Origin of the sequence: Pseudomonas fluorescens HK44 (genome assembly GCF_000217955.3) — a bacterium.
Lineage (GTDB): Bacteria > Pseudomonadota > Gammaproteobacteria > Pseudomonadales > Pseudomonadaceae > Aquipseudomonas > Aquipseudomonas fluorescens_AQ.
Window position 1 is genome coordinate 115,343 of record NZ_AFOY02000009.1, and the last position, 57,671, is coordinate 173,013.

General features: G+C 59.9%; 51 protein-coding genes and 2 pseudogenes (2 of these 53 running past the window's edge). 19 read left to right on the plus strand and 34 right to left on the minus strand.

What is annotated here, in order from left to right:
- The 8 genes from rseP to rpsB all read right to left on the minus strand — a co-directional run.
- Positions 1-48: the 5' end (the start) of a sigma E protease regulator RseP gene (gene rseP, locus HK44_RS09150; protein WP_019692091.1), read on the minus strand. Its footprint begins 1,305 nt before the window's first position; the window shows 48 of its 1,353 coding nt (coding positions 1-48); the start codon lies at positions 46-48; its stop codon lies beyond the left edge, outside the window.
- A 54-nt stretch (positions 49-102) separates the two neighbouring features.
- The gene (gene ispC, locus HK44_RS09155; RefSeq protein ID WP_019692090.1) at positions 103-1,293 is read right to left on the minus strand and encodes a 1-deoxy-D-xylulose-5-phosphate reductoisomerase; all 1,191 of its coding nucleotides are present in this window, start codon (positions 1,291-1,293) and stop codon (positions 103-105) included.
- A complete protein-coding gene (locus HK44_RS09160; protein WP_019692089.1) occupies positions 1,290-2,096 on the minus strand; it encodes a phosphatidate cytidylyltransferase in 807 nt (268 codons plus the stop codon). Before HK44_RS09160 ends, ispC begins: the two co-directional genes overlap by 4 nt.
- On the minus strand, positions 2,096-2,851 hold the full coding sequence (gene uppS, locus HK44_RS09165; RefSeq protein WP_019692088.1) for a polyprenyl diphosphate synthase: 756 nt from the start codon (positions 2,849-2,851) through the stop codon (positions 2,096-2,098). Before uppS ends, HK44_RS09160 begins: the two co-directional genes overlap by 1 nt.
- A 17-nt stretch (positions 2,852-2,868) precedes the next feature.
- On the minus strand, positions 2,869-3,426 hold the full coding sequence (gene frr, locus HK44_RS09170) for a ribosome recycling factor (protein ID WP_019692087.1): 558 nt from the start codon (positions 3,424-3,426) through the stop codon (positions 2,869-2,871).
- Complete coding sequence (gene pyrH / locus HK44_RS09175) at positions 3,423-4,166, minus strand: UMP kinase (protein WP_019692086.1); 744 nt, start codon at positions 4,164-4,166, stop codon at positions 3,423-3,425. The genes frr and pyrH overlap by 4 nt, the downstream gene beginning before the upstream one ends.
- Positions 4,167-4,376: 210 nt before the next feature.
- Positions 4,377-5,240 (minus strand): translation elongation factor Ts, encoded by an 864-nt coding sequence (gene tsf / locus HK44_RS09180; RefSeq protein ID WP_019692085.1) that lies wholly within the window; start codon positions 5,238-5,240, stop codon positions 4,377-4,379.
- Positions 5,241-5,444: 204 nt separating this feature from the next.
- The gene (gene rpsB, locus HK44_RS09185; RefSeq protein WP_003219330.1) at positions 5,445-6,182 is read right to left on the minus strand and encodes a 30S ribosomal protein S2; all 738 of its coding nucleotides are present in this window, start codon (positions 6,180-6,182) and stop codon (positions 5,445-5,447) included.
- 371 nt (positions 6,183-6,553) lie between these two features.
- Here rpsB and map point away from each other — a divergent pair, with 371 nt between their 5' ends.
- The 8 genes from map to HK44_RS09225 all read left to right on the plus strand — a co-directional run bounded on the left by map (position 6,554) and on the right by HK44_RS09225 (position 15,859).
- Positions 6,554-7,336: a type I methionyl aminopeptidase gene (gene map, locus HK44_RS09190; protein ID WP_019692084.1), complete on the plus strand. Its 783-nt coding sequence runs from the start codon at positions 6,554-6,556 to the stop codon at positions 7,334-7,336.
- A 43-nt stretch (positions 7,337-7,379) separates the two neighbouring features.
- A complete protein-coding gene (locus HK44_RS09195; protein ID WP_019692083.1) occupies positions 7,380-10,082 on the plus strand; it encodes a [protein-PII] uridylyltransferase in 2,703 nt (900 codons plus the stop codon).
- Positions 10,083-10,209: 127 nt separating this feature from the next.
- Positions 10,210-11,415: a succinyldiaminopimelate transaminase gene (gene dapC, locus HK44_RS09200; RefSeq protein ID WP_019692082.1), complete on the plus strand. Its 1,206-nt coding sequence runs from the start codon at positions 10,210-10,212 to the stop codon at positions 11,413-11,415.
- A gap of 179 nt (positions 11,416-11,594) precedes the next feature.
- Entirely contained in the window at positions 11,595-12,350 is a 756-nt protein-coding gene (locus HK44_RS09205; RefSeq protein WP_024264820.1) for a M12 family metallopeptidase, read from the plus strand.
- Between the two features lie 328 nt (positions 12,351-12,678).
- The gene (locus tag HK44_RS09210) at positions 12,679-13,023 is read left to right on the plus strand and encodes an ArsC family reductase (protein ID WP_162174765.1); all 345 of its coding nucleotides are present in this window, start codon (positions 12,679-12,681) and stop codon (positions 13,021-13,023) included.
- Between the two features lie 33 nt (positions 13,024-13,056).
- Entirely contained in the window at positions 13,057-14,091 is a 1,035-nt protein-coding gene (gene dapD / locus HK44_RS09215; protein ID WP_019692079.1) for a 2,3,4,5-tetrahydropyridine-2,6-dicarboxylate N-succinyltransferase, read from the plus strand.
- A gap of 161 nt (positions 14,092-14,252) precedes the next feature.
- Complete coding sequence (locus tag HK44_RS09220; RefSeq protein WP_019692078.1) at positions 14,253-15,458, plus strand: aminotransferase class V-fold PLP-dependent enzyme; 1,206 nt, start codon at positions 14,253-14,255, stop codon at positions 15,456-15,458.
- A complete protein-coding gene (locus HK44_RS09225; protein ID WP_019692077.1) occupies positions 15,455-15,859 on the plus strand; it encodes a SufE family protein in 405 nt (134 codons plus the stop codon). Before HK44_RS09220 ends, HK44_RS09225 begins: the two co-directional genes overlap by 4 nt.
- A gap of 157 nt (positions 15,860-16,016) precedes the next feature.
- On the opposite strand, the gene tcdA is transcribed toward HK44_RS09225, so the two are convergent.
- Positions 16,017-16,829: a tRNA cyclic N6-threonylcarbamoyladenosine(37) synthase TcdA gene (tcdA, locus tag HK44_RS09230; RefSeq protein ID WP_019692076.1), complete on the minus strand. Its 813-nt coding sequence runs from the start codon at positions 16,827-16,829 to the stop codon at positions 16,017-16,019.
- Between the two features lie 268 nt (positions 16,830-17,097).
- Between tcdA and HK44_RS09235 the strand changes: the two genes are divergently transcribed.
- The 4 genes from HK44_RS09235 (at position 17,098) to HK44_RS09250 (ending at position 22,351) form a co-directional block, all read left to right on the plus strand.
- A complete protein-coding gene (locus HK44_RS09235) occupies positions 17,098-19,689 on the plus strand; it encodes a glycosyltransferase (RefSeq protein WP_019692075.1) in 2,592 nt (863 codons plus the stop codon).
- Positions 19,690-19,913: 224 nt separating this feature from the next.
- Positions 19,914-21,065 (plus strand): succinyl-diaminopimelate desuccinylase, encoded by a 1,152-nt coding sequence (gene dapE, locus HK44_RS09240; RefSeq protein ID WP_019692074.1) that lies wholly within the window; start codon positions 19,914-19,916, stop codon positions 21,063-21,065.
- Positions 21,065-21,874, plus strand: coding sequence for a putative RNA methyltransferase (locus HK44_RS09245; RefSeq protein ID WP_019692073.1), 810 nt, complete (start codon positions 21,065-21,067; stop codon positions 21,872-21,874). The genes dapE and HK44_RS09245 overlap by 1 nt, the downstream gene beginning before the upstream one ends.
- Positions 21,875-21,973: 99 nt before the next feature.
- Positions 21,974-22,351: a hypothetical protein gene (locus tag HK44_RS09250; RefSeq protein ID WP_019692072.1), complete on the plus strand. Its 378-nt coding sequence runs from the start codon at positions 21,974-21,976 to the stop codon at positions 22,349-22,351.
- A 177-nt stretch (positions 22,352-22,528) separates the two neighbouring features.
- Here HK44_RS09250 and HK44_RS09255 read toward each other — a convergent pair whose 3' ends face one another.
- Positions 22,529-22,738, minus strand: a complete 210-nt coding sequence (locus HK44_RS09255) for a cold-shock protein (protein ID WP_019692071.1) — start codon at positions 22,736-22,738, stop codon at positions 22,529-22,531.
- A 246-nt stretch (positions 22,739-22,984) separates the two neighbouring features.
- Here HK44_RS09255 and plsB point away from each other — a divergent pair, with 246 nt between their 5' ends.
- From plsB to HK44_RS09270, 3 genes are all read left to right on the plus strand, one after another.
- On the plus strand, positions 22,985-25,489 hold the full coding sequence (plsB, locus tag HK44_RS09260; RefSeq protein WP_019692070.1) for a glycerol-3-phosphate 1-O-acyltransferase PlsB: 2,505 nt from the start codon (positions 22,985-22,987) through the stop codon (positions 25,487-25,489).
- 30 nt (positions 25,490-25,519) lie between these two features.
- On the plus strand, positions 25,520-26,209 hold the full coding sequence (locus HK44_RS09265) for a DUF4197 domain-containing protein (protein WP_019692069.1): 690 nt from the start codon (positions 25,520-25,522) through the stop codon (positions 26,207-26,209).
- A 488-nt stretch (positions 26,210-26,697) separates the two neighbouring features.
- Positions 26,698-27,072: a DUF6124 family protein gene (locus tag HK44_RS09270; RefSeq protein WP_019692068.1), complete on the plus strand. Its 375-nt coding sequence runs from the start codon at positions 26,698-26,700 to the stop codon at positions 27,070-27,072.
- Between the two features lie 55 nt (positions 27,073-27,127).
- Here HK44_RS09270 and HK44_RS09275 read toward each other — a convergent pair.
- Positions 27,128-27,646 (minus strand): annotated as a pseudogene (locus tag HK44_RS09275) (Fic family protein); the annotation flags it as partial.
- Positions 27,647-27,733: 87 nt separating this feature from the next.
- On the opposite strand from HK44_RS09275, the gene HK44_RS09280 reads away from it, so the two are divergent.
- Entirely contained in the window at positions 27,734-28,765 is a 1,032-nt protein-coding gene (locus HK44_RS09280) for an IS110 family transposase (RefSeq protein WP_024264711.1), read from the plus strand.
- A gap of 255 nt (positions 28,766-29,020) precedes the next feature.
- On the opposite strand, the pseudogene HK44_RS09285 reads toward HK44_RS09280, so the two are convergent.
- The 3 genes and pseudogenes from HK44_RS09285 to HK44_RS09295 all read right to left on the minus strand — a co-directional run.
- Positions 29,021-29,872: pseudogene (locus HK44_RS09285) on the minus strand (Fic family protein); the annotation flags it as partial.
- 109 nt (positions 29,873-29,981) lie between these two features.
- A complete protein-coding gene (locus HK44_RS09290; protein WP_019692065.1) occupies positions 29,982-33,047 on the minus strand; it encodes an efflux RND transporter permease subunit in 3,066 nt (1,021 codons plus the stop codon).
- A 6-nt stretch (positions 33,048-33,053) separates the two neighbouring features.
- A complete protein-coding gene (locus HK44_RS09295) occupies positions 33,054-34,142 on the minus strand; it encodes an efflux RND transporter periplasmic adaptor subunit (RefSeq protein WP_019692064.1) in 1,089 nt (362 codons plus the stop codon).
- A gap of 93 nt (positions 34,143-34,235) precedes the next feature.
- Here HK44_RS09295 and HK44_RS09300 point away from each other — a divergent pair, with 93 nt between their 5' ends.
- Positions 34,236-34,880 (plus strand): TetR/AcrR family transcriptional regulator, encoded by a 645-nt coding sequence (locus HK44_RS09300; protein ID WP_019692063.1) that lies wholly within the window; start codon positions 34,236-34,238, stop codon positions 34,878-34,880.
- 134 nt (positions 34,881-35,014) lie between these two features.
- Here the strand turns inward: HK44_RS09300 and HK44_RS09305 are convergent, their stop codons facing one another.
- On the minus strand, positions 35,015-35,797 hold the full coding sequence (locus HK44_RS09305; protein ID WP_019692062.1) for a class I SAM-dependent methyltransferase: 783 nt from the start codon (positions 35,795-35,797) through the stop codon (positions 35,015-35,017).
- Between the two features lie 93 nt (positions 35,798-35,890).
- On the opposite strand from HK44_RS09305, the gene HK44_RS09310 reads away from it, so the two are divergent.
- On the plus strand, positions 35,891-36,511 hold the full coding sequence (locus HK44_RS09310) for a hypothetical protein (protein WP_019692061.1): 621 nt from the start codon (positions 35,891-35,893) through the stop codon (positions 36,509-36,511).
- A gap of 79 nt (positions 36,512-36,590) precedes the next feature.
- Here the strand turns inward: HK44_RS09310 and HK44_RS09315 are convergent, their stop codons facing one another.
- From HK44_RS09315 to ppc, 6 genes are all read right to left on the minus strand, one after another.
- Positions 36,591-37,412 (minus strand): isocitrate lyase/PEP mutase family protein, encoded by an 822-nt coding sequence (locus tag HK44_RS09315; protein WP_019692060.1) that lies wholly within the window; start codon positions 37,410-37,412, stop codon positions 36,591-36,593.
- A 33-nt stretch (positions 37,413-37,445) separates the two neighbouring features.
- Entirely contained in the window at positions 37,446-38,306 is an 861-nt protein-coding gene (locus HK44_RS09320) for a DUF72 domain-containing protein (RefSeq protein ID WP_019692059.1), read from the minus strand.
- Positions 38,306-38,614, minus strand: coding sequence for a hypothetical protein (locus HK44_RS09325; RefSeq protein ID WP_019692058.1), 309 nt, complete (start codon positions 38,612-38,614; stop codon positions 38,306-38,308). Before HK44_RS09325 ends, HK44_RS09320 begins: the two co-directional genes overlap by 1 nt.
- A 281-nt stretch (positions 38,615-38,895) precedes the next feature.
- Positions 38,896-39,570: a tRNA (adenosine(37)-N6)-threonylcarbamoyltransferase complex dimerization subunit type 1 TsaB gene (tsaB, locus tag HK44_RS09330; RefSeq protein WP_019692057.1), complete on the minus strand. Its 675-nt coding sequence runs from the start codon at positions 39,568-39,570 to the stop codon at positions 38,896-38,898.
- Positions 39,571-39,663: 93 nt separating this feature from the next.
- Entirely contained in the window at positions 39,664-40,311 is a 648-nt protein-coding gene (gene adk / locus HK44_RS09335; RefSeq protein ID WP_019692056.1) for an adenylate kinase, read from the minus strand.
- Between the two features lie 290 nt (positions 40,312-40,601).
- On the minus strand, positions 40,602-43,232 hold the full coding sequence (gene ppc, locus HK44_RS09340; protein ID WP_019692055.1) for a phosphoenolpyruvate carboxylase: 2,631 nt from the start codon (positions 43,230-43,232) through the stop codon (positions 40,602-40,604).
- 194 nt (positions 43,233-43,426) lie between these two features.
- Between ppc and HK44_RS09345 the strand changes: the two genes are divergently transcribed.
- A complete protein-coding gene (locus tag HK44_RS09345) occupies positions 43,427-43,771 on the plus strand; it encodes a hypothetical protein (protein ID WP_019692054.1) in 345 nt (114 codons plus the stop codon).
- Positions 43,772-43,882: 111 nt separating this feature from the next.
- Here HK44_RS09345 and HK44_RS09350 read toward each other — a convergent pair whose 3' ends face one another.
- The 13 genes from HK44_RS09350 to HK44_RS09410 all read right to left on the minus strand — a co-directional run.
- On the minus strand, positions 43,883-44,209 hold the full coding sequence (locus HK44_RS09350) for a hypothetical protein (RefSeq protein WP_019692053.1): 327 nt from the start codon (positions 44,207-44,209) through the stop codon (positions 43,883-43,885).
- Positions 44,206-45,120, minus strand: coding sequence for an alpha/beta hydrolase (locus HK44_RS09355; protein WP_019692052.1), 915 nt, complete (start codon positions 45,118-45,120; stop codon positions 44,206-44,208). Before HK44_RS09355 ends, HK44_RS09350 begins: the two co-directional genes overlap by 4 nt.
- A 142-nt stretch (positions 45,121-45,262) precedes the next feature.
- Positions 45,263-46,540, minus strand: coding sequence for a flavohemoglobin expression-modulating QEGLA motif protein (locus tag HK44_RS09360; RefSeq protein ID WP_019692051.1), 1,278 nt, complete (start codon positions 46,538-46,540; stop codon positions 45,263-45,265).
- Positions 46,541-46,712: 172 nt separating this feature from the next.
- Complete coding sequence (locus HK44_RS09365) at positions 46,713-47,417, minus strand: TetR/AcrR family transcriptional regulator (protein ID WP_019692050.1); 705 nt, start codon at positions 47,415-47,417, stop codon at positions 46,713-46,715.
- A gap of 114 nt (positions 47,418-47,531) precedes the next feature.
- Complete coding sequence (gene lysS, locus HK44_RS09370; RefSeq protein ID WP_019692049.1) at positions 47,532-49,034, minus strand: lysine--tRNA ligase; 1,503 nt, start codon at positions 49,032-49,034, stop codon at positions 47,532-47,534.
- A 71-nt stretch (positions 49,035-49,105) separates the two neighbouring features.
- Positions 49,106-50,201 (minus strand): peptide chain release factor 2 gene (prfB, locus tag HK44_RS09375; RefSeq protein ID WP_102667242.1). Its coding sequence is split into 2 segments (ribosomal slippage): positions 49,106-50,128 and positions 50,130-50,201, totalling 1,095 coding nucleotides; the frame shifts between segments, so codons are not numbered across the junction.
- Positions 50,202-50,364: 163 nt separating this feature from the next.
- Complete coding sequence (locus HK44_RS09380) at positions 50,365-51,366, minus strand: response regulator (protein WP_019692046.1); 1,002 nt, start codon at positions 51,364-51,366, stop codon at positions 50,365-50,367.
- Positions 51,367-51,408: 42 nt separating this feature from the next.
- Positions 51,409-52,419 carry a chemotaxis response regulator protein-glutamate methylesterase gene (locus tag HK44_RS09385; protein ID WP_019692045.1) on the minus strand — a complete coding sequence of 337 codons (1,011 nt, stop codon included), beginning with the start codon at positions 52,417-52,419 and terminating at the stop codon, positions 51,409-51,411.
- Entirely contained in the window at positions 52,416-54,707 is a 2,292-nt protein-coding gene (locus HK44_RS09390; protein WP_019692044.1) for a hybrid sensor histidine kinase/response regulator, read from the minus strand. The genes HK44_RS09385 and HK44_RS09390 overlap by 4 nt, the downstream gene beginning before the upstream one ends.
- A complete protein-coding gene (locus HK44_RS09395; protein ID WP_019692043.1) occupies positions 54,704-55,387 on the minus strand; it encodes a chemotaxis protein CheW in 684 nt (227 codons plus the stop codon). The genes HK44_RS09390 and HK44_RS09395 overlap by 4 nt, the downstream gene beginning before the upstream one ends.
- A complete protein-coding gene (locus HK44_RS09400; protein WP_019692042.1) occupies positions 55,384-56,661 on the minus strand; it encodes a CheR family methyltransferase in 1,278 nt (425 codons plus the stop codon). Before HK44_RS09400 ends, HK44_RS09395 begins: the two co-directional genes overlap by 4 nt.
- On the minus strand, positions 56,658-57,194 hold the full coding sequence (locus HK44_RS09405) for a chemotaxis protein CheW (protein ID WP_019692041.1): 537 nt from the start codon (positions 57,192-57,194) through the stop codon (positions 56,658-56,660). Before HK44_RS09405 ends, HK44_RS09400 begins: the two co-directional genes overlap by 4 nt.
- On the minus strand, positions 57,194-57,671 hold the 3' portion of the coding sequence (locus HK44_RS09410; RefSeq protein ID WP_019692040.1) for a methyl-accepting chemotaxis protein. The gene runs 1,145 nt beyond the window's last position; only the last 478 of its 1,623 coding nucleotides appear in the window; its start codon lies off the right edge, out of view — the gene reads right to left on this strand; it ends in the stop codon at positions 57,194-57,196. Before HK44_RS09410 ends, HK44_RS09405 begins: the two co-directional genes overlap by 1 nt.

Here is a 57,671-nt window from a genome sequence, read left to right on the forward strand (position 1 = left end):
CACGCCCAAAGCCACCAGGGTGCCGACAATCATATAGAGCGCGCTCATCTACTTTCTCCGCAATCCTATTCAGTGTTGCCGCGAGCAAACCCGCCGCAACACCTATCGCCCGTGACGACTCAACCAACGCTCGGCCAGGACACGCGCTTTCGCGTCCGCAGTGAAAACCGCATCGAGATCATCGACCGAAACCACAGGCTCGAGGTTTAACACCTCTTCGATGATACTCGCGATCTCCAGGTAACGGACACGTCCTTCAAGAAAGGCCGCAACAGCCACCTCATTCGCGGCGTTCAGCATCGCCGGAGCACTGTTCCCTGCCTCTGCTGCCTGACGCGCCAGACGCAAGCACGGGAAACGCTCTTCGTCGGGCGCCTGGAAGTCCAGACGCGCGATTGCAAACAGATCCAGCGGCGCAACCCCGGAGTCGATGCGCTCAGGCCATGCCAGCGCATTGGCGATCGGCGTGCGCATATCCGGATTGCCCAACTGCGCCAATACCGAACCATCAACGTAGTCGACCAGCGAATGAATCACGCTTTGCGGATGAATCACCACTTCGACCTGTGACGGTTTTGCATCAAACAGCCAGCAGGCCTCGATCAGCTCCAGGCCTTTGTTCATCATGCTGGCCGAATCGACCGAAATCTTGCGGCCCATCGACCAGTTGGGATGGGCACACGCCTGCTCTGGCGTAACATGCGCCAACTCAGCCATGGATGTCTGCCGGAACGGACCGCCAGAGGCTGTCAGTAAAATCCGTCGAACACCCACAGCGCCGAGCCCGCGGGAAAAATCTGCGGGCATGCACTGAAAGATCGCATTGTGCTCGCTGTCGATCGGCAGCAGCACTGACCCGCTCTTGTGCACGGCCTGCATGAACAGAGCGCCGGACATCACCAGCGCTTCCTTGTTGGCCAGCAGAATCTTCTTGCCCGCCTCGACCGCCGCCAGCGTCGGACGCAAACCCGCCGCACCGACAATCGCCGCCATCACCGCATCGACTTCAGCGTCGGAGGCGACCTGACACAGGCCCTCCTCTCCCACCAGCACCCGCGTTGAAAGGCCCGCAGCGCGCAGATCGTCCTGCAGACGCCGGGCAGCCAAGGGCTCCGGCACAACAGCAAAACGCGGCACATGGCGGATACACAAGGCCAGCAGCTCACTCAGGCGAGAGAAGCCGCTCAAGGCAAAGACTTGATAGCGCTCGGGATGACGCGCAATGACATCAAGGGTGCTCAGACCAATAGAACCGGTCGCCCCAAGGACAGTAATCTGTTGTGGGCGGCTCACGATGCAGCCATCCACAGCAATACCGCAAACACCGGAATCGCCGCGGTGAGACTGTCGATACGATCCAGAATGCCGCCATGGCCCGGCAGCAGATTACTGCTGTCCTTGATGCCCGACTGGCGCTTGAACATACTTTCGGTCAAATCGCCGACCACTGAGATAAACACGATAATCGCCGCACCGATCAACCCTTTCAGCATCTCGCCAGTCGTCCAGTCACGCACCAGACCAACGATGGCGGTGATCACCAGGCTCAGCAACAAGCCGCCGTACACGCCTTCCCAGCTCTTGCCGGGACTGACCTGCGGAGCAAGCTTGCGCTTGCCGAATGCCCGGCCGGAAAAGTAAGCGCCAATGTCTGCGCCCCAGACCAGCACCATCACTGCCATGATCAACCAGTTACCCAGCGGCTCTTGCTTGATCAGGATCAAACCTTGCCAGGCCGGCAACAGGATCAGCAGGCCGATGACCAGCTTGCAGGCTGCACTGGCCCAATGCTCACTGGTCTTGGGATAGGTCAGCACCAGGTACGTCGCCACCGCCCACCAGAGCACGGCAGCCCCCAGCACCCAAGGCGAAAGCCCCGGCAGCACATGCATGACAAACAGCATCGCCGCGACCACCGCCGCATAAGCGACACGGATCGGTTGTGCGGTGAAACCTGCCAGGCGCGCCCATTCCCAGGCACCAAGAGTCACGACCAGGCCGATAAACAGCGCAAAACCGGAGCCCTCGAGTAGAAAAAATCCGCACAGGGCGATCGGCAGCAGGATCAGCGCAGTGATGATTCGTTGTTTAAGCATTAAACCCGGGCTCCAGCCTCGACCTGCTCACTCGTTTTACCGAAGCGACGCTGGCGAGAAGCGAAATCGGCCAATGCTTTACGCATGGCTTCGTGTTTGAAGTCCGGCCAGAACAGGTCGGAGAAATACAGCTCGGAGTACGCCAACTGCCACAGCAGGAAGTTGCTGATGCGATGCTCGCCACCGGTACGAATGCACAAGTCCGGCAACGGCAGATCACCGGTAGCCAGACAGGTCTGCAGCAACTCCGGACTGATGTCTTCCGGACGCAAATGCCCGGCCTGAACTTCTCGCGCCAGACGTTGGGCTGCCTGGGCGATATCCCACTGACCGCCATAGTTGGCCGCGATCTGCAGAACAAACCGATTGGCGCCGACTGTCATTGCCTCCGCCTCACGCATGGCAGCCTGAAGCTCGGGATGAAAACGCGAACGATCACCGATGATACGCAACGTGATGTTGTTGTCGTTGAGGCGCTTGGCCTCGCGACGCAACGCCTTGAAAAACAAATCCATCAAGGCGCTGACTTCATCGGCCGGGCGCTGCCAGTTTTCACTGGAGAAGGCGAACAGGGTCAGTACTTCGACCCCGGCCTCAGCACACACCTCAATGACCGCGCGCACAGCATCGACGCCAGCCTTGTGCCCGGCAATACCGGGCAAGAAACGTTTTTTTGCCCAGCGATTATTGCCGTCCATGATGATCGCGACATGGCGCGGCACCACCGTGGGCGCAGTCTGCTTGGTCTTTTCCATGAAGGCGTCCTGACCCCTTATACGGCCATCAGGTCCTTTTCTTTGTCTTCAGTGAGCTTATTGATCTGAGCCTCGAAGTCTTTGATCAGCTTGTCGATATCGGCACTCGCGCGACGCTCTTCGTCTTCGCTGATTTCCTTATCCTTGACCAGCTTCTTCAGGTCGCCCAGTGCATCACGGCGAATATTACGCACCGCGACACGAGCATCTTCGGCTGCGCTGCGCGCTTGCTTGGTGAAGCCCTTGCGGGTCTCCTCGGTCAAGGCCGGCATGGAAATCAGCAGCAACTCACCCAGGTTCGTCGGGTTGAGGTTCAGACCAGCACTCTGGATCGCCTTGTCGACCGCTGCGAGCATGTTGCGCTCGAAAGCCACGACCTGCAGGGTCCGGGAGTCCTTCACGGTGACGTTGGCCACGCTGCTCAAAGGAGTATCCGAACCGTAGTAAGGGACCATCACGCTGCCCAGGATACTTGGGTGCGCCTTGCCTGTACGAATCTGGCCAAAAGCGTGGGCCAGGGACTCCAGCGACTTGGTCATGCGCTCTTGAGCGTCTTTCTTGATTTCGTTGATCATTGCTCGCCTTCCTCGATCAGGGTTCCTTCAGCGCCGCCATGTACGATGTTCAGCAGGGCGCCGGGCTTGTTCATGTTAAATACGCGCAGCGGCATCTTGTGGTCGCGGCACAGGCAAATAGCCGTCAGATCCATCACACCCAGCTTGCGATCCAGTACTTCATCGTAGGTCAGATGATCGAACTTCTCGGCATGCGGGTCTTTGAATGGATCAGCGGTGTACACACCATCAACCTTGGTCGCTTTCAACACGACGTCAGCATCGATCTCGATCGCACGCAGGCAGGCTGCCGAGTCCGTGGTGAAGAACGGGTTGCCGGTACCGGCAGCGAAGATGACCACTTCCTTGGCGTTCAGGTGACGCATGGCTTTGCGGCGATCGTAGTGATCGGTCACGCCGACCATGGAAATAGCCGACATCACGATGGCCGAGATATTCGCACGTTCCAGCGCGTCACGCATGGCCAGAGCGTTCATCACAGTGGCCAGCATGCCCATGTGGTCGCCAGTGACCCGATCCATACCGGCCGCACTCAGTGCTGCGCCTCGGAACAGATTACCACCACCAATCACCAGGCCGACCTGAACACCGATACCGACCAACTGGCCGACTTCCAGCGCCATGCGATCCAGAACCTTGGGGTCGATCCCGAACTCTTCGGACCCCATCAGGGCCTCGCCGCTAAGCTTGAGTAGAATGCGTTTATAGCGAGCCTGATAACCACTGCCCTGCTGAGCCATTGCGAATCTCTCCTGCGGCGTATTTTAAAAAATTCTTTGCGGGCTGTTTGCAGCCTGCGTTCACTCTAACGTGACACTGTCACAGCGCCATCAGAACACGGCCTTGTAAGCCAGTTCCGACGGAAAACCAAATAAATTGGCTTCCCCATCTGAAAAGAGGCTGCGCGCGTGAGCGGGCAGCCTCTTCAGGGCGACAGTTAAAAAACTGTCTTATTGCTTGCTGGCAGCCAGCTGTGCGGCAACTTCTTCAGCGAAGTTGTCGACTGGTTTCTCGATGCCTTCGCCTACTTTGAAGTAAGTGAAGGAAACGATTTCAGCGCCGCCTTTCTTGGCCAGCTCACCGACCTTGATTTCAGGGTTCTTGACGAACGCCTGCTCAACCAGGCTGGCTTCAGCCAGGAACTTGGTGATACGACCGGCAACCATTTTTTCAACGATTTCGGCTGGCTTGCCTTTGATCTTGTCTTCGTTGAGGCTCATGAACACGGCTTTTTCGCGTTCGATGGCGTCAGCGGAAACTTCCGACGGCAGCAGGAACTCAGGGTTGCTGGCAGCTACGTGCATAGCGATGTCTTTGGCCAGCTCGACGTTGCCGCCCTTCAGGGCCACGACTACACCGATCTTGTTGCCGTGCAGGTAAGAACCGACAACATCGCCTTCGATACGAACCAGACGACGGATGTTGACGTTTTCGCCGACTTTGGCAACCAGCGCTTCACGAGCCGATTCCTGAGCGGCGATCAGCGGAGCTGCGTCGGTCAGTTTGTCGGCGAATGCTTTTTCTACGCTGGCAGCAACGAAAGCTTTGAAGTCGTCTTGCAGAGCGAGGAAGTCGGTTTGCGAGTTGACTTCAATGATAACGGCAGCTTTACCGTCTTCCTTGATGCCGATCGCGCCTTCAGCGGCAATGTTGCCTGCTTTCTTGGCTGCCTTGATGGCGCCCGAAGCACGCATGTCATCAATGGCTTTCTCGATGTCGCCGCCAGCCTTGGTCAAGGCTTTCTTGCAGTCCATCATGCCTTCGCCAGTACGCTCGCGCAGTTCTTTGACCAACGCTGCAGTAATCTCTGCCATTTCAAAATTCCTCTTGGATAGGTTATCAACCATTCCACCCGATCGAACGGGCGTTCAATTCTTCCCGAACCAACCTTGTTAGCTGCTGCACATTACAGATGCAGTAGCGGCATCCTGAAAACAGGCGCCAACAAATGGTTTTCGAGGTGGCAAAAAGGGGGCCAAGCCCCCTTTTTGCTTACTGAGTCAACGCCAAGGCGTCAATTACTCAGCTGCTGCTACCGGAGCTTCTTCAACGAACTGCTCGGTGCCGCCAGCAACGTGGTTGCGACCGCGGATAACAGCGTCAGCCATCGAACCCATGTACAGCTGGATAGCGCGGATTGCGTCATCGTTGCCTGGGATGATGTAGTCAACGCCTTCCGGGCTGCTGTTGGTATCGACTACGCCGATAACCGGGATGCCCAGTTTGTTGGCTTCGGTGATCGCGATACGCTCGTGATCAACGTCGATAACGAACAGTGCGTCAGGCAGACCGCCCATGTCCTTGATACCACCCAGGGAACGATCCAGCTTTTCCAGATCGCGAGTGCGCATCAGCGCCTCTTTCTTGGTCAGCTTGGCGAAAGTACCGTCTTCAGCTTGCACTTCAAGGTCACGCAGACGCTTGATGGAAGCACGGATGGTTTTGAAGTTGGTCAGCATGCCGCCCAACCAGCGATGATCGACGTACGGCGAACCGCAACGTGCTGCTTCTTCAGCAACGATCTTGCCAGCGGAACGCTTGGTGCCGACGAACAGAATCTTGTTTTTGCCCTGGGCCAGACGCTCTACGAAAGTCAGAGCTTCGTTGAACATTGGCAGGGTTTTTTCAAGGTTGATGATGTGGATCTTGTTACGCGCGCCGAAAATGTACTTACCCATTTTCGGGTTCCAGTAACGGGTCTGGTGACCGAAGTGCACACCGGCCTTCAGCATATCGCGCATGTTGACTTGGGACATGATAGTTCCTTAATAAGTCGGGTTTGGCCTCCACGTATCCCAATGACCAACCAGCAGCATCAGCTGAAGGCACCCAGGTCATCGTGTCGACACGTGTGTGGATTTAAGCTTTTCGGGGTATACCCGGAAAGCGGCGCATTTTATATCACAAGGAAGGCGAAAACGAAACCCGGATTCTTAAAACCGGCCAAGTGCTTTTGTTCCGGCCCTTGGAATCCCCCTAGAATGCGCCATTCTATAGAGAGAGGCGATGCACGGAGGCGCAGATTTGCCGTGATCGTCTGTTAGAATCGTGTTTTTCAGGGCTGCGAGCAGCATCACGCAGAGCCCATTCCGTATAGAAAGCGCCACTGAGCGTAGAGAGAGCCTGTATGACCGTCACCCTCAAAACCCCAGAGGACATCGCAAAAATGCGGATCGCCGGCAAGCTTGCCGCCGATGTGCTGGAAATGATTGCCGAATACGTCAAGCCGGGCGTCACGACCGAAGAGCTGGACCGCATCTGCCACGACTACATCGTCAACGAGCAGAAAGCCATCCCTGCCCCGCTCAACTACAAAGGCTTTCCGAAGTCGATCTGCACCTCGATCAACCACGTGGTCTGCCACGGCATCCCGAACGAGAAGCCGCTTAAAGATGGCGACACGCTGAATATCGACGTCACCGTGATCAAAGATGGCTATCACGGCGACACCAGCCGCATGTTCCACGTCGGCAACGTGCCGGTCTGGGCCGAGCGCCTGTCGCAAGTCACCCAGGAATGCATGTACAAGGCCATCGAACTGGTCAAGCCTGGCTGCCGCCTCGGCGATATCGGCGAAGTCATCCAGAAGCACGCTGAAAAAAATGGTTTCTCAGTGGTTCGCGAGTTCTGCGGTCACGGCATCGGCAAGGTATTCCACGAAGAGCCGCAAATCCTGCATTACGGCCGCGCCGGCACCGGCATGGAACTGAAAGCCGGCATGACCTTCACCATCGAGCCGATGATCAATCAGGGCCGTGCCGACACCAAGGTACTCGGCGATGGCTGGACCGCGATCACCAAGGATCGCAAGCTGTCGGCCCAGTGGGAGCACACCCTGCTGGTGACCGAAACCGGCTACGAGATCTTCACATTGCGCAGCGATGACACCATCCCTCGCGTTTCGGCCTGATCCAGCAAGCTCCCCACCCAGCCTATAGAAGGAATGCCAATCGATGCCGCAGGTGGATCCCGAACTCTTCGACCGCGGCCAGTTCCAGGCCGAACTGGCCCTGAAGGCAAGCCCGATCGCGGCCTTCAAGAAGGCCATCCGCCAGGCACGAGAGGTACTCGACGTGCGATTTCGCAGCGGACGGGATATTCGCCGGCTGATCGAGGATCGCGCCTGGTTCGTCGACAACATCCTGCAACAGGCCTGGGAGCAGTTTAATTGGAGTGAAGACGCCGACATCGCGCTGGTCGCGGTCGGCGGCTACGGTCGCGGCGAACTGCACCCCTACTCCGACATCGATTTGCTGATTTTGCTGGACAACGCCGATCACGAAGTTTTCCGCGATTCCATCGAGCGATTTCTGACGCTGCTATGGGACATTGGCCTGGAAGTTGGCCAAAGCGTGCGCTCGGTGGACGAATGCGCCGAACAAGCCCGCGCCGACCTGACCATCATCACCAACCTGATGGAGAGCCGCACCATTGCCGGCCCCGAGCATTTGCGCCAGCGCATGCTCGATGTCACCAGCACGGAGCACATGTGGCCGGCCAAGGAATTTTTCCTGGCCAAACACGCCGAACAAAAAGCGCGTCACCACAAATACAACGACACCGAATACAACCTGGAACCCAACGTCAAAGGTTCGCCTGGCGGCCTACGGGACATTCAGACGATTCTCTGGGTGGCACGCCGTCAATACGGCACGCTGAACCTGCGCGCACTGGCGGGCGAAGGCTTCCTGGTCGAAAGCGAAAACGCCCTGCTGGCCTCGTCCCAGGAGTTTTTGTGGAAGGTTCGCTACGCCCTGCACATGCTCGCTGGCCGCGCCGAAGACCGCTTGTTGTTCGACCATCAGCGCTCAATCGCCGGGCTGCTGGGCTTTGAAGGCGATGACGCCAAGCACGCCATCGAAAACTTCATGCAACAGTACTACCGGGTGGTGATGAGCATTGCCCAGCTCAGCGACCTGATCATCCAGCATTTCGAGGAAGTCATCCTCGCGCCGGAAGATGAAGCGCCGCCGCAACCGATCAACTCGCGCTTCCAATTGCATGACGGCTACATCGAGGCGATCAACACCAACGTGTTCAGACGCACACCGTTTGCCATGCTGGAAATTTTCGTGCTGATGGCCCAACAGCCGGAAATCAAGGGCGTGCGGGCTGATACCATTCGTCTGCTGCGCGAACACCGGCACCTGATCGATGACGATTTTCGCAATGACATTCGCAATACCAGCCTGTTCATCGAACTGTTCAAGTGCAAGATCGGCATCCACCGCAACCTGCGACGGATGAACCGTTACGGTATCCTCGGGCGCTACCTGCCAGAGTTCGGCTTTATCGTCGGGCAGATGCAGCACGACCTGTTCCATATTTATACGGTCGACGCCCACACCCTGAACCTGATCAAACACCTGCGCAAATTGCAGTACACCCAGGTGTCCGAGAAATTCCCGCTGGCCAGCAAGCTCATGGGCAAGCTGCCCAAGCCGGAGCTGATCTACCTTGCCGGGCTGTACCACGACATTGGCAAGGGCCGGCATGGCGATCACTCGGATATCGGGGCAGTCGACGCCGAAGCGTTCTGCCAACGCCATCAACTGCCCGTGTGGGACAGCCGACTGATTGTCTGGCTGGTGCAAAACCACCTGGTGATGTCGACCACCGCCCAGCGCAAAGACCTGTCCGATCCGCAAGTGATCCACGACTTCGCGCAGATTGTTGGCGACGAGACCCGCCTCGATTACCTGTACGTGCTGACCGTTTCGGACATCAACGCCACCAACCCGACGCTGTGGAACTCCTGGCGCGCCAGTTTATTGCGCCAGCTCTACACCGAAACCAAGCGTGCCTTGCGCCGCGGTCTGGAAAACCCGGTCGATCGCGAAGAGCAGATCCGCCAGACCCAACGCGCCGCCCTGGATATTCTGGTACGTGGCGGCACCGACCCGGACGATGTCGAACAACTCTGGTCGCAACTGGGCGACGATTATTTCCTGCGTCACACCGCCGGCGACGTGGCCTGGCACACTGATGCAATTCTCCAGCAACCCGCCGACGGCGGACCGCTGGTACTGATCAAGGAAACCACCCAGCGCGAGTTCGAGGGCGGCACGCAGATCTTTATCTATGCGCCGGACCAGCACGACTTCTTCGCCGTGACCGTGGCGGCGATGGACCAGCTCAACCTGAACATTCACGACGCCCGGGTGATCACCTCTACCAGCCAGTTCACCCTCGACACCTATATCGTGCTCGACACCGACGGCGACTCGATTGGCGATAACCCGGCGCGGGTCAAGCAGATCCGCGACGGTCTGACCGAGGCCCTGCGCAACCCGGACAACTACCCGACCATCATCCAGCGTCGGGTGCCGCGCCAGCTCAAACACTTTGCGTTCGCACCGCAAGTGACGATCCACAACGACGCCCAGCGTCAGGTGACGGTGCTGGAACTCAGCGCCCCCGACCGTCCGGGTCTGTTGGCACGGATCGGAACAATCTTTCTCGAATTCGACCTGTCGCTGCAAAATGCCAAGATTGCCACCCTCGGCGAGCGGGTCGAAGACGTGTTCTTCATCACCGACGCGAGCAATCACCCGTTGTCCGACCCGCAACTGTGCAGCCGTTTGCAGGATGCGATCGTCGAACAACTGAGCGTCAGCCCCGAACCGGATATCAAACTTTCACGCATCAGCATCTGAATTAACAAATTTTCCCCTGTGGGAGCGAGCCTGCTCGCGATGGCGTCAGTCCATTCAGCATCGCCAGTGACTGATCTATTGCTATCGCGAGCAGGCTCGCTCCCACATTGAACGAGACCCCGCCCCCATGAACAACGCTCTGAACCAGCTCCAGCCCTACCCGTTCGAGAAACTGCGTGCCCTGCTCGGGGCGGTGACGCCAAATCCCGACAAGCGCCCGATTGCATTGTCCATCGGCGAGCCGAAGCACCGTTCGCCAAGCTTTGTGGCCGAAGCGCTGGCGAGCAATCTGGATCAGATGGCGGTGTACCCGACCACGCTTGGCATCCCGGCCCTGCGTGAAGCCATTGCAGGCTGGTGCGAGCGCCGCTTTGGCGTACCGAGTGGCTGGATCGACCCGGCGCGCAACGTGCTGCCGGTCAACGGCACTCGTGAAGCCCTGTTCGCTTTCACCCAGACCGTGGTCAATCGCGGCGACGACGCACTGATTGTCAGCCCGAACCCGTTCTACCAGATCTATGAAGGCGCAGCGTTCCTCGCAGGCGCCAAGCCGCATTACCTGCCGTGCCTGGATGAAAACGACTTCAACCCGGACTTCGATGCGGTATCGGACGATATCTGGAAGCGCTGCCAGATCCTGTTCCTGTGCTCGCCGGGCAATCCAACGGGTGCGCTGATCCCGGTCGAAACCCTGAAGAAACTGATCGCCCTGGCCGACGAACACGACTTCGTCATCGCTGCCGACGAGTGCTACAGCGAGCTCTACTTCAACGAACAGACCCCACCGCCAGGCCTGCTCAGCGCCTGCGTGGAACTGGGTCGCAAGGATTTCAAACGCTGCGTGGTTTTCCACAGCCTGTCCAAGCGTTCCAACCTGCCGGGCCTGCGCTCGGGTTTCGTCGCCGGCGATGCCGACATTCTCAAAGGCTTCCTGCTGTATCGCACCTACCACGGCTGCGCCATGCCGGTTCAGACCCAACTCGCCAGCGTTGCCGCGTGGAATGACGAAGTGCATGTACGGGCCAACCGTGCGCTGTACCGCGAAAAATACGACGCGGTACTGGAAATCCTCAGCCCGGTGATGGACGTACAGCGTCCGGACGGCGGCTTCTACCTGTGGCCGAATGTTGAGGGTGATGATGCCGCGTTCTGCCGTGATCTGTTTGTCGAAGAACACGTGACGGTGGTGCCAGGCTCTTACCTGTCCCGTGAGGTAGATGGTTTCAATCCGGGTGCTGGCCGGGTACGCCTGGCATTGGTCGCGCCGCTGGCAGAGTGCGTTGAGGCCGCCGAGCGGATTCGCAACTTCATAACGACTCGCAGCAATCAATAGGTATTAAGCCTGCACCGCGCAATGCGAATGCGGTGCAGGCGAATTTATATAAAATATCACCACTTACCCATATTAAGCCCAATCAGCCAACGCAATAAACTGCACAACTTAATATCTAGACACCCCATTGACACTTAAATACCTTGAGGACTCACCCACAACCGAACAGATACAACAGCATGAATCAACATAATTATTGCCAAACCATTCCAACTTCCGATCCGCTTGCCTCTTATAATTCTGCAATAAACGAGCGCCCCAGTAACAAAGCGAGCAGCAGCGGTCGAAAAAAACGTAGCGTCGGGGAGCACACCAAGTACTGGCGCCCCGGAAGAACTTTGAGAATCCTTGTTTTCGAATATAACGAACACTCATTTGAAGCCATAAAAAATGGCGCAAACAAATGGCAACCCTACGTCAATCTAAATTTCGAATTCATTGAAATGGACGAACAGGATATTTTCAAATCCGATGAACTCCTAGGGGATATCCGAGTCGCCTTCTACCCACGTCTCGGCGGAGGTGGAAGTTCTGCAATAGGCACCGACTCACTCACAGGAGATCCCCAAGCACCATCAATGTCTTTTTTTCAAACCGACTTTTCTTCTCCCGATTTCGAGAGCATGGTAATTCATGAATTTGGACACGCGCTAGGCCTGCACCATGAACATCAACATCCGGATGCCAAAATACCTTGGGACCGAAAAAAAGCATATTTCCATTTTGCAGCAGCCGCCAACCTTTCCAGAGAACAAGTTGACGCCAACGTCTTTCCACTTGAGCGCACGCCCAATCGAACTTACACTCCCTACGACCGGTATTCAGTAATGCATTATCAAGTTCATAACGAACTCACTGTTGGCGACTGGCATCAACCTTTAAACAGACACATCAGCGAAGGGGACATCGCCGCCATCCGCGCGATTTATCCATAATACTGATAGCAACTGCTTAATACAGTTACCTTACTGCCCCCGGCTTAGCCCCGCTTAAATCCAGTTCACTCAATACCTCGCACAGCATGTCATCACCCGATGGGTGACATGCTGTGGCTATACAGTTACAGGCGCTGCGCCCGCAGCGCTTTTCAGGCAACCGCTTGGACTGACCATTGCGCCAACGTCTCGCACGAAACGGCGGATGACCACAATAAAAAGACAAACCCGACCACAGCCGACGCGAACCCGTCCGGTCATGGCATAATCCATCACCTTTCGTTTCCAGCACTCCAAAGGGGGCAATTCCTTGACCGCTTCAAGCAAAATGTTGCACCTTTTCGGCATCAAAGCCTGCGACACCATGAAAAAGGCGCGTACCTGGCTCGATGAAAACGCTGTCCCTTTTGACTTTCATGATTACAAAACGGCCGGAATCGACCGTGAACACCTGACCCAGTGGTGCAACGAGCACGGCTGGCAAGTGGTGCTCAACCGTGCAGGCACGACCTTTCGCAAACTCGACGACGAACGTAAAGCCGATCTCGACCAGGCGAAAGCTATCGAATTGATGCTCGCACAACCTTCGATGATCAAGCGCCCGGTGCTCGATCTCGGTGACCGAACCCTGATTGGCTTCAAGCCAGACATTTACGCGGCAGCGCTCAAGTAAGCCAGCCCGTTCAATTTTGTTAGAGGTATAAACATGTCCACTACCCTGTTCAGCCTGGCCTTTGGTGTCGGCACTCAAAACCGTCAAGGTGCATGGCTGGAAGTGTTTTACGCAGCTCCGGTTCTCAAGCCATCGGCTGAGCTGGTCGCCGCTATCGCGCCGATTCTGGGCTACACCGAAGGCAATCAGGCTATTGCGTTCAGCACCACTCAAGCCGCGCAACTGGCTGAAGCCCTGAAAGGTGTCGACGCTGCACAAGCGGCGCTGCTGACCCGCCTGGCCGAAAGCCACAAGCCGTTGGTCGCCACCCTGCTGGCCGAAGACGCACAACTGAGTTCAACGCCTGAGGCCTACCTCAAACTGCACCTGCTGTCCCATCGTCTGGTAAAGCCACACGGCCTGAACCTGGCCGGGATCTTCCCGTTGCTGCCGAACGTGGCCTGGACCAGCCAGGGCGCAATCGACCTGAGCGAACTGGCCGAACATCAACTCGAAGCCCGTCTGCGTGGCGAGTTGCTGGAAGTGTTCTCGGTCGACAAGTTCCCGAAAATGACCGATTACGTCGTGCCGGCTGGCGTGCGAATCGCTGACGCGGCACGTATTCGTCTGGGCGCCTACGTCGGCGAAGGCACCACCGTGATGCACGAAGGCTTCGTCAACTTCAACGCCGGCACCGAAGGCCCGGGCATGATCGAAGGTCGCGTCTCTGCGGGCGTGTTCGTCGGCAAGGGTTCGGACCTGGGCGGCGGCTGCTCGACCATGGGCACCCTGTCGGGCGGCGGCAACATCGTGATCAAGGTCGGCGAAGGCTGCCTGATCGGCGCCAACGCCGGTATCGGCATTCCATTGGGCGACCGCAACACTGTCGAGTCGGGCCTGTACGTGACCGCTGGCACCAAAGTGGCACTGCTGGACGAGAACAACAAACTGGTCAAAGTACTCAAGGCCCGCGAACTGGCTGGCCAGCCTGACCTGTTGTTCCGCCGCAATTCGGAGACCGGTGCCGTGGAATGCAAAACCCACAAATCGGCCATCGAACTGAACGAAGCGCTGCACGCTCACAACTAAGCAAAGCGTCAAACGATCTCTGTAGGAGCAGGGGGGCGCCTAGCCCTTGCTCGCGATGGGGCCCTTGAAGCCGCCAAAAGCATCGCGAGCAAGAGCTAGGCGCCCCGCTGCTCCTACAGGGCCAGGCGTACACCCGCCCATGTTTATCAGGGCCCGATGGCATGATGATTCCTTCTCCCTGGCGCGCCGATTTTCCGGCCATCGCCGCTCTGCAACGGCAAGACCAGACCTATCTGGACAACGCCGCCACCACCCAGAAACCCCAAGCCCTGATCGATGCGCTGGCGCACTACTACGCCAACGGCGCGGCCAACGTCCATCGTGCGCAACACCTGCCCGGCGCCCACGCCACGCAGGCGTTCGAAGGCAGCCGCAGCAAAGTCGCGCACTGGCTCAATGCTGGCAACCGCGGGCAAATCATCTTTACCCACGGCGCAACCTCTGCGCTGAACCTCCTGGCCTACGGCCTGGAACACCTTTTCAATCCGGGCGATGAAGTTGTCATCAGCGCCCTGGAACACCACGCCAACCTGTTGCCGTGGCAGCAATTGGCGCACCGTCGCGAGCTAAAACTGGTGGTGTTGCCGCTGGACGCAGACGGTCAGATCGATCTAGACACCGCCGCCCAGTTGATCGGCCCGCGCACGCGGTTGCTGGCGGTCAGTCAGTTGTCCAACGTGCTTGGCGCATGGCAACCGTTAGCGCCGTTGCTGGCGCTGGCCAAGGCGCAGAACGCCTTGACCGTGATCGATGGCGCCCAAGGCGTGGTCCATGGCCGCCATGACGTGCAGACACTGGGTTGCGACTTTTATGTTTTTTCCAGCCACAAACTCTATGGCCCGGACGGTCTCGGCGTGTTGTATGGCCGCAACGAAGCCCTGCAACGGTTGCGTCCGTGGCAATTCGGCGGCGAGATGGTGCTCGATGCCAACTACCACGATGCACGTTTCCGCCCGGCCCCGCTGGGTTTTGAAGCCGGCACACCGCCGATTGCCAGCGTGATAGGCCTGGGGGCGACCCTCGACTATCTGGCCGGTCTGGACCAGGACGCCGTGTGCGCCCACGAAGCTGCACTGCATGATTACCTGTTGAAGGGTTTACAGGCGCGCAATGGCATTCGCCTGCTGGGCAAACCGCAACTGGCGCTGGCCAGCTTTGTCGTCGAAGGCGTGCATAACGCCGATCTGGCGCATCTGCTCACCGAACAGGGCATCGCCGTACGCGCCGGACACCACTGCGCGATGCCGCTGCTGAAAAGCTTCGAACTGGCGGGCGCGATTCGGGTTTCGTTGGCGCTGTACAACGACTCGGAAGACCTTGAGCGCTTTTTCGAAGCCCTTGATCAAGCGCTGGAGTTGTTGCGATGAGCCTGCCGGCTGATGCCATTACGGCACTGGAAACCTTTCAGGCCGCTGCCGGCTGGGAACAACGCGCTCGTTTGCTGATGCAATGGGGCGAACGGCTTCCGGCGTTGAGCGATGCAGACAAGACCGACGCCAACCGCGTACACGGCTGCGAAAGTCAGGTGTGGCTGGTGGGCGCGCTGCAGGACGGCCATTGGCAGTTTGCCGCCAGCAGCGATGCACGGTTGATTCGCGGGTTGGTGGCGCTGCTGCTGGCGCGGGTCAACGGCTTGACCGCCGCCGAGTTGCGACAAGTGGATTTGCCGGACTGGTTTAATCAATTGGGGTTATCGCGACAACTGTCGTCGTCGCGCAGCAATGGCCTCAATGCCGTGTTACAGCGAATGAATGAGTTGGCCGCCTGACACCAGTGGCGAGGGAGCTTGCTCCCGTCGGCCGGTCCGCGTTCGGGCGCAGCAGTCGTAAATCGATGAATACGGTGTGTCTGACAACCTGCGGCGCTCGATTTTTGGGTCGCTTCGCGACCCAGCGGGAGCAAGCTCCCTCGCCACAACGGCAGGATTATTGCGCTGGTTTGATCTTGTCTGCCGGGCGCCGCACACCCGCCACAATCTTATCCACAGCCTTGGTCGCAGCGACCATGCCGAAGGTTGCGGTCACCATCATCACCGCACCGAAACCACCGGCGCAGTCGAGTTTCACCCCATCGCCGACAAAGCTCTTCTGCAAGCAAATGCTGCCATCGGGTTTCGGATAGCGCAGTTGCTCGGTGGAGAATACGCACGGCACGCTGTAGTGACGGGTCACGGTGCGTGAGAAACCATAATCGCGACGCAACGTGGAGCGCACTTTCGAGGCCAGCGGGTCATTGAAGGTCCGGTTCAGGTCACACACCTGGATCAGCGTCGGATCGATCTGCCCGCCCGCACCGCCCGTGGTGATGATCTGGATCTTGCGACGTTTGCACCAGGCGATCAGCGCAGCCTTGGCGTTGACGCTGTCGATGCAGTCGATCACGCAGTCGATGTCTGGCGTGATGTACTCGGCCATGGTCTCGCGGGTGACGAAATCCGCCACCGCGTGCACCGTGCATTCCGGGTTGATCCCGCGCAGGCGCTCGGCCATCACCTCGACCTTGGGTTTGCCGACGGTGCTGTCCAGCGCATGCAACTGGCGATTGACGTTGCTGACGCACACGTCATCGAGGTCGAACAGCGAAATTTCGCCGACACCGCAACGGGCCATGGCTTCCGCCGCCCAGGAACCGACGCCACCGACGCCAACAATCGCCACATGGGCTGCGCGCAAACGCGCAAGGCCTTCGATGCCATACAAGCGGGCAATGCCAGCAAACCGCGGATCTTCTGTACTCATGACCACTACCCTAAAAACCGGCGCGCATTATAGGGCCGATGCGTGCCAAGAACATCTTTGCGCTATAAACGGCAGCAGGTCCTGCTTTAATTGAGTCCACATATGTACATTTTTTGTCACACAAAAGAACTTAAGCGAAGATAGCTTGCCCAATGTCCGGCTTTTTTCTGTCTGCTGTACGCTCAGTTGAAGGCCAGTGTAGGATGCGCGCCGATTGGCGCGTGCCAACCGTCCCCTCGTTCCACACCTTTTGGAACCCGATATAGCTATGTCATCGCGTAAATTTGGACTCAATCTGGTGGTAGTGCTGGCGATTGCCGCGCTGTTCACCGGTTTCTGGGCGCTGATCAACCGCCCCGTCACGACCCCCAACTGGCCTGAGCAGATCTCCGGTTTTTCTTACTCGCCGTTCCAGCAAGGCCAGTTCCCACAGAAAAACCAGTTCCCGTCCGACGATGAAATGCGTCGCGACCTGGAGATCATGAGCAAGCTGACCGACAACATCCGGACCTACTCCGTCGACGGTACGCTTGCGGACATCCCGAAACTGGCGGAAGAATTCGGCCTGCGCGTGACGCTGGGGATCTGGATCAGCCCCGATCTTGAGCGTAACGAGCGCGAGATTCAGCGCGCTATCGAGCTGGCCAACAGCTCGCGCAGCGTCGTGCGCGTGGTGGTCGGTAACGAAGCGATCTTCCGTAAGGAAATCACCGCCGAGCAATTGAGCGTGATCCTCGATCGCGTGCGCGCAGCGGTAAAAGTCCCGGTGACCACGTCCGAACAGTGGCACGTCTGGGAAGAAAACCCGATGCTGGCCAAGCACGTCGACCTGATCGCGGCTCACATCCTGCCGTATTGGGAATTCATTCCGGTGGACCAGGCCGGCCAGTTCGTTCTGGACCGTGCCCGCGACCTGAAAAAACTGTTCCCGAAAAAACCGCTGCTGCTGTCCGAAGTGGGCTGGCCGAGCAATGGCCGCATGCGCGGTGGTGCTGATGCAACCCCGGCTGACCAGGCAATTTACCTGCGTACGCTGGTGAACAAGCTCAACCGCCAGGGCTTCAACTACTTCGTGATCGAAGCGTTTGACCAGCCCTGGAAAGCCAGCGACGAAGGTTCGGTAGGCGCCTATTGGGGCGTGTTCAACGCCGCGCGCCAGCAGAAATTCAACTTCGAAGGCCCGGTCGTGGCGATCCCGCAATGGCGGGTACTGGCGGTCGGCTCCGTGGTCCTGGCGTTGTTGTCCCTGACCCTGTTGATGATCGACGGCTCGGCCCTGCGCCAGCGCGGTCGGACCTTCCTGACCTTCACTGCTTTCCTCGGCGGTTCGGCACTGGTGTGGATCGGTTACGACTACAGCCAGCAATACAGCACCTGGTTCAGCCTGACGGTGGGCTTCCTGCTCGCCCTCGGTGCACTCGGGGTATTTATTGTATTGCTGACCGAAGCCCACGAACTGGCCGAGACCGTCTGGACCCACAAACGTCGGCGTGAATTCCTGCCGGTGGTGGGCGACTCGGACTACCGCCCGAAAGTCTCGATCCACGTGCCGTGCTACAACGAGCCGCCGGAGATGGTCAAACAGACCCTCAACGCCTTGGCCAACCTCGACTATCCGGACTTCGAAGTCCTGATCATCGACAACAACACCAAGGACCCGGCCGTCTGGGAACCGGTGCAGGCCTATTGCGAAACCCTCGGCCCGCGCTTCAAGTTCTTCCACGTCGCGCCATTGGCCGGTTTCAAGGGCGGTGCACTGAACTACCTGATCCCGCACACCGCCAAGGATGCCGAAGTCATCGCGGTGATCGACTCGGACTACTGCGTCGACCCGAACTGGCTCAAGCACATGGTGCCGCACTTCGCCGATCCGAAAATCGCCGTGGTGCAGTCGCCACAGGATTATCGCGACCAGAACGAAAGCACCTTCAAGAAGCTCTGCTACGCGGAATACAAAGGCTTCTTCCACATTGGCATGGTCACCCGTAACGACCGTGACGCGATCATCCAGCACGGCACCATGACCATGACCCGTCGCTCGGTGCTCGAAGAGCTCGGCTGGGCTGACTGGTGCATCTGCGAAGACGCCGAGTTGGGTCTGCGGGTGTTCGAAAAAGGCCTGTCGGCGGCGTACTACCACAACAGTTACGGCAAGGGCCTGATGCCCGATACTTTTATCGACTTCAAGAAACAGCGTTTCCGCTGGGCCTACGGAGCGATTCAGATCATCAAGCGGCACACTGCCAGCCTGTTGCGCGGCAAGGACACCCAACTGACCCGTGGCCAGCGTTACCACTTCCTCGCGGGCTGGTTGCCGTGGGTGGCGGATGGCATGAACATCTTCTTCACCGTCGGCGCCCTGCTCTGGTCGGCGGCGATGATTATCGTGCCGCAACGGGTCGATCCACCGCTGCTGATCTTCGCAATCCCGCCCCTGGCGCTGTTCGTGTTCAAGGTGGGCAAGATCATTTTCCTCTACCGCCGTGCGGTCGGGGTCAACCTGAAGGATGCATTCTGCGCGGCATTGGCCGGCCTGGCGTTGTCGCACACCATCGCCAAAGCGGTGCTATACGGTTTCTTCACCAGCAGCATTCCGTTTTTCCGCACCCCGAAAAATGCCGATAACCACGGCTTCTGGGTAGCGATTTCGGAAGCGCGCGAAGAGCTGTTCATCATGCTGCTGTTGTGGGGCGCGGCACTGGGGATTTACCTGGTGCAGGGCATCCCGAGCAACGACATGCGCTTCTGGGTGACCATGTTGCTGGTGCAGTCGCTGCCGTATCTGGCCGCGCTGATCATGGCCTTCCTGTCTTCGCTGCCAAAACCAACGCCTGCAACCGAGCCGGCACCTGCCGCTTAAATCTGCGCAAACCACTAAACGGCGGCCTCTGGCCGCCGTTTTGCTTTAAGATATCTGCCATTTCGCGCGCCCTGCCCCAGATGGCCTGCCCTATACCTGTGGGAGCGAGCCGGCTCCGGGCGGCGCTCCGACGATGAGTCCGTCACATTCAACCTCTATGTTGATTGTGATGACGCCATCGCGAGCATGCTCGCTCCCACATTGACAGCTTTCGGAGTTATTACATGACGGCCCACGCCGACCTTTCGCCGACCCTCCAACTCGCTATCGACCTGATCCGTCGTCCGTCCGTGACGCCGGTCGACGCCGATTGCCAGAAGCAGATGATGCAGCGCCTGGGCGATGCCGGTTTTGCGCTTGAACCCATGCGCATCGAGGATGTGGATAACTTCTGGGCTACCCATGGCAAACACGAAGGTCCGGTGCTGTGCTTCGCCGGCCACACCGACGTGGTGCCGACCGGCCCGGTGCAGGCCTGGCAGATCGATCCGTTCGACGCGGTGATCGACGAACACGGCATGCTCTGCGGCCGTGGCGCGGCGGACATGAAAGGCAGCCTGGCCTCCATGACCGTGGCGGCCGAACGTTTTGTCGCCGACTACCCGGACCACAAGGGCAAGGTCGCCTTTCTGATCACCAGTGACGAAGAAGGCCCGGCGCATCACGGCACCAAGGCGGTGGTCGAACGCCTTGCGGCGCGCAAAGAGCGTCTGGACTGGTGCATCGTCGGCGAACCGTCGAGCACCACCCTGGTCGGTGACGTGGTCAAGAACGGCCGTCGCGGCTCCCTTGGCGCCAAGCTCACCGTGCGCGGTGTGCAAGGTCACGTGGCCTACCCGCACCTGGCGAAGAACCCGATCCATCTCACCGCCCCGGCCCTGGCCGAACTGGCCGCCGAGCACTGGGATCACGGCAACGATTTCTTCCCGCCGACCAGTTTCCAGATTTCCAACGTCAACTCCGGCACCGGCGCGACCAACGTCATTCCCGGTGATCTGGTGGCGGTGTTCAACTTCCGCTTCTCCACCGAATCGACCGTCGAAGGCCTGCAACAGCGGGTGGCCGACATCCTCGACAAACATGGCCTGGACTGGCACATCGACTGGGCGCTGTCCGGCCTGCCGTTCCTCACCGAGCCGGGCGCCCTGCTCGATGCGGTGTCGGCAAGCATCAAGACCATCACCGGTCGCGAAACCAAGGCGTCCACCAGCGGCGGTACTTCGGACGGGCGCTTCATCGCCACCTTGGGCACTCAGGTGGTCGAGCTTGGCCCGGTCAACGCGACGATCCATCAGGTCAACGAGCGCGTGCTGGCCAGCGACCTCGATCTGCTGACCGAAATCTACTACCAGACCCTGATCAAGTTGCTCGCCTGATGCTCGCCTGTCCTATCTGCAGCGCGCCGCTGAACGCGGTCGACAACGGCGTCGCGTGCCCGGCCGGGCATCGCTTCGACCGCGCCCGCCAGGGTTACCTGAACCTGCTGCCGGTGCAGCACAAGAACAGCCGTGACCCAGGCGACAACCTGGCCATGGTCGAAGCCCGTCGCGACTTCCTGAATGCCGGGCATTACGCCCCGGTGGCCAAGCGTCTCGCCGAGTTGGCCGCCGAACGCGCACCGCAGCGCTGGCTGGACATCGGTTGTGGCGAGGGTTACTACACCGCGCAAATCGCCGACGCCCTGCCGAATGCCGACGGCTACGCGCTGGATATCTCCCGCGAAGCGGTCAAACGCGCCTGCAAACGTAACCCGCAGCTGACCTGGTTGATCGCCAGCATGGCCCGGGTGCCATTGGCCGATGCCAGCTGCCAGTTCCTCGCCAGTGTGTTCAGCCCGCTCGACTGGCAGGAAGCCAAACGCCTGCTCAGCCCGGGTGGCGGCTTGATGAAAGTCGGGCCGACCAGCGGCCATCTGATGGAACTGCGTGAGCGTCTGTATGACGAAGTGCGCGAATACACCGATGACAAGCACCTGGCGCTGGTGCCGGAAGGCATGACGCTGCAACACAGCGAAATCCTCGAATTCAAGCTGAACCTGGTCAGCGGCCAGGACCGCGCCAACCTGCTGGCCATGACGCCTCACGGCTGGCGCGCAAGTGCCGAACGCCGGGCGGCCGTCATCGAACAGGCCGAGCCGTTCGAGGTCAGCGTATCGATGCGCTACGATTACTTCGTTCTGCAGTAATTATTTCAGAGCAACCCTTAAACTTTTGGTCTTGAGCAGTGGCTTGAGGCCGGCTAAATCCGCGAATGGATTTTTCGAAACCCGCAGTGAGGAACATCCATGCGCCAACCCGATATCGAGATTTACCTGAAAGACGCCGACGTCGACTACAAGGCCATCGCCACCTGGCTCGGCGCGGCGCTGGGCCCTTGCACCGACTGGGTTCAGAAAGGTCAGACCTACAAGTGCAAGGCCGGCAACGTGCCCGTGACCTGGCTGCCAAAAGCCGTGGGCAAGTGGAACAGCCTGTACCTGGAAAGCGACCAGACGCCGTGGGACGACGACATCGCCTGCGCCCGCGCAGCCTTTGCTGCACTGAACGTCGAAGTGCGCTGCGCGCCGGGAACCTGGGTCGAGGAAGAAGGTGAAGAGTCGGCGGATCGCTGGATTCGCATCAGCGTCGACGGTGAAGAAGAGATCACCTGGAAAACCGCTTAACCCTGCTAGACAGCCGTGTGGCGAGGGGGCTTGCCCCCGTTCGACTGCGCAGCAGTCGTAAACCAGCGAACGCGTACTTCCTGAAACACTGCGTTTGCTGAATTTGGGGCCGCTTCGCGACCCAACGCGGGCAAGCCGCTCGCCACAGGGAATGATGGTGATTTCGCAGTCCGTGGGTTACAGGCCGACTACGTCTTCGGCCTGCAAACCTTTCTGCCCATCGACCACTGCGTATTCAACCTGCTGGCCTTCGGCCAACGAGCGGTGGCCTTCGCCACGGATCGCGCGGTAGTGCACGAACACGTCTGCCCCGCCCTCACGCTGAATGAAGCCGTAGCCCTTGGCGTCGTTGAACCACTTCACGTTGCCGGTCTCGCGCGTTGCCATCAATCAATTCCCCCATTTTTTATTATTGGTCGGCCTGTTCATGAACACGCCTTGAAAACGTTTGCCAGCGCTCGGTTGACTGTAAGAAACAGCGTCGATAGTGGCAAACGACTGGCCGAGTATATGACAGCCGCAAAAACTCTCAACTCAAGATTACTTCGGCGCTTTTTTGCCGATTTTCGACGAATACGGCACACTACCGGCCCCGAGCGCTTGCTCGGTTTTTTAAACTAAAGCAGAAGCCGTATGACCCGCTCCCCGTTCCGCCGTCTGGTGTTTGGCGCCTTGCACCGACTGTTGTACCTCTGGGTTCGCTCGGAGACGATCAATCAGTCGTCCTTCACCCTCAACCTCGACCGCAGTCGTCCGGTGTTCTACGTCCTGCAAAATCCTTCGCTGACCGACCTCGCCGTGGTCGATACCGAATGCCGCAAGGCCGGGCTGCCACGCCCGGTGTTGCCGACATCGGTGGGCAACCTGCTGGAGCCTGCCGCATTTTTCTACCTGACGCCTGAGCCCGACTGGCTCGGTCGCCAGGACAAGCGCGGCGCACCGCCCACCCTGACCCGGTTGGTCAGCGCCCTGAGCCAGAATGGCGCCGAAGACGCGCAGATCATCCCGGTCAGCGTGTTCTGGGGTCAGTCGCCGGACAGCGAATCGAGCCCGTGGAAGTTGCTCTTCGCTGACAGTTGGGCGGTGACCGGGCGTCTGCGCCGGCTGCTGAGCATCATGATCCTGGGGCGCAAGACCCGCGTGCAATTCTCCGCGCCGATCCACCTGCGCGAGCTGATCGAGCACAACAAGGGCCATGAACGCACCGTACGCATGGCCCAACGCATTTTGCGGGTGCATTTTCGCAACCTCAAAGCCGCGGTCATCGGCCCGGACATTTCCCACCGTCGCAACCTGGTCAAAGGCCTGCTGAATCAGCCACTGGTCAAACAGGCGATCCTCGACGAAGCCGAGCGCGAAAACATTTCGCCCGAGAAAGCCAAGGCGCAGGCCCTGCGTTACGGTAACGAAATTGCCTCGGACTACACCTACACCGCGATCCGTTTTCTGGAAGTGGTGCTGAGCTGGTTCTGGAACAAGATCTACGACGGGATCAAGGTCAACCACATCGAAGGCGTGCAGAACGTCGCCCAAGGTCACGAAGTGATCTACGTGCCGTGCCACCGAAGCCACATCGATTACCTGCTGCTCTCCTACCTGCTGTTTCGCAACGGCCTGACCCCACCGCACGTCGCCGCCGGGATCAACCTCAACATGCCGGTGATCGGCAGCCTGCTGCGGCGCGGCGGGGCGTTCTTCATGCGCCGCACCTTCAAGGGCAATCCGCTCTACACCTCGGTGTTCAACGAATACCTGCACACCCTGTTCACCAAAGGCTTCCCGGTGGAGTACTTCGTCGAGGGCGGCCGTTCGCGCACCGGGCGCATGCTGCAACCGAAAACCGGGATGCTGGCGATCACCCTGCGCAGCTTCCTGCGCTCGTCGCGCATGCCGATCGTCTTCATCCCGGTGTACATCGGTTACGAGCGGGTGCTGGAAGGCCGGACTTACCTCGGCGAACTGCGTGGCGCGAGCAAGAAGAAAGAGTCGATCTTCGACATCTTCAAAGTCATCGGCGCGCTCAAGCAGCGCTTCGGCCAGGTGGCGGTGAACTTCGGCGAGCCGATCAAACTGGCGGAGTTTCTCGACAGCGAGCAACCGGATTGGCGCACCCAGGAGCTTGGCCCACAGTTCAAGCCGGCCTGGCTCAACGCAACCACCAACCGCCTCGGCGAGCGCGTGGCGCGGCATTTGAACGAAGCGGCCGCCATCAACCCGGTGAACCTGGTGGCGCTGGCCCTGCTCTCCACCAGCCGTCTGGCGCTGGATGACCGCGCCATGGCGCGGGTGCTCGATTTGTATCTGGCCTTGCTGCGCAAAGTGCCTTACTCGCCGCACACCACGCTGCCGGAAGGTGACGGCCGGGCGTTGATCGAACACGTCAAGGACATGGACCTGCTCTCTGAGCAAAGCGATGCGCTGGGCAAGATTCTTTACCTGGACGAGCAAAATGCCGTCCTGATGACCTACTACCGCAACAACGTGCTGCACATTTTCGCCCTGCCGGCGTTGCTCGCAAGCTTCTTCCAGAGTGCGTCGCGCATGAGCCGCGAACAAATCCTGCGCTACACCCGCGCGCTGTATCCGTACCTGCAATCGGAGTTGTTCATCCGCTGGTCGATGGACGAACTGGATGCGGTGATCGATCAATGGCTCGAAGCCTTTGTCGAACAAGGCCTGCTGCGCTTCGAGAACAACGTGTACCTGCGCCCGGCGCCAAGCTCCCGGCATTTCGTGCTGCTGACCTTGCTGTCCAGGAGCATCGCGCAGACCTTGCAGCGCTTCTACATGACCGTTTCCCTGCTGCTCAACAGCGGCCAGAACACCCTCAGCGCCGAAGAACTGGAAGACCTGTGCACAGTCATGGCCCAGCGCCTGTCGATCCTGCATGGCCTGAACGCGCCGGAGTTCTTCGACAAGAGCCTGTTCCGCCACTTCATCCAGACCCTGCTGAACCTCGACGTGCTCAAGCGCGACGAAGCCGGCAAGCTGAGCCACCACGAACTGCTCGGCGAACTGGCCGAGGGTGCGGCCAAACGCGTGTTGCCGGCGGAAATTCGCTTGTCGATCCGTCAGGTGGCGCTGCACCGCAGTGAAGATGCGGCGGATCAACCCGCGCCGGCGCCGCAAGCCGACTAACAACTACCTTTATCAAACAAGGAAACTGCCATGCTCCGTCCTTCCCTACGTCTGGTCGGCCTCTGTGCCGGCCTGCTGATCTGCGCCAATGCGCTGGCCCTGTCGCTGGGCAGCCTGTCCCAGGGAGAAGCCTCGGGCGGCCTCAAGGACGCCCTGGCTCAGGGGGCCGTAGCGGCCGTCACCACGCTCGGCAAACCGGGCGGTTTCAGCAACAACCCTGAAGTGAAGATCGAACTGCCGGGCAAACTGGGCAAGGTCGCCAGCAAGATGAAACAGTTCGGCATGGGCGCTCAGGTCGATCAACTGGAAAACAGCATGAACAAGGCGGCGGAGGCGGCCATGCCGCAGGCCCAGGCCCTGCTGGTGGATGCGGTGAAAAAGATGACCGTGACCGATGCCAAGGGCATCCTCACCGGCGGCAAGGATTCGGCCACCCAGTACCTGGACAAGACCAGCCGCGAACAAATCCGCGCCAAGTTCCTGCCGATCGTCAAACAGGCCACCGACCAGGTGGGCCTGGCCAAGCAGTACAACTCGTTCGCAGGGCAAGCGGCAACCCTCGGCGTGCTCGATGCCAAGAGTGCCAACATTGAAGGCTACGTGACGGAAAAAGCCCTGGACGGCCTGTTCAAGATGATCGCCCAGAAGGAAGAAGGCATCCGCGCCAACCCGGCGGAAGCCGCGACCAGCCTGGCGAAGAAAGTCTTCGGCTTGCTGTAAACCTGCCCCCGTCAGTTAAATGCAATCCATGTGGGAGCGAGCCGGCTCCGGGCGGCGTTCCGACGATGGCGATGGGTCAGTCAATATTGATGCTGGATGTGCCGCCGTCTTCGCGAGCAGGCTCGCTCCCACATCAGGTTGGTGGTGTTTAATTGCACGGCAACGGCATTTGTCACAAGCCACAGCGCCTTGCGTTACGGCCTACACCTACGCCAGAATCCGCCGGCTTGTGCGCTTGAGCACTGGGCTCTATCGTCTCCGGGTCGCTGAAAATCAGCGATCGGGTTTGGTAGCCCGGTGGTACTAGGCGCAAAGCGTCACTTCTGCGGAGCCATATTTTGGCCTCTGCTAAATGGTGGCCGTGCGCAGGGCGCCTTCGGGTGCGCCGGGTTCCTAGTACACCGGTCTACCAACCTGCGTATGGCCGCCACCCTAATCGTTTGGTAGCGATGGTGTCGGCTCCTTACTTACGTACTAGGAGTTTCATCATGTTCAAACCAACACCCAATCCCCCCGAAGCCGACGCCGAAAGCGTCTCCCCCTACGCGTCCCTCGACTCGAAAGAACTCCACGCCGCCGCCCACCGGGCGCTCGATCATTACCTGCTGTTACCTGAAACCAAGAAGTTGCTGACCGACCGCCGGCCCAGCTGCATCTTCGTCATCGCCCCAGAGGTCGACAACGAAACCCTGCTGGCCCACGCCAGCGAAACCCTGGCCTCGGCCAATGTCATGGCCAGCGACCTGGCGTTTGAACTCGACGGCCCCAAACGCAACAGCGCACTGGCGATTCAGCAGATGGTGGCCCTGGCGGAGCTGGCGGTAAACCGCGCGCTGGATAACATTGATCAGCCAGAGACTTAACACCACCACCGCGGAGCTGCCGCAGGCTGCGATCTTCTGATGTTTGGATCGCAGCCTACGACCAGTCTGTTTTGATGTGTGATGACTCGCGCAAAAAGAACACCCATTCACGGCCCATCTTTTTCTTCTCGAACAGCTTCAACTCAACCAAACCGTTCAAGGTCGTGGCCGCCGTGTTGTAGGAGCAGTTCAGGTTTTCCTTCACATTGACCGCGGTAAACTCCTTAGCCATGCCGCTCTTGGCAATCTGAAACAGCGTGCGCTGCTTCTCGGTCAACTGCTTGAAAAGCCCGGACTCCTCCAGCCAACGATCAAAACCTTCGGCGTAAACCAGGCTTTTTTGATAAGCCGCCGTGAACCCGGTTACCGCCCGCAAAATCACCGAACACTGGTAGTCGATGAAATACGTCAGGTCCAGTCCGTCACTCTCGGTATGCACATAAGACCGACCGTACTTCACCGGTGCATTGCGCAGCAGAATGCTGATCGCGATGTAGCGAAATGCCGAGAAGTCATTCTTGAACATGAACCAGTAAAACAACGCCCGCGCCACCCGGCCATTGCCATCGCGGAACAATGGGATGGACTCCTCCTCACCTCGGCATCTTGAGTGCCAGACTGAAGGTGCGAACCACAGTCAAATGCGAGAAGGAGTCCACACATGAAGCTTATGCGCATTGGGGTCGACCTGGCCAAGAACGTATTTCAGATCCACGGCGTGGATTGCCATGACCAGCCAATCTGGCGGCAGCGTCTGCCTCGTGATCGCTGGCTTCAAACGGTGCTGGAGAAGATCGAGCCCGGCTGTGAGATTGGCATGGAAAGTTGCGGCGGTGCGCACCATTGGGCACGACAGCTCCAGGCATGCGGATTTCGCGTGAAGCTGATCGCGCCGCAGTTCGTCAAACCGTACGTCAAGAGCAACAAGAACGACGCCAACGATGCCGAGGCCATCTGTGAAGCGATGAGCCGCCCCAGCATGCGCTTCGTCGCCATCAAGACCGTCGAGCAACAGGATATCCAGGCGACGCATCGCATCCGGGCCGGCTTAATTGAACAGCGGACGGCCAAAGCCAATCAGATTCGTGGGCTGGTCGCCGAGTACGGCCTCATCGCCCCGAAAGAATTACTCATGCTACGTCGTGCGATACCGTGCTGGCTGGAAGATCCGGATAACGGTTTGACGGTACGCTTTCGCCGTTTGCTGGATGGCTTGTGGGGCGATCTTCGCGGGCTGGATGAGCGCGTGAACGAACTCGACAGCGAGATTACTGCCATTGCGACAAGCGAACCGGCCGCCCTCCGTCTACAACAGCTACGCGGCGTCGGCCCGATGATCGCCACCGCACTCGTCGTCGCCCTCGGTGATCCTCGACAGTTTGCCAACGGCCGACAGTTCGCCGCCTCACTGGGATTGACGCCGAGGCAACACAGCTCCGGCGGCAAGGATCGACTGCTTGGCATCAGCAAGCGCGGCGATGCGTATCTGCGAACACTGATAGTCCATGGTGCCCGCTCGGCGTTGCGTACGGCGAAACCCAAAGACGACCGACTCAGCCAGTGGGTCGTCCGTTTAGCCGAGCGCTCACATCCCAATGTGGCCGCTGTCGCGCTGGCCAATAAAACGGCACGCATGGCCTGGGCAATGCTGCGTCATGATTCTGATTACCAACCGGATCGGGCGGCAACCTGATCTATTCACCCGAGGTACCCTACGAGAGAACCATCCCTTAACCACGATTGCGACGCAACCCGAACGATGGCAAACCGGTCGAACCGGCGTTGGTAAAACCCTCAAGCATCCAGGTGCGAAAAGCACGGCGGAACGATTGGGAACCAACGCGCGAATAGCCCATCATGGCCCAGCATCGATCTGATGCCACAGTCAGAGGCCGAATATACGTGTGCAGTCGGCACGGGCGCCAGAGCGAAGGGGGGCTTGCAAAGAGGAGGAGTCCATATACGGATGCTCGTAACCCAGGGCAAAATGCAAGGCGATGGCTTTGATCATCGGGTGCACATAATCAACGCTCAGAGGATCGTCGTGGGGCTGGTTGATCCAGGTCGCCAATCCGTAGAGTCTAGCGCTGATGCCCGCGGCTGGCGGCGGTGTATGAACGGTATGGCCTTCACCATCCTGTACCACGACCTGATCATTGCTGCGAAAAAGTCCCGGCGAATACAGCGCGTCATCAATGCCTTCGACGCCAACGCGATGCAGTTGCCGGATCAGTTCGACACTCAATGGCTCGTGACGATTTTCCCAGGCGAAGATCATCATTTTGTAGTTGCCAATGACCATCCGCTCATCGGGGGTACGCGGCAGGCGATTGCGCTTGAGCATGTCCTTGGCCACCAACGTGGTGGTCGCGGCGCCCTCGAGCTGGCTGCTGCTGATCGCTTCGTCTTCAATCAGGTCATTGAGCAGGTAACTGAAATGCGCCGTCTCACCAAGATGATGAGTCATGTATTCCAACGCGGCGGTCGTTGCCTGACGATCAACCGTCGAGAGGGTTTTCTGCGCCAGCGGTGTCAGAACGAACTGGCCCCATTGGCTCGGCTCGCCCAGCGGCAACAAGCGCACGTATTGCGCCACGCGGGCCTTTTTCACCAAGGCCCAGCACAAGGTCGGATCAAGACCGGGCGGCCAGCGAAAACGCAGATCATCGAACGGCAAGTAACGCCCCTGATCATCCAGCGGCTTGAGCAGTGCCAGATAGTCGACCAGCTTTTCCTTGTGAGGCGATTGGCTGAGCGCTTCGAACAGGCTCGGGTCTATGACTGGAGGGCTTTTTATCATCGCTGTCTCAAAAACTCGCGAAACTGAGTTATGAGTACAACACAGAAGAAGCCTTGTCTCAATTATTCAAAAAATTGAGACAAGGCTGCTGGGTCAATACGGTTTTGGATCAGACCGATTCTTTCTTGACCCTGAACCACGCCGCATACAGCGCCGGCAGGAACAGCAAGGTCAGCGCCGTCGCGACGATCAAGCCGCCCATGATTGCCACCGCCATCGGTCCGAAGAACACGCTGCGTGACAACGGAATCATCGCCAGCACGGCGGCCAGTGCGGTCAGCACGATAGGCCGGAAGCGGCGCACCGTGGCTTCGATGATCGCTTGCCAGGGTTTGAGCCCGGCGCGGATGTCCTGTTCGATCTGGTCGACCAGGATCACCGAGTTACGCATGATCATCCCCGACAGCGCGATGGTCCCGAGCATGGCCACGAAACCGAACGGCTGACGGAACACCATCAGGAACAAGGTGACGCCGATCAATCCCAACGGCGCCGTCAGAAATACCATCGCGGTGCGTGAGAAGCTGCGCAGTTGCAGCATCAGCAAGGTCAGCACAACCACGATGAACAACGGCACGCCGGCATTCACCGAGCTCTGGCCACGGGTCGAGTCTTCCACCGTGCCGCCGACGTCCAGCAAATAGCCGTCAGGCAATTCGGCGCGAATCGGCTCGAGTGTCGGAAGGATCTGCTTAACCAGGGTCGCCGGCTGCTCCTTGTCGTAGATGTCGGCGCGAATCGTCACGTTCGGCAAGCGGTTGCGGTGCCAGATAATGCCTTCTTCGAAGCCATATTCCAGGGTCGCCACCTGCGACAGCGCGACACTTTTGCCGTTGTCGGTCGGCACCGCCAGGCTCGACAGCCGCGACAGTTCGGTGCGTTCGTGCAAGGTGCCGCGCAAGAGGATCTCGATCAACTCGTTGTCTTCACGGTACTGGCTGACGCTTACACCTGTCAGTGAGCTTTGCAAGAACTTCGACAGGTTTGCCGTGCTCACGCCCAAGGCCCGCGCGCGGTCCTGATCGACGTTCAGGTACACCACCTTGCTCGGTTCTTCCCAGTCCAGGTGCACGTTGACCACATGCGGGTTCTCACGCACCTTGGCCGCGACTTTACGTGCCAGCGCGCGGACCTCTTCAATGTGTTCACCGGTGACCCGGAACTGCACCGGATACCCCACTGGCGGACCGTTTTCCAGGCGCGTGACCCGCGAGCGCAAGGCCGGGAATTGTTCGTTCAGGGTTTCGATCAGCCAGGTGCGCAGGCTTTCGCGCTCCTCGATGGTTTTCGCCAGGACCACAAATTGCGCGAAGCTCGCTGCCGGCAATTGCTGGTCCAGTGGCAGGTAAAAACGCGGCGAACCGGTGCCGACATACGCGACATAGTTGTCGATGCCCGCGCGCTCCTTGAGCAACGCTTCCAGCCGCTTGACCTCCTCGGTGGTGTTGCTCAACGAGGCGCCTTCGGCCAGTTTCAGATCAACCATCAGTTCCAGTCGCCCGGAGGCCGGGAAAAACTGCTGCGGCACAAAACGGAACAGCAGCACCGAGGCCACGAACAGCAGGATGGTCAGTGCAATCACGGTTTTGCGTCGGCGCACGCACCACTCCACCAGACGCCGGACGCGTTGATAGAACGGCGTGCCATAGGGGTCCGGCTGACCGGCACCGTGTTTGGCGGCATGTATTTTCGCCAGGTCCGGCAGGAGCTTGTCACCGAGATAGGGCACAAACATCACGGCGGCGACCCACGAGGCCAGCAACGCGATGGTCACCACCTGGAAGATCGAGCGGGTGTATTCGCCAGTACCGGATTGCGCGGTGGCAATCGGCAGGAAGCCGGCCGCGGTGATCAATGTCCCGGTGAGCATCGGGAAGGCGGTGCTGGTCCAGGCATAACTGGCAGCCTTGAGCCGGTCGTAGCCCTGCTCCATTTTGATCGCCATCATTTCCACGGCGATGATCGCGTCGTCCACCAGCAATCCCAAGGCCAGCACCAGCGCGCCGAGAGAGATCTTGTGCAGGCCGATTCCGAGGTAATACATGCAGGCAAACGTCATTGCCAACACCAGCGGAATCGCCAAGGCGACCACCATGCCGGTGCGCACACCCAGCGAGAAGAAGCTCACCAGCAAGACAATCGCCAGCGCTTCCACCAGCACCCGAACGAACTCGCCGACGCTGCTTTTCACCGCGGCGGGCTGGTCGGAGACCTTGCGCAGTTGCATGCCGGCCGGCAGGTTGTTCTGGATACGCTCGAACTCCAGCTCCAGCGCCTTGCCGAGCACCAGAATGTCGCCGCCATCCTTCATCGCCACGGCCAGACCGATAGCGTCCTCACCCATGAAGCGCATGCGCGGCGCCGGTGGATCGTTGAAGCCACGGCGCACGTCCGCTACATCGCCGATACGGAAGGTCCGGTCGCCGACACGGATCGGAAAATTCCTGATCTCGTCGACTGTCTGGAAATTGCCCGTCACCCGCAGCTGCAAACGCTCACTGGAGGTTTCAAAGAACCCGGCGTTGGACATCGCGTTCTGTTCTTCCAGCGCTTGCTGCACCGCGGCCAACGGCAACCCCAGGGTGGCGAGTTTGACGTTGGACAGTTCGATCCAGATCTTCTCGTCCTGCAGCCCGAGCAAGTCGACCTTGCCCACATCCTTGACCCGTTGCAGCTGGATCTGGACACGGTCGGCGTAATCCTTGAGCACCGCGTAATCGAAGCCCTCACCGGTCAGCGCATAGATATTGCCGAAGGTGGTGCCGAATTCATCGTTGAAGAACGGTCCCTGGATCCCCGGCGGCAAGGTCTGGCGGATGTCGCTGATTTTCTTGCGCACCTGATACCAAAGCTCGGGTATCTGCGCCGAATGCATCGAATCCCGAGCCATGAAGGTCACCTGGGATTCACCGGGGCGAGAAAACGAGACAATCCGCTCGTACTCACCGGTTTCCATCAGCTTCTTTTCAATACGCTCGGTGACTTGCCGCGAGACTTCCTGGGCCGTCGCACCCGGCCAATTGGTCTTGATCACCATGGCTTTGAAGGTGAACGGCGGGTCTTCGCTCTGGCCCAGCTTGGTGTAGGACAACGTGCCGACGACCGCTAGCAAAATCATCAGGAACAGTACGATCTGGCGGTTATGCAGCGCCCATTCGGAAAGGTTGAAACGCATCGGGGATTACTCCTTGACCGCCAGATTGACCACGCGGTTGGAGCGATCCACCGGCCGCACTTGCTGGCCCTCGTGGAGCACATGAACGCCAGCGGCTACCACCCAGTCGCTGGGGCTGAGGCCGTCAAGCACCGGCACGGTTTTCTCACCGAAGGCGCCGACACGAACCGGAGCCTTTTTCAGGGTGTTGTTGGCACCGACGCCCCAGACGTACGTCGCGCCGTTTTCTGCGGTGAGCGCCGAGAGCGGCACCGACAGCGGCACCACGTCAGCCAGTTGAATGAATACCCGGGCGCTTTGGCCAAGCTCGGCCGGGACCTTGCCAGCAGTGAAGGTGATGCGCGCGGCAAAGGTCCGCGACTTTGGATCGGCAGCTGGCGACAGTTCACGAATACTGCCGGCGAACCGCTGACCTTGCTGGGTCCACAGTTCAACGGTGACTGGCTGGCCAACCTTGAAACGGCCGAAGCTTTGCTCCGGCAGGCTGATCAGCACTTCACGCTCGCCGTCGGTGGCCAGGGTGAAGACGGTTTGCCCGGCGGCCACCACTTGTCCGACTTCCACGGCGCGCTTGGCCACGACACCGTCACGCGGGGCGCGCAGCACGGCGTAGCTGGCCTGGTTGCTGGCCACGTCGAACTCGGCCTTGATCTGCTTGAGCCGTGCTTCGCCGGAGCGGTAGAGATTTTCAGCATTGTCGTACTGCGAGCGGCTGACCATCTGACGGTCCATCAGGGTCTTGTAGCGATCACGCTCGGCACGCACCAGGTTCAGGTTGGCCTCAGCGGCAGCAACCTGCGCGCGAGTCGCTTCCAGTTGCAGGCGCACGTCCTGGGGATCGAGTTCTGCCAGCGGCTGGTTGGCCTTGACCCGCTCACCTTCCTCGACCAGTCGTCGGCTGACTTTGCCGCCAATACGGAAGGCCAGGTCTGGCTCGTAACGGGCGCGAACTTCGCCGGGATAGCTGTCCATTGCCTGCGCCGAGGGCTCTGGTTGAACCACCATGGCCGGACGCACAGTGACTTGCGCCGGTTCTTCGTGACCGCAAGCAGACAACAAGAATGCCAGGCTGACTGGCAAGGCATAGCGCAACATGGTGAACGACCTTTCGCTAATGGAGCTTGGAATATTTATACTGACCGGTATGTTATTAATAGCAAACTCACCAGTCCAGTATTAAAGCGAAAAATGTCCAACAATCTTCCTACACCCAACGGCCCCGGCCGCCCGAAGGATCTCGCCAAGCGCGAGGCGATCCTCGAGGCGGCGAAGCGTCTTTTTCTGAGCAATGGTTACGCAAGCACCAGCATGGACGCGGTGGCGGCAGAAGCCGGTGTATCGAAGCTGACTGTTTACAGTCACTTCAACGACAAGGAGACGCTGTTCTCCTCTGCCGTGATGGCCAAATGCGAAGAGCAATTGCCCACGCTGTTCTTCGAGCTGCCCGACGGCATGCCGATCGAGAATGTGCTGTTGAACATCGCCCGAGGCTTTCATCTGCTGATCAACAGCGATGAATCAGTGAACCTGCATCGCCTGATCATCGCGCTGGGGAGTCAGGACCCGAAACTCTCGCAGATCTTCTTCGAAGCAGGTCCCCAGCGGATGTTGCAGGGCATGGAACGCTTGCTGACGAAGATCGACCAGATCGGCGCCTTGAGCATCGACAAGCCGCTGAATGCCGCCGAGCATTTCTTCTGCCTGCTCAAAGGCGCAGCGAATTTTCGCTTGCTCTACGGCTGCGGCGAACCCTTGACCGGGGACGCGGCCGAGGCTCACATACAGGAAGTGGTGGGGTTGTTTATGCGGGCGTATCGGCCAGAGCCGGTCTGATTGATATGTAGAGTCTGGGCGGGCGCTATCGCGAGCAGGCTCGCTCCCACAGGGTTTTCGGTTGGTCACAGGATTTGTGGTCAGCACCGATCCATTGTGGGAGCGAGCCTGCTCGCGATGGGGGCGACGCGGTCTTAAGGCTTGAGCGCTTTCTTGGGGTAGATGTCGTAGCGGCTGGATTTGCCGTCCAGCGCATGGCTCGGCTTCGGCCCTTCGATGCTCGGTGCCTTGCGCGGGCGTTTGACCACCACTCGGTGGCTGGCCAGGGCGAGTGCAGCTTGAAGCAGGGCCGGTGCGTCCGGGTCATCGCCTACCAACGGGCGAAACAGGCGCATTTCCTTCTTCACCAACGCGGTTTTCTCACGATGCGGGAACATCGGGTCGAGGTAGATCACCTGCGGCGGCTCGCCTTCCCAATTGCGCATCAACTCGATCGAGTTGCCTTTGAGCAACGTCATCCGCGCCACAATCGGCGCCACCTCAAAATCTTCTGCCGCGCGGGCTAAACCGTCTTCGAGCAACGCGCCAATCAATGGCTGACGCTCGATCAGGCTCATTTCGCAGCCAAGACTCGCCAATACGAAACCATCCTTACCCAGCCCGGCCGTGGCATCCAGCACATTCGGCCGCACGCCTTGAGCGACACCGACAGCCTTGGCGATCATCTGGCCGCTGCCGCCACCGTACAACCGGCGATGGGCCGCGCCGCCCTCGACGAAGTCCACCCGCACCGGTCCCGGCGCGTCCGGGCCCAGCTGTTGCAGCTGCAAACCGTGCTCACCCACTTGCAACGCAAACTCGGCATCGTCCAGCAGCAACGGCAAGTTCAATCGCTCGGCCCAGTGCTCGGCGCGTGCCTGAAACGCTTCGGCCAGGGCCTGGACTTTGATGCGGCTGGCCGCGGGTTGCTCACTCATCAGAAAACACACTCGAAAAATTAATGATCGGCAAAAACGGCCGATAACAAAACTATCGAGCATTTTGCCAGAGCTGAGCGTCGACCGAGAGAAATGTCAGACATTCAACGCACATCAGTAGGCTACATTTCGCGCCACGGCGATTATGGCCTGCGTAATTCCCAAGCACTGAGCGGTGTCAGTCACCTGTGGCAGGATTTTTTTGCCCAGGCGCTGGCCGATCAGTTGGGCGATGCTGTACCGGCTCCTGGCAGTTACACCGCCGTCGCCATCGACGGTCCGGTCGAACCGACCGTTGGCGCTGAACTGCTCGAACACATCGTCACGCAGCGCGCCTGCGACGTGAAGGACACCGAAGTCCGCCCACCTGAACCGCTGTTCCTGCCAATTGCCGAGTTCGAAATGGACCTGGCCGACAAACCGTTCCCGCCGTTCCCGCCACAAGAAATTCTCGCGCAACAGCAGCAACAAGACTTCGAAAGCGCTTGGGTGCGCCCGATTGTCCTGGCTGCCGGTCAGCCATTACCAGCGCCAGGCCCGGCACCGCAACCGCGTCCGTTGCACCTGCCGATTGCCGAGTTCGAACTCGATCTGCTGGATAAACCGGCAATCCCCTACCCGCACGCAGAGCTGCTCGAGCAACAGAAGCAATTCGACTTCGATAACGGCTGGGCCCGCCCGATCGTCCTGCAGAACCTGCGCATCGCCGCCTGAGCCCTGGCGACAAACCCACCACGGCCCGCCATCCAGATGAAAGTGGTTGCGATGGGCAGCGTTGTAGTCCCTGCGCCAATCAATCTTTGAACATTTGATTGATCTGCCCGAATGGCAGCGCGCGGTCGGCGAAATCGAAGGTGCCTTGCCCCTGAATTTCCTGCGCGGCCTGATAAAACGCGCCGTAGGCGGCACGGGCCATGGCCGAGCCAACGCTGATCCGTTTCACGCCCATTTCACTGAGCTGCGTGACGGTCAACTTGAGACCGCCGGACATCAACACATTGACCGGTTTCGGCGCCACGGCACGGACCACTGCCAATATCTCTTCAGCGTTGCGCAGGCCCGGCGCATAAAGCACATCGGCGCCCGCCTCGGCAAAGGCCTGCAAACGACGAATGGTGTCGGCCAGATCCGGATTACCGTGCAGGTAATTCTCGGCACGCGCGGTCAGGGTGAACGGGAACGGCAAACTGCGCGCTACTGCGACAGCCGCTTCGATTCGTGCCACAGCATGTTCAAAGCAGTAAATCGGGCCGTCTTCGCGACCTGTAGCGTCTTCAATCGAGCCACCTACCGCACCCGCAGTGGCGGCGCGCAGCAGGCTCTCGGCGGACGCCTGCGGGCTGTCGGCGAAACCGTTTTCCAGATCAACCGCCACCGGCAGATCGCACGCACTGACAATCGCCCGAACGTTGACCAGCGTCTCTTCGAGTTTGACCGCGCCATCCGGGCGGCCCAGCGAAAAAGCATAACCGGCACTGGTGGTCGCCAGCGCCTGGTAACCCAGGCCGGCAAGCATTTTTGCCGAACCGGCGTCCCATGGATTGGGGATCACAAAAGCGCCGGCACCTTCGTGTAAGGCCTTGAAGGCCTGAGCTTTAAGGGTTTGCGCATCCATTGGCTCACTCCTGCAGAAGGGATAAACCCGTCGTCAGAGCAACCCAAGCTGCTCGACGGCGGGTTCTCTGTATAGCTCAGGCAGCGCCGGCAAGCCAGGCAAACGCGCCATTAACCGCGTGTGAAAGCGTTGCGCCAAAGCGGCGGCCAGCAGGTTGTCGGCGGTGTGCAGGAAGATATACGGCGTGCGGCCCTCTTCGATCCATTGAGCAATTTTCTCGACCCATGGCGTCAGGAACGAATCATTGGCTTCAAGCACCGGATGACCGATGAAGCGCACTTGCGGGAACTGGGTGAACGCCGCCGGACGCGGTGGCACCTTGGGCTTTTTCGCTTGCGCGTGAAGCACCGAGGGTTGCGTCGACGTGCAACTGAACAGCGCCCGTGGATCAAGGCAAATGCGCTCCACGCCACGGTCCAGCAACAGCCGATTGAGCTTGCGCTCGGCTTCGCCTTTGGCGAAGAAGTCCCGATGCCGCACTTCAATGGCCAAGGGCCGCTGCACCCCATCGATGAACCCGGCCAGCTCGGCCAGCCGTTGCGGGGTAAAGGCTGCCGACAACTGCAGCCAGAGCGGTGAAACCCGCTCACCAAGCGGGCTGAGTAATTGCACAAAGGTTTGGGCGGCGCTCAGTTGCTCGCGCAGGTCGCCGCCGTGGCTGATGTCGCCGGGGAATTTGGCGGTAAAACGAAAGTCTTCGGGCATCGTCTGTGCCCAGCGCTCCACCGTCGCCGGCGCAGGGCGCGCGTAGAACGTGGTGTTGCCTTCAACGGCGTTGAACACCTGCGAGTACAGGCCGAGAAATTCATTGGGACGGGCGTTTTGCGGATACAGGTATTCGCGCCAGGCGTTTTCGCTCCAGGACGGGCAACCAAGGTAATAAGGCAGTCGCATCAGATGTGCAGGTCTAGACCCAACACTTCCATATCCCAATCGACGAAAGATGCGGTACTCAAGTAGCTGGCCAGGGCCATCGCCACGCTTTTGCTCATGGCGCGGTGGTAGATCATGTCCTGCTGACGGGCGGGGAGATTGCTCAGGCGTTGCGCAGAAGCCTTGGCGGCGCGGGCGGCCAGTTGCTCCTCGGAAGGAAACTCCAGCTCGCCATCGATGTCCTCGAGGGACTCGTCCACCGACACATTGCCTTTGCGTGGCTTGCGCTTGATGGGGTAGGACTGAGAAGCAAAGCTGTCTATGCGCATAGGTGCAAACTCGCTATCGATGATGGCAATTTAGCGGCACTTACCAGTGTGCGCAAACTACCAAGTGATAACTAGAGCACAGAAAACAGAAAAGGTTTAAAGGCGCGCGGCAGAAACTGACCATTGGCAGTGCCCCTGTGGCGAGGGAGCTTGCTCCCGCTGGGAAGCGGAGCGTCCCCAAAATCTACAACCTCATTTTGTCAGCTATATCGCGTCGGTTGATCTGCGGGCGCTTCGCACCCGAGCGGGAGCAAGCTCCCTCGCCACAAAGGCACTCGGATTCACTTGGCTTTTGGGGTTGCCACTTTGTCGCGCAGGTAAACCGGTTGTGCGTCGTCCGCCGGGATGCCTTCGCCACGTTCCCAGGCGAAACGGGCCAGGGTCAGCAAGTCTTCGGCGTGAGGCAACATGCCGGCATCCTGGCCGATCAGGTTGACCGCGATGCGCTCGCCATAGCCCCAACCGGTGCCCGCGCCGAACCAGTCGCCCGTGGCATCTGCCGGCAATGCGGCAACGTGCGGCGGCAACACCGCTTCAGCCCCTACCAGACGCATTTCGCCGGCGGTTTCGCGGTAGCAGCCCCAATAGACTTCATCCATCCGTGCATCGATGGCCGCCGCGACCTGCCGTGCACCGTGCTCACGCAATGCGCGCTGCGCCAGTACCGCCAGGTTGGACACCGGCAACACCGGACGATCCAGCGCAAACGCCAGGCCCTGAACCACGCCAATGGCGATTCGCACGCCAGTGAACGCACCCGGGCCACGACCAAAGGCAATCGCATCGACCGCTTGCAAGGTGGTGCCTGCATCAGCCAGCAACTGCTGGATCATCGGCAGTAACTTCTGCGCATGCAGGCGCGGGATCACCTCGTAATGACTCGTGACCTTGCCGTCATGCAGCAAGGCAACGGAGCAAGCTTCAGTCGCGGTGTCCAGGGCCAGCAAGGTGCTCATCGATGTTTCCGTAAAGAGAAGTGGAAAAAGTGCGCCAGTATAAACAACAACGGCCCGCAAGCGGGCCGTTGAACGTAACGCCAATCAGCTTTCTCAGCTCAGCGCTTCAAGCACCTTGCCGGTGATGGTTTCAACCGAACCGACGCCTGCGATGTGGCTGTACTTCGGCTTGCCTTGAGCAGCCGACAGCTGCTGGTAGAAATCCACCAGTGGCTTGGTCTGGGAATGATAGACCGACAGACGATGACGCACGGTTTCTTCAGTGTCGTCTTTACGCTGCACCAGCGCTTCGCCGGTGACGTCGTCCTTGCCCGCGACTTTTGGCGGGTTGTAGACGGTGTGGTAAACGCGGCCGCTGGCTTCGTGTACGCGACGACCGGCGATACGCTGAACGATTTCTTCGTCATCAACGGCGATTTCAACCACGTGGTCCAGTTCTACACCGGCATCGACCAGGGCTTCAGCCTGAGGAATGGTGCGCGGGAAACCGTCGAACAGGAAGCCATTGGCGCAATCAGGCTGAGCGATACGATCCTTGACCAATGCGATGATCAGGTCGTCGGAGACCAGGCCGCCCGCGTCCATGATGCTCTTGGCTTTGATACCCAGCTCGGTGCCGGCCTTGACTGCAGCACGCAGCATGTCGCCGGTGGAGATCTGTGGAATAGCGAATTTTTCAGTGATGAACTGAGCCTGAGTACCTTTACCGGCCCCGGGAGCTCCCAGCAGAATGACGCGCATCGATGTGCTCCTCAATTTCTTATTTAGATAACGATCGGATTTGCCGCGTGGGGCCAATCTCAAAAATAGGGTCGTGGGCCGCCCAAACGGCCAAAGGCTGATCAAGATACACAGCAGGCCCTGCCCACACAAGCCGCCGAAAGTCGGAGCAACCCGTGTCTGTTACGCCCTGACGAGGAGGCGATCCAAGTCGCAACCCCATAACAAAGTGTCGCCTGACAAGCGCGACCGGCCCCCGCGGACCGGTCGCCTGTCGCAGTAAAACGGTTTGCGACACCCCGCAAAAGACCTTAGCCGGTATTTCGCAAACCGGCTGCAATCCCTGCCACAGACACCAGCAACGCCTGCTCCACCGGGCTGCCCTGCACCACTTCCGGCTGCCGCGAGCGAGCCAATAGTTCGGCCTGCAATAGATGCAGCGGGTCGAGGTAGGTATTACGCAAACGGATGAACTCCAGGGTGTCAGGGCTATGTGCCAGCAGCTGCGACTGACCGGTCAGGCCAAGGACCACGGAGCACGCCTGCGACAATAGGTCGCGTAAATGCACACCCAAAGGTAACAAATCAGGCTCGACCAATCGCTCGTCGTAGGACTGGGCAATGTCCGCGTCAGCCTTGGCCAGCACCATCTCCAGCATGTCGATGCGCGTGCGGAAGAACGGCCACTGCTCACGCATCTGCGCCAGCAACTCGCCCTCACCGCGCGCCAAGGCGTTGCTCAATGCCGCTTCCCAGCCGAGCCAGGCCGGCAGCATCAGGCGGGTCTGGGTCCAGCCGAAGATCCACGGAATCGCCCGCAGGCTTTCGATCCCGCCGGCACGACGCTTGGCCGGACGGCTGCCAAGCGGCAGACGCCCGAGTTCCTGCTCGGGCGTGGATTGACGGAAATACTCGACGAACTGCGGATTCTCCCGCACCACGGCGCGATAAGCGCTGACGCCATCAGCCGCCAATTCGTCCATCAGGCCGCGCCACGCCGGTTCCGGCGGTGGAGGCGGCAACAGCGTGGCTTCCAGCACTGCGGCCAGGTACAGGTTGAGGTTTTGCTCGGCGATGTCCGGCAGGCCGAACTTGAACCGGATCATTTCCCCTTGCTCGGTGGTACGCAAACGCCCGGCCACCGACCCCGGAGGCTGCGACAGAATCGCCGCGTGCGCCGGACCACCACCACGGCCCACGGTGCCGCCGCGACCATGGAACAACAACAGCTCGACTTGTTGTTCGCGGCAGATATCCACCAAGCGTTCCTGCGCCCGGTATTGAGCCCAGGCCGCCGCCGTGGTGCCGGCGTCCTTGGCCGAGTCGGAATAACCGATCATCACTTCCTGCGGGCCCTGCAAACGCGAGCGGTAACCCGGCAGCAGCAACAGTTTCTCGATCACCGGGCCGGCGTTGTCGAGGTCGGCGAGGGTTTCGAACAGCGGCACGACGCGCATGGGTCGCAACACACCGGATTCTTTAAGCAGCAGCTGCACGGCGAGCACGTCCGATGCGGCGCCCGCCATGGAGATCACATAAGAGCCCAGCGACGCCGCCGGTGCCGCCGCGATTTCACGACACGTTGCCAGGACTTCGGCGGTGTCGGCCGACGGTTTGAAATACGCCGGCAGGAGTGGCCGACGATTGTTCAGCTCGCCCATCAGGAAGCTGATGCGCGCTTCCTCGTCCCAGTCTTCATAGCGACCGAGCCCAAGGTAGTCGGTGATTTCGGTCATCGCCGACGCATGCCGCGACGAGTCCTGGCGCACGTCGAGTCGCACCAGGAACAGGCCGAAGGTCACCGCCCGACGCAGGCAATCGAGCAACGGACCATCGGCGATCACGCCCATGCCGCATTCATGCAGCGATTGATAGCACAGCTCCAGCGGATCCAGCAGCTCGCGGTTGTTTTGCAGCACATCGGCCGGTGCCGAGGTGCTCGCGGTCAGGGATGCCTGCGCCCAGTTACGCGTCGCGCGCAGGCGTTCGCGCAGCTGTTTGAGCACTGCACGGTAAGGTTCGGCACTGTCCCCGACCTTGGCCCGCAATGCGGTGCTGGCCTGCTGCATCGACAAATCGGCAGCCAGATGATCGACATCACGCAAGTACAAATCGGCCGCCATCCAGCGCGCCAGCAGCAAGACCTCACGGGTCACCTGCGCGGTGACGTTGGGGTTGCCATCACGGTCGCCGCCCATCCACGAGGCGAAGCGAATCGGCGCCGCCTCCAGCGGCAAACGCAGACCGGTGGCTGCATGCAGGGCCTGGTCGGCCTTGCGCAGGTAGTTGGGAATCGCCTGCCACAGCGAATGCTCGATCACCGCAAAGCCCCACTTGGCTTCATCGACCGGGGTTGGCCGGGTGCGGCGAATTTCTTCGGTGTGCCAGGCTTCGGCGATCAGGCGCTGCAAGGTCGATTTGATCTGCTCGCGCTCGGCGCCGGTCAGGTCGCGGTGATCCTGTGCCGCCAGTTGCGCGGCAATCGCGTCGTATTTCTGGATCAAGGTCCGGCGGGCGACTTCAGTCGGGTGCGCCGTCAGTACCAGCTCGATCTCCAACCGTCCCAATTGCCGCGCCAGCACGTCGCTGCCATGCCCTTCAGCCCGCAGGCGAGCGAGCAGTTCGGGTAGCACCCGCGCCTCGAACGGCGCTGGCCGGGACTCTTCGCGGCGGTGAATCAACTGATATTGCTCGGCGATGTTCGCCAGATTCAGGAACTGGTTGAACGCCCGCGCCACCGGCAGCAGTTCATCTTCAGTCAACTGGTTGAGACTGGCGCGCAGTTCAGCGTCTGTCGAGCCACGTCGGTCAGCCTTGGCACCCTTGCGGATCAACTCGATCTTGTCGAGAAAACCATCCCCGTACTGCTCACGAATGGTGTTGCCCAACAACTCACCCAGCAGGTGAACATCCTCGCGCAAGCGTGCATCGATATCAGTCATCAGCAGTTCTCCAGCGAATGGCAGTCGACTCCAAGAGTGCCGTCCACAGCGGGTTCTTACAAGTCCGACGACAAATCGACGGTAAACCCTGAAGGTTGGGGCTAGTCTGAAGAATAAGCCGTACAAAGGCTTGCTACCGGCCACGGCCGGATACTCATCTCCCCTGCTATAGGCAGGTGCACATTGAGGTCATTATGAAAATCCGTGAATTAGCCCAGCATTGGGAAGAAACCGCCAAAGGCCGTTTGACCAAGACCGGCTACACCATTCACCTGGACGTCGAAGCCGCGGCGCGGTTGGCGGCGATTACCGAGATGTACCCCAAACGCCACCCCGAAGAACTGCTGGGCGAACTGATCGGCGCGGCCCTGGAAGAGCTCGAAGCAAGCTTCCCTTACATCAAGGGTCAGCAGGTGGTCGCGACCGACGAGGAAGGTGACCCGCTCTACGAAGATGTCGGCCCGACACCGCGTTTTCTCGAATTATCACGGCGCCATTTGCACGATTTATCGGCTCAGAACGGCAAGCAAAAACACTGACGAACCCTCAGTCTGTAGGAGCAAAGCTTGCTCGCGATAAGGTCGACGCGGTGTATCTGATATACCGCGTCATCGTTCATCGCAAGCAAGCTTTGCTCCTACAGGGGGGGGTTATTGTTCGAGCTGCGGCGTTTCCTGTCCCATGCAACGCACGGCTTTCTTCTTGTTGTTGACCAGCACACCTGTCAGGCCTTTCTGTTCGGTGTCGAACAACACCAATACCCCATCGACGCACTGGGCGACTTCTGCCGCCGGCTCCAGCGAGACTTTGTAGTCTTCGCCCGGCACGGTCTTGAGCATGGTGAAATCGTTGAGCAGCAGCGCGTCTTCCGGTTTGGCGAAGTGCAGGTAGCCGTAGTACCACAGGCACGCGACGGTGCCGAGGATGCTGCAGATACCGGTGATGATCAGCGGGATGGCGTTACGTTCTTCACTCATTGCGGACTCTCTGGAGGTTCAACTTCTGAATTCTGGGGTGCCGGGTAATTGGGCGTTTCGCCCAAGCGACGCAGACCGTTGAAGTGCTGCGGGTCATCGAGATAGCGCAGCATGACGGTGCGCCAGACCGGCTCGGCGAACGTCTGCACATGGCCGCCACGGACCAATTGCAGCACCTTCGGCGGGGGCGCAGCTTGATACAGTCGGATGCCATTGGAAAGAGGCACGAGCGGATCGTCGATGCTGTGGTAGATCAGCTTTGGCACGCCATTGAGCTGCGGCATCGCGTTGATCGCGCTGTCCGCGTCCGGCACCAGCCAGGACAATGGCACCTGAAACGGCCAGGTCATCCACGACGTACTCAGTGCAAATCGCCCGACATCCCGGTAACTGGCCGGCACGCCGTCGAGGACCAGCGCCTTGAGCCGGCGTTGACGCTCGGGGTGTTCAGCCAGGTAATGCACGACCAGCGCACCGCCAAGGCTCTGGCCCAGGACGATCAACGGTCTGCCCTGAACCTCGGGCGCCTGGTCGAGCCATTTGAATGCAGCGTCGATGTCCTGATAGATCGCCGGCAGGCCGGGTTTACCCTGCGACAGGCCATACCCGCGATAGTCCACCAGCAACACCTGGTAACCCTGCTTCGGCAGCCACCAGCTGGCCCCCAGATGCCCGGCGAGATTTCCGCCATTGCCGTGCAAGTGCAGCACTGTGCCCTTAACCGCTACGCCTTTTTTGGCCGGCAGCCACCAACCGTTGAGTTTCACGCCATCGGCGGTGGTCAGGGTGACGTCACGGTACTCAAGCCCGGCTTTTTTCGGGGTGAACGGCAGACCGGGATCGGGGTAGAACAGCAAGGAACTGCAACCGCCGAGGGTCAGGAGCAGGCAAAGGACGCCGAGGATTCTCATCCGTTGAAGCCTCGTAAAAAAGATGAGAGCGTCTCTACCCTGTAGGAGCAAGGCTTGCCCGCGATGGAGACACCGCGTGTCTTCAGGTAAACCGCGTCATCGTTCATCGCGGGCAAGCCTTGCTCCTACGGATGTGAGGTGATTACAAAATGTTCGAGTAATCTGCCTCGATCCGGTCCAGGCTCAGGTGGTTGAGGAAGTTGGAGAAACACATCCAGGCCGACAAGGCGTTCATGTCACGGAACTGGTCCGGCAGGTACTTGGGTGGTTCCACCAGGCCTTCATCCACCAACTGACGCAGGGTTCGCATGTCTTCCAGGGTGGTCTTGCCGCAAAACAGCAAAGGGATCTGCTCAAGCTTGCCTTTACGCACGGCCAACTGAATGTAGTTGTAAACCATGATAAAGCCCTTGAGGTAGGACAAGTCTTTGGTAAATGGCAGGCCATTGGGTATCGAACCCCGGAAAACCCGGCTGGCATTGCTGTAACTTTCAGCCATCTCGAAGCCTTGAGCGCGGAAGAACTCAAAGATCTGCAAGAAGTCCGCGCCCTCCTCGGCCATGTGAATCGCGCGGGTACGGTTGGTCAGTTTGCGCAGGCGACTCGGGTAGGACGCAAAGGTGATGATTTCCATCAGAATCGCCAGGCCTTCCTGGGTCACGGTCGACGACGGTGGACCTTTGGAGAGGAAGGTGCAGATCGGCTGGTTCAGGCCATTAAGGGTGGTGCCGACATGCACCAGGCCTTCATGGACTTCCAAAGCGCGCACGTCACGTTCGTTGAACATCGCGTCAGCGCGGATCTTGATGTAGTCGGCACCGGCCGCCGCATCCGCGACAATACCGTCGGACTCGAACACCCGAATGGTTTCCTCGGCTTCGCCAAAGACCTTGTTCAAGCGGGTTTGCAGCAAGTGCACGGCTTCTTTGGCGGTGAGAATCTTCGGCTCGTCCTTGAGGTCGCCCCGGCCATCGATGTTGTTCAGGTAGTCGGACATCATCAGGCCAAGGTCGGCCAGGGTCGGGTCACCGGCGTGGAACGCATCGGACGCGGCGCCGTAAAGCTCCTGGGAGATCAACCCGAAATCTTCAGTGCCACGCGCTTCGAGCATCCGCACCACCATGCGGTATTCCTTGCACATGCGGCGCATGATCTGCCCGACAGGGTTGAACTGACCGAGCTGACGGGTGATGTCGCGCTCGATATTCTGGAATTCCAGCTTCACTTTGCTGGAGTCGAAGGACAGCGGCCGATTGAGGTAGTAGTCGCGGTCCACCGCCGGCATTTCCTTGCCTTTGGCCTTGAGGAAGCCCTTGCGGATGTTGTCGTCCCACTTGACCGCATCGAGTACCCGTATCGGCGTCTGCGCCAGCACAATGCGATCGGACAAGGTGCGTATCGTCTGCTGGTATTCGTCCACCCGAAACTCCTGCTGTAAGTACCATTCAGTTACAACGCAACACTGTGGGAGCGAGCCGGCTCCGGGCGGCGTTCCGACGAAGACGGAGTATCATCCAACAGATATGCTGAATATCAGATCGCTTTCGCGAGCAGGCTCGCTCCCACAGGATCAATGTTGATTTCCTATCGGGCTACACCGAGGCCAATACCAGGTGCATGTACCGAGTCAGAATGCCGAGCATCTCTTGTTCGGCCTCGGGCTCTGCGTCGTTGAGCAGGCCCTGATATTCCATCCGGCCGACAATCGCCGTCAACACTTTGGCATCCTGCTGTGGCTCTCGGGAACCCAATACCTGGAAAAGCTGGCAGGTGCCCTGCAAAAGAATTTGCTGATGCGAGCGCACCAACAGTGCCAGACGCGGGTTGAGCAAGGCTTCCTGGCGGAAGGCCTGCTCGGCCATCAGGTGCTCGCGGCGGTTGATCAATTGCCGGTGAACGTAATCCGCCATCAGCCGGGCAATATCGTCAGCCAACTGTGAGCGGGACTCGGGACTGCCATCACCACTGATGACCAATTCGCGCAACAGGCCTTCGTTGTTGGCCCACAACCTGGCCATGAAGGCAGCGCTGCGCTCAACGTATTGAGCGAAGGTATCGGTGAGCAGGTCATCGATATCCTTGAAATAGTACGTGGTCGCCGACAGCGGCACACCGGCTTCAGCGGCCACTGCACGGTGACGTACCGCACGGACACCATCGCGTACGACGATACGCATCGCCGCATCGAGAATTTCCTGTCGACGCTGCTCACTTCCTTGTCTACTGGCTTTGCGGCCTTGGTACTGAACACTTTCAGCGACCGCAGTGGCAATGCCAGCTGCTCCTTCTTGAGCCATTGCACGATTCACGACAGGTATTCCTCTCTAACGTCAAAAGTAACCAATTGATACATTTGTACCAGACAGGCAATAAAAAGCCGCCTGTTATAGGCGGCTTTTTAATTGAAACACTTACGCTTGCGGCCGCATGTGCGGGAACAGGATCACATCACGAATCGACGGAGAGTTGGTCAGCAGCATCACCAGACGGTCGATACCGATACCTTCGCCGGCGGTCGGCGGCATGCCGTATTCCAGCGCACGTACGAAGTCAGCGTCGTAGTGCATGGCTTCGTCGTCACCGGCGTCCTTGTCAGCCACCTGAGCCATGAAGCGCTCGGCCTGGTCTTCGGCATCATTGAGCTCGGAGTAGGCGTTGGCGATTTCGCGGCCACCGATGAACAGCTCGAAACGGTCGGTGACGTTAGGGTTCTCGTCGTTGCGGCGGGCCAGCGGCGACACTTCGAACGGGTACTGGGTGATGAAGTGCGGCTGCTCCAGCTTGTGCTCGACCAGCTCTTCGAAAATCATGACCTGCAGCTTGCCCAGACCTTCGAAGCCGAGCACTTTGGCGCCGGCCTTCTTCGCGATGGCGCGAGCCTTGTCGATGTCAGTCAGGTCGTCGGCGGTCAGCTCAGGGTTGTACTTGAGGATCGAGTCGAACACCGAGAGACGCACGAACGGCTCGCCGAAGTGGAACACCTTGTCGCCGTAAGGCACGTCGGTGCTGCCCAGAACCAGCTGCGCCAGTTCACGGAACAGTTCTTCGGTCAGGTCCATGTTGTCTTCATAGTCGGCGTACGCCTGGTAGAACTCCAACATGGTGAATTCAGGGTTGTGACGAGTCGAGACGCCTTCGTTACGGAAGTTGCGGTTGATCTCGAAGACCTTTTCAAACCCGCCCACAACCAGACGCTTGAGGTACAGCTCCGGTGCGATACGCAGGAACATTTCCATGTCCAGCGCGTTGTGGTGAGTCTCGAACGGCTTGGCCGCCGCACCGCCCGGGATGGTTTGCAGCATCGGCGTTTCGACTTCCAGGAAGTCACGCTTCATCAGGAAGCTGCGAATGTGTGCAATCACTTGCGAACGCACGCGGAAGGTCTGGCGTACATCTTCGTTGACGATCAGGTCAACATAACGCTGGCGATAGCGCTGCTCGGTGTCGGACAGGCCGTGGTGCTTGTCCGGCAACGGGCGCAGGGATTTGGTCAGCAGACGCACGTTGGTCATTTCAACGTACAGGTCGCCCTTGCCGGAACGGGCCAGGGTGCCTTCGGCAGCAATGATGTCGCCCAGGTCCCAGGTTTTCACGGCGGCCAGGGTTTCTTCGGACAGGGTTTTACGGTTGACGTAGACCTGAATGCGCCCGGACATGTCCTGGATCACCATGAACGAGCCACGGTTGAGCATGAGACGACCGGCAACCTTGACCGGGATCGCAGCCTCTGCCAGCTCTTCCTTAGTCTTGGAAGCGTACTGTTTCTGCAAGTCTTCGCAGTAGGCGTCGCGGCGGAAGTCGTTGGGGAAGGCCTGGCCCTTGGTGCGCTCGGCAGCAAGCTTTTCCTTGCGCAGGGCGATCAGGGAGTTTTCTTCCTGTTGCAGGGCTTGCGGATCGAGTTCTAGGTCGCTCATGTCTTTAAATTTTCCATCACAGGTTCGTTGCCCCCACCGATGGCAGGGGACTTGAGGTCTTGACTGGCGGTTTACAAGCCTTGCTTCAGGCTCGCCACCAGGTATTCGTCGATGTCGCCGTCGAGCACCTTGTCGCAGTCGCTGCGTTCGACGTTAGTACGCAAATCCTTGATTCGCGACTGGTCGAGTACGTACGAGCGAATCTGGTGACCCCAACCGATGTCCGACTTGGTGTCTTCCAGGGCTTGGGAGGCAGCGTTGCGTTTCTGCACTTCCTGCTCGTACAAGCGCGCCCGCAACATTTTCATCGCGGTGTCTTTGTTGGCGTGCTGGGAACGTTCGTTCTGGCAGCTGACCACGGTGTTGGTCGGTACGTGGGTGATACGTACGGCCGAGTCGGTGGTGTTTACGTGCTGACCACCGGCGCCCGAGGAGCGGTAGGTGTCGATGCGCAGGTCTGACGGGTTGATGTCGATTTCGATGTTGTCATCGATTTCCGGCGACACGAACACGGCCGAGAACGAGGTGTGACGACGGTTACCGGAGTCGTACGGGCTCTTGCGCACCAGACGGTGCACGCCGATCTCGGTCCGCAGCCAGCCAAAGGCGTATTCACCCTTGATGTGCACGGTTGCGCCCTTGATCCCGGCGACTTCACCGGCGGAGAGTTCCATGATGGTCGCGTCGAAACCGCGTTTGTCCGCCCAGCGCAGGTACATGCGCAGCAGGATGTTCGCCCAGTCCTGGGCTTCGGTACCGCCGGAGCCGGCCTGGATATCCAGGTAGGCGTTGTTGGCGTCCATCTCACCGCTGAACATACGGCGGAATTCGAGTTTTTCCAGGGCCTCGCGCAGACGCTCGACTTCGGCAGCGACGTCATCGACGGCGGCCTGGTCTTCTTCCTCTGCGGACATCAACAGCAGGTCTTTGGCGTCGGCAAGGCCGCTGTGCATCTGGTCGAGGGTTTCGACGATCTGCGCCAGAAGGGACCGCTCGCGGCCCAGTTCCTGAGCGTACGACGGGTTGTTCCAGACATTCGGATCTTCAAGCTCGCGATTGACTTCGGTCAGACGCTCATGCTTTTGATCGTAGTCAAAGATACCCCCGAATAGTTTCGGAGCGCTCGGACAGGTCCTTGATACTGTTAAGGATCGGGTTGATTTCCATGGCGGGCAGCACTCGTTGGCGAACTTTTGAAAGCCGGCGAGTATAACGTAATCAAGCTGTCACGGCAGCCCGCCTGGCGGCTTTAGCGGCGAATGAGGTTGGAGCTGAAATCGCCCCCTCACCCTCACCCTCTGGGGAAAGGGTGAGGGGTGGGTTCAGAACCTCATTCGATCCCTACCTGATTGCGTCCATTGTTCTTCGCCAGGTACAACCCCTTGTCCGCTGCCGACATCAATTGACGGCAATCACTGCCCGGCTCCGGGGTCATGGTCGAGAGGCCGATGCTGATGGTCAGGCTCGCACCTTCGGCCGGGAAAACATGCGGGATTTTCATCCCAGCCACGGTCTGCCGGAGTTTTTCCGCGACCAGGCGTGCCCCGCCCGGCGAGGTGTTGGGCAATACCAGGACGAACTCTTCGCCGCCATAACGCGCCGGCAGATCGGAAGGCCGGCTGCTGGCATCGCGAATCGCCGCGGCGACTTTGCACAGGGCTTCGTCGCCTTCAAGATGACCGAAGCTGTCGTTGTACAACTTGAAGTAGTCGACATCGATCATCAATAGCGACAGTTGCGTCTGGTCACGCATGGCCCGGCGCCATTCCAGCTCGAGGTATTCATCGAAATGGCGGCGGTTCGACAGGCCGGTCAGGCCGTCGGAGTTCATCAGGCGTTGCAGCACCAGGTTGGTGTCGAGCAACTGCTGCTGACTGACTCGCAGCGCCCGGTAGGCCGCGTCGCGCTGGATCAGGGTCATGTAGGAGCGCGAGTGATAACGAATGCGCGCGACCAGTTCGATGTTGTCCGGCAGTTTGACCAGGTAATCGTTGGCCCCCGCAGCAAACGCCGCGCTCTTGATCAGCGGATCCTCCTTGGTCGAAAGCACAATGATCGGAATGTCCTTGGTCGCCGGGTGGTTGCGGTATTCGCGCACCAGCGACAGGCCGTCCAGACCGGGCATGACCAGGTCCTGCAGGATCACCGTCGGCTTGATGCGAATCGCCTGGGCGATGGCCTGATGCGGATCGGCGCAGAAATGGAAGTCGATATTTTCTTCGTTCGCCAGCCCGCGGCGCACGGCTTCACCAATCATCGCCTGGTCGTCGATCAGCAGCACCATCGCGGCGTTCTCATCGGTTTTAAAGGCGTCGAGCTGTAAATCATCCATGTGCGGGCACCTGAATAAGGCAAGTGCAGCTGCAATGTTGAGTCATTTTGCAAAGATCTCCAGCAATCGTGGCGCTATCTTGTCCAGCGGGTGAATTTCTACAGCGGCGTTGATGGCGGCGGCCGCTTTCGGCATGCCATATACCGCGCTGCTGTGCTGATCCTGAGCCATGGTCAGGTAGCCTTGTTGGCGCATCAATTTAAGTCCCTGGGCGCCATCGCGCCCCATGCCGGTCAGCAGCACACCCACTGCATCACCATCCCAGTAAGTGGCCACGCTTTCAAAAAAAACGTCGATCGAGGGTCGATAGATCTCGTTGACCGGCTCGGCGGTGTAGGCCAGCGTACCGTTCTTCAACAAACGAATATGGTGATTGGTGCCCGCCAGCAACACCGTCCCGCTTTGCGGCGGCTCGCCTTCCTGCGCCAGGCGCACGTTCAGACCGCTGGCGCTGCCGAGCCATTCAGCCATACCGGCCGCGAACACCTGGTCAACGTGCTGAACCAGCACGATGGCCGGCGCAAAATCGTGTGGCAGGCTCTTGAGCAAGACTTCCAGCGCCGCCGGCCCACCAGCAGAAGAACCGATGGCCACCAGGCTCCGGCGTTGCCCGGAAATGCGAGGATGGGTCGGCGCTGATTGCACGCGGTTACCGCGTTCGCCGATCAGCCAGCCGATATTCATGATCTTGCGCAGCAGTGGCGCTGCGGCTTCTTTCGGATCGCCCGCGCCGAGGGCCGGGGTATCGACCACATCCAGCGCGCCGTGCCCCATGGCCTCGAACACCCGATGGACATTCTGCTCCCGGTCCACCGTAACGATAACGATAGCGCACGGGGTCTCGGCCATGATCCGGCGGGTCGCTTCGACGCCATCCATGACCGGCATGATCAGGTCCATCAGGATCAGGTCCGGGGTGAACTCGGTGCAACGTTGCACCGCCTCGGCGCCATTGCGGGCGACCCAGACCACCTCGTGCGCCGGCTCGAACGCCAAGGCTCGACGCAGGGCCTCCACGGCCATGGGCATATCGTTGACGATAGCGATCTTCATGCACGCGCTCCTCCTATGAGCTCAACCACTGCATCGAGCAGCGCATCGTCATGAAAGCTGGCCTTGGCTAGATAGTAGTCGGCTCCAGCGTCCAGTCCACGACGACGGTCTTCTTCACGATCCTTGTAGGACACCACCATCACCGGCAGCGATTGCAGCCGATTGTCACGTCGCAACAACGAAACCAGTTCGATCCCGTCCATGCGCGGCATATCAATGTCGGTAATCAACAGATCGAAATCTTCGGCACGCAGCGCGTTCCAGCCGTCCATGCCGTCAACCGCAACGGCCACGTCATAACCCCGATTGAGCAGCAGCTTGCGTTGCAACTCACGAACCGTCAGTGAGTCATCGACCACCAGAATACGTTTGCGAGCGACGATGGCGGCCTGTTGGCTATGCCGGGCGATCCGCTCCAGGCGACCGGTATTGAGCAGTTTGTCCACCGAGCGGAGCAGGTCTTCGACGTCGACGATCAACACCACCGAGCCGTCATCGAGCAAGGCGCCGGCAGAAATGTCCTGAACCTTGCCCAGGCGCTCATCCAGCGGCAACACCACCAAGGTGCGCTCGCCGATAAACCGCTCGACGGCCACGCCGTACACCGTATCGCGGTCACGGATGACCACGACTTTAAGAGTCGCCGGGCTGCTCTGACTCGCCGGGCGGTTGAGCAACTGGCTGGCCGCGACGAGGCCGACGTGTCGACCTTCGTGCCAGAAGTGCTGACGACCTTCCACCTGGACGATGTCGTCCGACGCCAAATCGCACATGCGCTCGATGTGCGCCAGTGGAAAGGCATACGCCTCCTCGCCCACTTCCACCACCAGACTGCGCACCACCGACAACGTCAACGGCACCTCGAGATGGAAACGACTGCCCTCGCCGGCCTTCTGCTCCAGCACCACGGCGCCGCGTAACTGGCGGACCATGTGCTGAACCGCATCCAGGCCTACGCCACGCCCGGACACCTCGGTGACCTGGTCGCGCAGGCTGAAGCCCGGCAGGAAGAGGAACGTCAGCAGCTCTTCTTCGCTGAGCTGCGCCGCGGTCTCGGCCGGTGACAGTTGACGCTCGACGATGCTGCGGCGCACTCGCTCCAGGTCCACGCCATGGCCATCGTCGCTCAATTCCAGCAACAACAGCCCGGCCTGGTTGGATGCGCGCAAACGAATCAGCCCTTCGGCAGGCTTGCCGGCCAGCAGGCGTTGCTCAGGCGTTTCGATGCCGTGGTCTACGGCATTGCGCAACAAATGGGTCAGTGGCGCTTCGAGCTTCTCCAGCACATCGCGGTCGACCTGGGTCTTTTCACCCTCGATTTCCAACCGCACCTGCTTGCCCAGACTACGCCCCAGATCGCGAACCATCCGCGCCTGCCCGATCAGTACATCGGCAAACGGCCGCATGCGACAGGCCAGCGCTGTGTCGTACAGCACCTGAGCGCGCTGGCTCGCCTGCCAGGCAAACTCGTCAAGCTCGGCGGTTTTCTCTGCCAGCAACTGCTGCGATTCGGCCAACAGCCGCCGCGCATCGCCGAGCGCCTCCAGGGCCTCAAGGCTCAGGTCTTGCTCTTTGAGGTGAACGTTGAGGTTTTCCAGGGCGCGCAGACTGTTGCTCTGCGTGCGCTTGAGACGCTGCATTGTCGCCAGGTAAGGCTTGAGACGCAGGGTTTCCACCAGCGATTTGCTCGACAGATCGAGCAGGCTGTTCAAGCGCTCGGCGGTTACCCGCAACACCCGCTCGCCGCCTTCGGTGACGCGCTTGGCTATACGCGACGCCTCGACCGAGGCCGCCAGCGACGACTCGAGTTCTGACACCAGGTCCGGCGGCTCGACTTGCGGTGCCGGTGGCTCGGGCGGCCATGAGGGCTGTGTTACGGCAGGTGCTGCGACCGCCAGGGGATCCAGCAAACGCCCCATCAGCGCCACGTAGGCTTCGACGTCGCCTGGGCCCACGTTGGCGCTGCCTGGCGTGGCAATGCGCATCAGCAAGTCCGTGCCTTGCAGCAGCGCATCAATGTGTTCGGGGCGCAGAAAAAGTCGCCCCTCCTGCGCGCTGACCAGACAATCTTCCATCACGTGGGAAACGCTGACCCCGGCATCCACACCGACAATCCGCGCCGCGCCCTTGAGCGAATGCGCGGCGCGCATGCAGGCTTCCAGCTGATCGGCCTGGGTCGGGTTACGTTCCAGCGCCAGCAACCCGGCGCTGAGCACCTGGGTCTGGGCCTCGGCTTCAAGACTGAAGAGTTCCAACAGTGACGCGTCGCGCATTTGATCGGGGGTCATGTCAGGCTCCGGGTCACGGCGGACAACACCTGCTCTTCATCCAGCCAGCGCAGGCTGCGACCTCTGAATTGCAGGACGCCACGGGTGTACTTGGCACTGGCCTGCTCGCCTGACCGGGACGCACCGTCGAGAATCCGCTCATCAATGGCGTGAATCCCGTCCACCTCATCCACCGGCACCACCACCGGGCCGCCGTGAGCAGCAATGATCAACATGCGCGGCATGATCCGCACGCCGGAGGCGACACCGGTGGTCGCTTCCAGCCCGAGCAATTCCACCAGCGACAGGCACGCCACCAGCGCGCCACGCACATTCGCCACCCCCAGCAATGCTCGCGAACGCTGATGCGGCAGTGAATGAATCGCCTGCATCGGCGCCACTTCCACCAGGCTGCGGGTGGCCAGGGCGAGCCATTCTTCGCCGAGGCGAAACATCAACAGCGAGCGCGTGACCACATCCGTTTCAACGGCAGTGGACACTTGCGCGCGGTCGTCCTGCTGCAAGGCATAGCGATCCAGCAAACGCGTCGCCGCCGCGAAATACACCGCGCAATTGCGACAGTGAATATGTTCGTTCAGCAGCGGGCAGGACTTGTCGCCGTGGATACCGATACGGTTCCAGCAGTCGTCGATCGCCTGGGCATCTTCATGGGTTACGTTCAGCGAAACAGAACCGGTCATCGTTTACGCTCACTGTCAGCGGTGCGCTCATTGCGAGCGGCGCGTTGCTGCAATCGAAGGGCGCCGGACGCATCCCCCTGGGACGCCAGTAATACCGAGAGGTGCATCAATGCTTCGGGATGCTGCGGTTGCAAATACAGCGCCTTACGATAAAAACCCTGGGCTTCCAATACGTTGCCGGCGACATCACTGAGCAGCCCCAGCCAGTAAAACACCTGCGCCACCGGCTCATGGTTGCGCAGGTATTGCTCACAGGCGGCCCGCGCTTCGAGGCTTTTACCTTCGTTGGCGAGGGTTGCAATGTTCGCCAGCAGCGCGGCCGCATCGGTGTTCGGTGCTTTCTCAAGGCTCGCACGCGGCGCCGGCGCAACGGCGGCAAAAGGTCGACTGCGCACCGGAGGCGCTGGAACGCTGCGCAGCGCAAAACTCACCGGCAACGGCGGTGCACTAAACACGGGGGGCGGTGCGGGTTCGGGCTCGCTGTGACGGCTGAAGGCAAAGGATTGTGGGATACCAATCGAACGCATCCCCAGGCGGCCCAGCAAACTGCCTTCGGCCGGGCCGATAAACAGCACGCCATCCACGTGGGTCAGGCGCTTGAGCACTTCCAGAACCTGCCTCTGGGTAGGCTGATCGAAATAGATCAGCAGGTTGCGACAAAACACGAAGTCATAGGCTGGTTCATTGGCCAGCAAGGTCGGGTCCAGCAGGTTGCCCACCTGCAAACGCACCTGTTCGCGCACCCGGTCGCTGACGCGATAGCCATCGTCTTCGGTGCTGAAGTAGCGCTCGCGGAAATCGGTGTGCTGCCCGCGAAAGGAGTTCTTGCCGTACAGCGCGCGCTTGGCCCGCTCGACCGACAGCGGGCTGACGTCCACCCCGTCGACCTTGAATTGATGCGGCACAAGCCCGCCATCGAATAACGCCATGGCAATCGAATACGGCTCTTCGCCGGTCGAACACGGCAGGCTGAGAATCCGCAACGCCCGCATGCCCTTGATCTCGGCCAAACGCTTGAGCGCCAGCCTGGCCAGCGTGGCAAAGGATTCCGGGTAACGGAAAAACCAGGTTTCCGGAACGATCACAGCTTCGATCAGCGCCTGTTGTTCGTCTGCCGAGCCTTGCAGCCGCAGCCAGTACTCATCGGCCGTTCCCACCTGCTGCGCCGTCATGCGCTGGCGCACAGCCCGCTCGATGATCGCCGGGCCGACGGAGTTCACGTCCAGGCCGATACGTTCTTTGAGGAAGTCGAAAAAGCGCTGGTCGCTGCTCATCGGCGCTCCTCAAGCATCGCCAGGTCCAGCGGCGGCGACGGGAACAGCAGCGCCCGCACGTGGGCATCCAGCAAGTCTGCGACACCAACCCACTGCAGCAGTCCTTGCGCGTCTTCACGCACCGGCCCCAAATACGGCGCCTGGCGGTTATCCAGGCCATAGGGCTGGAAGTCCGCCGGGTTGCAACGCAGGGTGTCGGTGGCCTGCTCGAGAATCAGCCCTAGCAGTTGCCCGGGCGTGGCGTCATCCGGCTGATAATGCACCAGCACCAATCGAGTGCTGGTGCGCGCCTGGGCCGGCCGGCCGAACGCCAGCTCGCCGACATCGATCACCGGCACCACCGCTCCGCGATAGGCAAACACCCCAGCGACCCATGAAGGCGTCCCGGCAATCGGTTTGAGCGGCAGACGCGGCAGCACCTCGGCCACTTCAATGGCTTGCAATGCATAGCGCTCGTCGCCGATGCGAAACACCAGAAACAATGACTGCCTGGGCGCCATGCCTGCGCCGCGTTTCGCCACGAGTTCACTCATCAGACTTTGAATCGCGAGACGCCGCTGCGCAGCCCTACGGCCACCTGGCTCAGCTCGTCGATGGCGGAACTGGCCTGACGCAAGGACTCGACTGTCTGGCTGCTGGCATCGCCCAACTGCACCAGCGCATGGTTGATCTGTTCAGCACCCGTGGCCTGGGCCTGCATGCCCTCGTTGACCATCAACACCCGCGGCGCCAGCGCCTGAACCTGATGGATGATCTGCGACAGCTGCTCACCGACCTGCTGCACTTCGGACATGCCACGGCGCACTTCTTCAGAGAATTTGTCCATACCCATGACGCCGGCCGACACCGCCGACTGGATCTCGCGAACCATCTGCTCGATGTCGTAGGTGGCGACGGCGGTCTGGTCTGCCAGACGGCGAACTTCGGTGGCGACCACGGCAAAACCGCGACCGTATTCACCGGCCTTTTCGGCCTCGATGGCGGCGTTCAGCGACAGCAGGTTGGTCTGG

Coding starts and splice junctions, on each gene's coding strand:
- HK44_RS09160 (WP_019692089.1), bottom strand. CDS start 2,096: ATGCTTAAACAACGAATCATCACTGCGCTGATCCTGCTGCCGATCGCC.
- uppS (WP_019692088.1), bottom strand. CDS start 2,851: ATGGAAAAGACCAAGCAGACTGCGCCCACGGTGGTGCCGCGCCATGTC.
- frr (WP_019692087.1), bottom strand. CDS start 3,426: ATGATCAACGAAATCAAGAAAGACGCTCAAGAGCGCATGACCAAGTCG.
- pyrH (WP_019692086.1), bottom strand. CDS start 4,166: ATGGCTCAGCAGGGCAGTGGTTATCAGGCTCGCTATAAACGCATTCTA.
- tsf (WP_019692085.1), bottom strand. CDS start 5,240: ATGGCAGAGATTACTGCAGCGTTGGTCAAAGAACTGCGCGAGCGTACT.
- rpsB (WP_003219330.1), bottom strand. CDS start 6,182: ATGTCCCAAGTCAACATGCGCGATATGCTGAAGGCCGGTGTGCACTTC.
- map (WP_019692084.1), top strand. CDS start 6,554: ATGACCGTCACCCTCAAAACCCCAGAGGACATCGCAAAAATGCGGATC.
- HK44_RS09195 (WP_019692083.1), top strand. CDS start 7,380: ATGCCGCAGGTGGATCCCGAACTCTTCGACCGCGGCCAGTTCCAGGCC.
- dapC (WP_019692082.1), top strand. CDS start 10,210: ATGAACAACGCTCTGAACCAGCTCCAGCCCTACCCGTTCGAGAAACTG.
- HK44_RS09205 (WP_024264820.1), top strand. CDS start 11,595: ATGAATCAACATAATTATTGCCAAACCATTCCAACTTCCGATCCGCTT.
- HK44_RS09210 (WP_162174765.1), top strand. CDS start 12,679: ATGTTGCACCTTTTCGGCATCAAAGCCTGCGACACCATGAAAAAGGCG.
- dapD (WP_019692079.1), top strand. CDS start 13,057: ATGTCCACTACCCTGTTCAGCCTGGCCTTTGGTGTCGGCACTCAAAAC.
- HK44_RS09220 (WP_019692078.1), top strand. CDS start 14,253: ATGATGATTCCTTCTCCCTGGCGCGCCGATTTTCCGGCCATCGCCGCT.
- HK44_RS09225 (WP_019692077.1), top strand. CDS start 15,455: ATGAGCCTGCCGGCTGATGCCATTACGGCACTGGAAACCTTTCAGGCC.
- tcdA (WP_019692076.1), bottom strand. CDS start 16,829: ATGAGTACAGAAGATCCGCGGTTTGCTGGCATTGCCCGCTTGTATGGC.
- HK44_RS09235 (WP_019692075.1), top strand. CDS start 17,098: ATGTCATCGCGTAAATTTGGACTCAATCTGGTGGTAGTGCTGGCGATT.
- dapE (WP_019692074.1), top strand. CDS start 19,914: ATGACGGCCCACGCCGACCTTTCGCCGACCCTCCAACTCGCTATCGAC.
- HK44_RS09245 (WP_019692073.1), top strand. CDS start 21,065: ATGCTCGCCTGTCCTATCTGCAGCGCGCCGCTGAACGCGGTCGACAAC.
- HK44_RS09250 (WP_019692072.1), top strand. CDS start 21,974: ATGCGCCAACCCGATATCGAGATTTACCTGAAAGACGCCGACGTCGAC.
- HK44_RS09255 (WP_019692071.1), bottom strand. CDS start 22,738: ATGGCAACGCGCGAGACCGGCAACGTGAAGTGGTTCAACGACGCCAAG.
- plsB (WP_019692070.1), top strand. CDS start 22,985: ATGACCCGCTCCCCGTTCCGCCGTCTGGTGTTTGGCGCCTTGCACCGA.
- HK44_RS09265 (WP_019692069.1), top strand. CDS start 25,520: ATGCTCCGTCCTTCCCTACGTCTGGTCGGCCTCTGTGCCGGCCTGCTG.
- HK44_RS09270 (WP_019692068.1), top strand. CDS start 26,698: ATGTTCAAACCAACACCCAATCCCCCCGAAGCCGACGCCGAAAGCGTC.
- HK44_RS09280 (WP_024264711.1), top strand. CDS start 27,734: ATGAAGCTTATGCGCATTGGGGTCGACCTGGCCAAGAACGTATTTCAG.
- HK44_RS09290 (WP_019692065.1), bottom strand. CDS start 33,047: ATGCGTTTCAACCTTTCCGAATGGGCGCTGCATAACCGCCAGATCGTA.
- HK44_RS09295 (WP_019692064.1), bottom strand. CDS start 34,142: ATGTTGCGCTATGCCTTGCCAGTCAGCCTGGCATTCTTGTTGTCTGCT.
- HK44_RS09300 (WP_019692063.1), top strand. CDS start 34,236: ATGTCCAACAATCTTCCTACACCCAACGGCCCCGGCCGCCCGAAGGAT.
- HK44_RS09305 (WP_019692062.1), bottom strand. CDS start 35,797: ATGAGTGAGCAACCCGCGGCCAGCCGCATCAAAGTCCAGGCCCTGGCC.
- HK44_RS09310 (WP_019692061.1), top strand. CDS start 35,891: ATGTCAGACATTCAACGCACATCAGTAGGCTACATTTCGCGCCACGGC.
- HK44_RS09315 (WP_019692060.1), bottom strand. CDS start 37,412: ATGGATGCGCAAACCCTTAAAGCTCAGGCCTTCAAGGCCTTACACGAA.
- HK44_RS09320 (WP_019692059.1), bottom strand. CDS start 38,306: ATGCGACTGCCTTATTACCTTGGTTGCCCGTCCTGGAGCGAAAACGCC.
- HK44_RS09325 (WP_019692058.1), bottom strand. CDS start 38,614: ATGCGCATAGACAGCTTTGCTTCTCAGTCCTACCCCATCAAGCGCAAG.
- tsaB (WP_019692057.1), bottom strand. CDS start 39,570: ATGAGCACCTTGCTGGCCCTGGACACCGCGACTGAAGCTTGCTCCGTT.
- adk (WP_019692056.1), bottom strand. CDS start 40,311: ATGCGCGTCATTCTGCTGGGAGCTCCCGGGGCCGGTAAAGGTACTCAG.
- ppc (WP_019692055.1), bottom strand. CDS start 43,232: ATGACTGATATCGATGCACGCTTGCGCGAGGATGTTCACCTGCTGGGT.
- HK44_RS09345 (WP_019692054.1), top strand. CDS start 43,427: ATGAAAATCCGTGAATTAGCCCAGCATTGGGAAGAAACCGCCAAAGGC.
- HK44_RS09350 (WP_019692053.1), bottom strand. CDS start 44,209: ATGAGTGAAGAACGTAACGCCATCCCGCTGATCATCACCGGTATCTGC.
- HK44_RS09355 (WP_019692052.1), bottom strand. CDS start 45,120: ATGAGAATCCTCGGCGTCCTTTGCCTGCTCCTGACCCTCGGCGGTTGC.
- HK44_RS09365 (WP_019692050.1), bottom strand. CDS start 47,417: ATGGCTCAAGAAGGAGCAGCTGGCATTGCCACTGCGGTCGCTGAAAGT.
- lysS (WP_019692049.1), bottom strand. CDS start 49,034: ATGAGCGACCTAGAACTCGATCCGCAAGCCCTGCAACAGGAAGAAAAC.
- HK44_RS09380 (WP_019692046.1), bottom strand. CDS start 51,366: ATGGATGATTTACAGCTCGACGCCTTTAAAACCGATGAGAACGCCGCG.
- HK44_RS09385 (WP_019692045.1), bottom strand. CDS start 52,419: ATGAAGATCGCTATCGTCAACGATATGCCCATGGCCGTGGAGGCCCTG.
- HK44_RS09390 (WP_019692044.1), bottom strand. CDS start 54,707: ATGACCCCCGATCAAATGCGCGACGCGTCACTGTTGGAACTCTTCAGT.
- HK44_RS09395 (WP_019692043.1), bottom strand. CDS start 55,387: ATGACCGGTTCTGTTTCGCTGAACGTAACCCATGAAGATGCCCAGGCG.
- HK44_RS09400 (WP_019692042.1), bottom strand. CDS start 56,661: ATGAGCAGCGACCAGCGCTTTTTCGACTTCCTCAAAGAACGTATCGGC.
- HK44_RS09405 (WP_019692041.1), bottom strand. CDS start 57,194: ATGAGTGAACTCGTGGCGAAACGCGGCGCAGGCATGGCGCCCAGGCAG.